The organism is Actinomadura chibensis NBRC 106107, from assembly GCF_001552135.1.
Lineage (GTDB): Bacteria > Actinomycetota > Actinomycetes > Streptosporangiales > Streptosporangiaceae > Spirillospora > Spirillospora chibensis.
Genome location: NZ_BCQP01000066.1, coordinates 1 through 56,139, shown reverse-complemented (window position 1 = coordinate 56,139; position 56,139 = coordinate 1). Strand labels below are relative to the sequence as shown.

General features: G+C 73.8%; 50 protein-coding genes, 2 tRNA genes and 1 pseudogene (1 of these 53 only partly in view). 28 read left to right on the top strand and 25 right to left on the bottom strand.

From position 1 onward, the window contains the following. The 3 genes in view from ACH01S_RS34390 to ACH01S_RS34380 are tightly spaced (at most 9 nt apart) and all read left to right on the top strand, a layout consistent with a single transcriptional unit that may run on beyond the window. Positions 1-83, top strand: the end of a protein-coding gene (locus tag ACH01S_RS34390; RefSeq protein WP_246236656.1) for a HalD/BesD family halogenase. It extends 763 nt beyond the left edge of the window; the window shows 83 of its 846 coding nt (coding positions 764-846); its start codon lies off the left edge, out of view; the stop codon is at positions 81-83. Between the two features lie 9 nt (positions 84-92). Next, positions 93-950, top strand: coding sequence for a class I SAM-dependent methyltransferase (locus tag ACH01S_RS34385; RefSeq protein ID WP_067901792.1), 858 nt, complete (start codon positions 93-95; stop codon positions 948-950). Next, positions 947-2,755, top strand: a complete 1,809-nt coding sequence (locus tag ACH01S_RS34380; RefSeq protein WP_067901789.1) for a choline/carnitine O-acyltransferase — start codon at positions 947-949, stop codon at positions 2,753-2,755. The genes ACH01S_RS34385 and ACH01S_RS34380 overlap by 4 nt, the downstream gene beginning before the upstream one ends. On the opposite strand, the gene ACH01S_RS34375 is transcribed toward ACH01S_RS34380, so the two are convergent. Then, a complete protein-coding gene (locus tag ACH01S_RS34375) occupies positions 2,756-3,331 on the bottom strand; it encodes an antibiotic biosynthesis monooxygenase (RefSeq protein ID WP_246236655.1) in 576 nt (191 codons plus the stop codon). It lies immediately after the preceding gene. Between the two features lie 369 nt (positions 3,332-3,700). Between ACH01S_RS34375 and ACH01S_RS34370 the strand changes: the two genes are divergently transcribed. Together ACH01S_RS34370 and ACH01S_RS34365 are read left to right on the top strand one after the other, a co-directional pair. Next, a complete protein-coding gene (locus ACH01S_RS34370; RefSeq protein WP_067901786.1) occupies positions 3,701-4,273 on the top strand; it encodes a papain-like cysteine protease family protein in 573 nt (190 codons plus the stop codon). A 1-nt stretch (position 4,274) separates the two neighbouring features. Next, positions 4,275-5,108, top strand: coding sequence for a hypothetical protein (locus ACH01S_RS34365; RefSeq protein ID WP_067901783.1), 834 nt, complete (start codon positions 4,275-4,277; stop codon positions 5,106-5,108). On the opposite strand, the gene ACH01S_RS34360 is transcribed toward ACH01S_RS34365, so the two are convergent. Beyond that, positions 5,105-6,127: a LysR family transcriptional regulator gene (locus ACH01S_RS34360; protein ID WP_148344334.1), complete on the bottom strand. Its 1,023-nt coding sequence runs from the start codon at positions 6,125-6,127 to the stop codon at positions 5,105-5,107. The two genes, ACH01S_RS34365 and ACH01S_RS34360, sit on opposite strands and share 4 nt — an antisense overlap. A 146-nt stretch (positions 6,128-6,273) precedes the next feature. Continuing rightward, on the bottom strand, positions 6,274-7,218 hold the full coding sequence (locus ACH01S_RS34355) for an AraC family transcriptional regulator (protein ID WP_246236654.1): 945 nt from the start codon (positions 7,216-7,218) through the stop codon (positions 6,274-6,276). A 347-nt stretch (positions 7,219-7,565) separates the two neighbouring features. Between ACH01S_RS34355 and ACH01S_RS34350 the strand changes: the two genes are divergently transcribed. The 5 genes from ACH01S_RS34350 to ACH01S_RS34330 are packed head-to-tail and all read left to right on the top strand — an operon-like array spanning position 7,566 to position 11,499. Continuing rightward, entirely contained in the window at positions 7,566-8,903 is a 1,338-nt protein-coding gene (locus ACH01S_RS34350; protein WP_067901777.1) for an ATP-binding protein, read from the top strand. Next, complete coding sequence (locus ACH01S_RS34345) at positions 8,900-9,331, top strand: roadblock/LC7 domain-containing protein (protein ID WP_246178690.1); 432 nt, start codon at positions 8,900-8,902, stop codon at positions 9,329-9,331. The genes ACH01S_RS34350 and ACH01S_RS34345 overlap by 4 nt, the downstream gene beginning before the upstream one ends. Beyond that, positions 9,328-9,693 carry a DUF742 domain-containing protein gene (locus ACH01S_RS34340; RefSeq protein WP_067901774.1) on the top strand — a complete coding sequence of 122 codons (366 nt, stop codon included), beginning with the start codon at positions 9,328-9,330 and terminating at the stop codon, positions 9,691-9,693. The genes ACH01S_RS34345 and ACH01S_RS34340 overlap by 4 nt, the downstream gene beginning before the upstream one ends. After that, the gene (locus ACH01S_RS34335) at positions 9,671-10,270 is read left to right on the top strand and encodes a GTP-binding protein (protein WP_067901771.1); all 600 of its coding nucleotides are present in this window, start codon (positions 9,671-9,673) and stop codon (positions 10,268-10,270) included. Before ACH01S_RS34340 ends, ACH01S_RS34335 begins: the two co-directional genes overlap by 23 nt. Continuing rightward, on the top strand, positions 10,267-11,499 hold the full coding sequence (locus tag ACH01S_RS34330) for a cytochrome P450 family protein (protein WP_067901768.1): 1,233 nt from the start codon (positions 10,267-10,269) through the stop codon (positions 11,497-11,499). The genes ACH01S_RS34335 and ACH01S_RS34330 overlap by 4 nt, the downstream gene beginning before the upstream one ends. Here the strand turns inward: ACH01S_RS34330 and ACH01S_RS34325 are convergent. Beyond that, positions 11,471-12,892 (bottom strand): SPFH domain-containing protein, encoded by a 1,422-nt coding sequence (locus tag ACH01S_RS34325; RefSeq protein WP_067901765.1) that lies wholly within the window; start codon positions 12,890-12,892, stop codon positions 11,471-11,473. The two genes, ACH01S_RS34330 and ACH01S_RS34325, sit on opposite strands and share 29 nt — an antisense overlap. A gap of 173 nt (positions 12,893-13,065) precedes the next feature. Between ACH01S_RS34325 and ACH01S_RS46685 the strand changes: the two are divergent. Next, positions 13,066-14,796 (top strand): annotated as a pseudogene (locus tag ACH01S_RS46685) (bifunctional copper resistance protein CopD/cytochrome c oxidase assembly protein); the annotation flags it as partial. A 14-nt stretch (positions 14,797-14,810) separates the two neighbouring features. Here ACH01S_RS46685 and ACH01S_RS46315 read toward each other — a convergent pair. The 5 genes from ACH01S_RS46315 to ACH01S_RS34300 form a co-directional block, all read right to left on the bottom strand. Further along, positions 14,811-16,160, bottom strand: a complete 1,350-nt coding sequence (locus tag ACH01S_RS46315; RefSeq protein WP_067901761.1) for an HD-GYP domain-containing protein — start codon at positions 16,158-16,160, stop codon at positions 14,811-14,813. Positions 16,161-16,169: 9 nt separating this feature from the next. Then, complete coding sequence (locus tag ACH01S_RS34315; protein ID WP_083981472.1) at positions 16,170-17,582, bottom strand: HD-GYP domain-containing protein; 1,413 nt, start codon at positions 17,580-17,582, stop codon at positions 16,170-16,172. 507 nt (positions 17,583-18,089) lie between these two features. After that, complete coding sequence (locus ACH01S_RS34310; RefSeq protein WP_148344333.1) at positions 18,090-19,067, bottom strand: NAD-dependent epimerase/dehydratase family protein; 978 nt, start codon at positions 19,065-19,067, stop codon at positions 18,090-18,092. A gap of 20 nt (positions 19,068-19,087) precedes the next feature. Further along, positions 19,088-19,384: a mycothiol system anti-sigma-R factor gene (gene rsrA, locus ACH01S_RS34305; RefSeq protein ID WP_067901756.1), complete on the bottom strand. Its 297-nt coding sequence runs from the start codon at positions 19,382-19,384 to the stop codon at positions 19,088-19,090. A gap of 8 nt (positions 19,385-19,392) precedes the next feature. Next, positions 19,393-19,989, bottom strand: a complete 597-nt coding sequence (locus ACH01S_RS34300) for a sigma-70 family RNA polymerase sigma factor (RefSeq protein ID WP_067901752.1) — start codon at positions 19,987-19,989, stop codon at positions 19,393-19,395. A gap of 377 nt (positions 19,990-20,366) precedes the next feature. Here ACH01S_RS34300 and ACH01S_RS34295 point away from each other — a divergent pair, with 377 nt between their 5' ends. Continuing rightward, positions 20,367-21,149, top strand: a complete 783-nt coding sequence (locus ACH01S_RS34295) for a class I SAM-dependent methyltransferase (RefSeq protein ID WP_067901746.1) — start codon at positions 20,367-20,369, stop codon at positions 21,147-21,149. 145 nt (positions 21,150-21,294) lie between these two features. Here the strand turns inward: ACH01S_RS34295 and ACH01S_RS34290 are convergent, their stop codons facing one another. Continuing rightward, entirely contained in the window at positions 21,295-22,092 is a 798-nt protein-coding gene (locus ACH01S_RS34290; protein ID WP_067901860.1) for an SOS response-associated peptidase, read from the bottom strand. A 52-nt stretch (positions 22,093-22,144) separates the two neighbouring features. On the opposite strand from ACH01S_RS34290, the gene ACH01S_RS34285 reads away from it, so the two are divergent. The 7 genes from ACH01S_RS34285 to ACH01S_RS34255 all read left to right on the top strand — a co-directional run bounded on the left by ACH01S_RS34285 (position 22,145) and on the right by ACH01S_RS34255 (position 29,931). Further along, positions 22,145-22,975, top strand: a complete 831-nt coding sequence (locus ACH01S_RS34285) for a DoxX family membrane protein (protein ID WP_083981470.1) — start codon at positions 22,145-22,147, stop codon at positions 22,973-22,975. 142 nt (positions 22,976-23,117) lie between these two features. Then, the gene (locus ACH01S_RS34280) at positions 23,118-23,711 is read left to right on the top strand and encodes a sigma-70 family RNA polymerase sigma factor (protein ID WP_083981469.1); all 594 of its coding nucleotides are present in this window, start codon (positions 23,118-23,120) and stop codon (positions 23,709-23,711) included. After that, entirely contained in the window at positions 23,708-24,436 is a 729-nt protein-coding gene (locus ACH01S_RS34275) for an anti-sigma factor family protein (protein ID WP_067901735.1), read from the top strand. Before ACH01S_RS34280 ends, ACH01S_RS34275 begins: the two co-directional genes overlap by 4 nt. A 28-nt stretch (positions 24,437-24,464) precedes the next feature. Then, positions 24,465-25,736, top strand: coding sequence for a 3-phosphoshikimate 1-carboxyvinyltransferase (gene aroA / locus ACH01S_RS34270; RefSeq protein ID WP_067901729.1), 1,272 nt, complete (start codon positions 24,465-24,467; stop codon positions 25,734-25,736). A gap of 59 nt (positions 25,737-25,795) precedes the next feature. Further along, the gene (rsgA, locus tag ACH01S_RS34265; RefSeq protein ID WP_246236653.1) at positions 25,796-26,806 is read left to right on the top strand and encodes a ribosome small subunit-dependent GTPase A; all 1,011 of its coding nucleotides are present in this window, start codon (positions 25,796-25,798) and stop codon (positions 26,804-26,806) included. A 51-nt stretch (positions 26,807-26,857) separates the two neighbouring features. Continuing rightward, positions 26,858-28,402, top strand: a complete 1,545-nt coding sequence (locus ACH01S_RS46310; RefSeq protein ID WP_067901725.1) for a serine/threonine-protein kinase — start codon at positions 26,858-26,860, stop codon at positions 28,400-28,402. Between the two features lie 26 nt (positions 28,403-28,428). Further along, entirely contained in the window at positions 28,429-29,931 is a 1,503-nt protein-coding gene (locus tag ACH01S_RS34255) for an FAD-binding oxidoreductase (protein ID WP_067901722.1), read from the top strand. Here ACH01S_RS34255 and ACH01S_RS34250 read toward each other — a convergent pair. Continuing rightward, positions 29,928-30,779, bottom strand: a complete 852-nt coding sequence (locus ACH01S_RS34250) for a hypothetical protein (RefSeq protein WP_067901719.1) — start codon at positions 30,777-30,779, stop codon at positions 29,928-29,930. The genes ACH01S_RS34255 and ACH01S_RS34250 overlap by 4 nt on opposite strands. A gap of 133 nt (positions 30,780-30,912) precedes the next feature. Between ACH01S_RS34250 and hisN the strand changes: the two genes are divergently transcribed. The 3 genes from hisN (at position 30,913) to lhgD (ending at position 33,222) form a co-directional block, all read left to right on the top strand. Further along, positions 30,913-31,716, top strand: a complete 804-nt coding sequence (hisN, locus tag ACH01S_RS34245; RefSeq protein ID WP_067901852.1) for a histidinol-phosphatase — start codon at positions 30,913-30,915, stop codon at positions 31,714-31,716. A 128-nt stretch (positions 31,717-31,844) separates the two neighbouring features. Further along, positions 31,845-32,036, top strand: a complete 192-nt coding sequence (locus ACH01S_RS34240) for a tail-anchor membrane protein (protein WP_067901716.1) — start codon at positions 31,845-31,847, stop codon at positions 32,034-32,036. A 7-nt stretch (positions 32,037-32,043) separates the two neighbouring features. Continuing rightward, positions 32,044-33,222: an L-2-hydroxyglutarate dehydrogenase gene (gene lhgD / locus ACH01S_RS34235; protein ID WP_067901713.1), complete on the top strand. Its 1,179-nt coding sequence runs from the start codon at positions 32,044-32,046 to the stop codon at positions 33,220-33,222. 7 nt (positions 33,223-33,229) lie between these two features. On the opposite strand, the gene ACH01S_RS34230 is transcribed toward lhgD, so the two are convergent. From ACH01S_RS34230 to ACH01S_RS34205, 6 genes are all read right to left on the bottom strand, one after another. Then, complete coding sequence (locus ACH01S_RS34230; protein WP_067901710.1) at positions 33,230-34,696, bottom strand: carboxylesterase/lipase family protein; 1,467 nt, start codon at positions 34,694-34,696, stop codon at positions 33,230-33,232. Between the two features lie 40 nt (positions 34,697-34,736). Beyond that, on the bottom strand, positions 34,737-35,543 hold the full coding sequence (locus ACH01S_RS34225; protein WP_067901707.1) for an SDR family oxidoreductase: 807 nt from the start codon (positions 35,541-35,543) through the stop codon (positions 34,737-34,739). Between the two features lie 31 nt (positions 35,544-35,574). Beyond that, positions 35,575-36,933 carry a cytochrome P450 gene (locus tag ACH01S_RS34220; RefSeq protein WP_067901848.1) on the bottom strand — a complete coding sequence of 453 codons (1,359 nt, stop codon included), beginning with the start codon at positions 36,931-36,933 and terminating at the stop codon, positions 35,575-35,577. A gap of 122 nt (positions 36,934-37,055) precedes the next feature. Further along, entirely contained in the window at positions 37,056-40,055 is a 3,000-nt protein-coding gene (locus tag ACH01S_RS34215; RefSeq protein WP_067901704.1) for an AMP-binding protein, read from the bottom strand. Between the two features lie 103 nt (positions 40,056-40,158). Further along, the gene (locus tag ACH01S_RS34210) at positions 40,159-41,811 is read right to left on the bottom strand and encodes an AMP-binding protein (protein WP_067901701.1); all 1,653 of its coding nucleotides are present in this window, start codon (positions 41,809-41,811) and stop codon (positions 40,159-40,161) included. 115 nt (positions 41,812-41,926) lie between these two features. Then, positions 41,927-42,295: a DUF3054 domain-containing protein gene (locus tag ACH01S_RS34205; protein ID WP_067901698.1), complete on the bottom strand. Its 369-nt coding sequence runs from the start codon at positions 42,293-42,295 to the stop codon at positions 41,927-41,929. Between the two features lie 240 nt (positions 42,296-42,535). On the opposite strand from ACH01S_RS34205, the gene ACH01S_RS34200 reads away from it, so the two are divergent. Beyond that, the gene (locus ACH01S_RS34200) at positions 42,536-42,895 is read left to right on the top strand and encodes a hypothetical protein (protein ID WP_148344332.1); all 360 of its coding nucleotides are present in this window, start codon (positions 42,536-42,538) and stop codon (positions 42,893-42,895) included. A gap of 88 nt (positions 42,896-42,983) precedes the next feature. Here ACH01S_RS34200 and ACH01S_RS34195 read toward each other — a convergent pair whose 3' ends face one another. The 4 genes from ACH01S_RS34195 to ACH01S_RS34180 all read right to left on the bottom strand — a co-directional run bounded on the left by ACH01S_RS34195 (position 42,984) and on the right by ACH01S_RS34180 (position 47,563). Beyond that, positions 42,984-44,264 (bottom strand): hypothetical protein, encoded by a 1,281-nt coding sequence (locus tag ACH01S_RS34195; protein WP_067901696.1) that lies wholly within the window; start codon positions 44,262-44,264, stop codon positions 42,984-42,986. A 472-nt stretch (positions 44,265-44,736) separates the two neighbouring features. Further along, positions 44,737-44,810: transfer RNA gene (locus ACH01S_RS34190), tRNA-Met, on the bottom strand. 160 nt (positions 44,811-44,970) lie between these two features. Further along, entirely contained in the window at positions 44,971-46,602 is a 1,632-nt protein-coding gene (gene pruA, locus ACH01S_RS34185) for an L-glutamate gamma-semialdehyde dehydrogenase (protein ID WP_067901693.1), read from the bottom strand. A 52-nt stretch (positions 46,603-46,654) separates the two neighbouring features. Further along, complete coding sequence (locus ACH01S_RS34180) at positions 46,655-47,563, bottom strand: proline dehydrogenase family protein (protein WP_067901690.1); 909 nt, start codon at positions 47,561-47,563, stop codon at positions 46,655-46,657. A 117-nt stretch (positions 47,564-47,680) separates the two neighbouring features. On the opposite strand from ACH01S_RS34180, the gene ACH01S_RS34175 reads away from it, so the two are divergent. Further along, the gene (locus ACH01S_RS34175; protein WP_067901687.1) at positions 47,681-48,772 is read left to right on the top strand and encodes a PucR family transcriptional regulator; all 1,092 of its coding nucleotides are present in this window, start codon (positions 47,681-47,683) and stop codon (positions 48,770-48,772) included. On the opposite strand, the gene ACH01S_RS34170 is transcribed toward ACH01S_RS34175, so the two are convergent. Further along, positions 48,769-50,349: an acyl-CoA synthetase gene (locus tag ACH01S_RS34170; RefSeq protein ID WP_246236652.1), complete on the bottom strand. Its 1,581-nt coding sequence runs from the start codon at positions 50,347-50,349 to the stop codon at positions 48,769-48,771. The genes ACH01S_RS34175 and ACH01S_RS34170 overlap by 4 nt on opposite strands. Positions 50,350-50,620: 271 nt before the next feature. On the opposite strand from ACH01S_RS34170, the gene ACH01S_RS34165 reads away from it, so the two are divergent. The 4 genes from ACH01S_RS34165 (at position 50,621) to ACH01S_RS34150 (ending at position 54,387) form a co-directional block, all read left to right on the top strand. Next, entirely contained in the window at positions 50,621-51,013 is a 393-nt protein-coding gene (locus tag ACH01S_RS34165) for a M15 family metallopeptidase (RefSeq protein WP_246236651.1), read from the top strand. Next, positions 51,010-52,143, top strand: a complete 1,134-nt coding sequence (alr, locus tag ACH01S_RS34160) for an alanine racemase (protein WP_067901678.1) — start codon at positions 51,010-51,012, stop codon at positions 52,141-52,143. Before ACH01S_RS34165 ends, alr begins: the two co-directional genes overlap by 4 nt. A 13-nt stretch (positions 52,144-52,156) precedes the next feature. After that, positions 52,157-53,155, top strand: a complete 999-nt coding sequence (locus ACH01S_RS34155) for a D-alanine--D-alanine ligase family protein (RefSeq protein ID WP_067901674.1) — start codon at positions 52,157-52,159, stop codon at positions 53,153-53,155. Between the two features lie 110 nt (positions 53,156-53,265). Beyond that, positions 53,266-54,387, top strand: coding sequence for a sensor histidine kinase (locus ACH01S_RS34150; protein ID WP_067901671.1), 1,122 nt, complete (start codon positions 53,266-53,268; stop codon positions 54,385-54,387). 12 nt (positions 54,388-54,399) lie between these two features. Here the strand turns inward: ACH01S_RS34150 and ACH01S_RS34145 are convergent. The 3 genes from ACH01S_RS34145 to ACH01S_RS34135 all read right to left on the bottom strand — a co-directional run bounded on the left by ACH01S_RS34145 (position 54,400) and on the right by ACH01S_RS34135 (position 56,044). Further along, a tRNA-Met gene (locus ACH01S_RS34145) sits at positions 54,400-54,476 on the bottom strand. 50 nt (positions 54,477-54,526) lie between these two features. After that, positions 54,527-55,576, bottom strand: coding sequence for a YlbL family protein (locus ACH01S_RS34140; protein WP_067901668.1), 1,050 nt, complete (start codon positions 55,574-55,576; stop codon positions 54,527-54,529). 27 nt (positions 55,577-55,603) lie between these two features. Further along, positions 55,604-56,044: a molybdenum cofactor biosynthesis protein MoaE gene (locus ACH01S_RS34135; protein WP_083981466.1), complete on the bottom strand. Its 441-nt coding sequence runs from the start codon at positions 56,042-56,044 to the stop codon at positions 55,604-55,606. Between the last annotated feature and the right edge of the window lie 95 nt (positions 56,045-56,139).

The following is a 56,139-nucleotide window of genomic DNA, read 5'->3' as shown; positions in this document are numbered from 1 at the left end:
CGCGGCAGCTCTTCGGCCGCGTCCTGCCCGCGCACCTGGCGGCGGAGGGGCGTGCCGTGCGGGTCGACGGGCTGCTGGACTAGGGGCGTCCGATGCGCACCGGCGAGACCGGCAAGACCTCGTTCGACCACATCTACACGCGGCCCGATCCGCGGGCCTACTTCGGCACCCTCCGCGAACTCGACTACTCCATACCGGAGCTGGCGAAACCGTACTTCCGGCGGCTGATCAGCGAATACCGGGAGGCGTGCGGGGTGCCCGTCCCGACCGTTCTGGACATCGGCTGCTCCTACGGCGTCAACGCCGCCCTCGTGAAATACGGGGCGACGATGGAAGAGCTGTACGATCGCTACGCCGACCCGGACGCGCATCGGCGGACACGCGAGTCGCTGCTGACTCGGGACAGGGAGCTCGTCCGTTCCGGCAGCCGCACTGACCCCATGCGTTTCCTTGGCCTGGACGCCTCGGAGGAAGCACTTTCCTATGCCCTCGAAGCCGGATTCCTGGACGGCGCCGTCCACGCCGATCTGGAGAACGGCGAACCGACCGCCGAGCAGCGCGCGCGGCTCGACGGGACCGATCTCGTCATCTCCACCGGCTGCCTCGGATACGTCACCGAGCGGACCATTTCCAGGATCCTCGGCGGGCCCGGCGGGAACCGGCCGTGGATGGCGCACTTCGTGCTGCGCATGTTCCCCTTCGAGCCGATCGCGGAGACCCTCGCCGCGGCGGGGTACCGGACCGTCCGCCACGAGGGGCTGTTCCGGCAGCGGCGGTTCGCGACGCCGCGGGAGCGCGCGCGGGTCCTGGACCGGCTCCGCGCCGCGGGCGTCGACCCCACCGGCGTGGAGACCGACGGCTGGCTCTACGCCCAGCTCTATTCGTCCCGGCCCATACGTTCCCGGCCCGCGCGGGCCGGGCACCGCCCGGAAACACGAGGATCGAAGTGAACGCCAGCAACCCCAGCGATGAGCTCTCGTCCCGCACCTTCGGCAACGAGGCGGCGCTGCCGCGCGTGCCGCTCCCGACGCTCGACGCGACCTGCGAGCGGTTCCTGGAGTGGTGCGCGCCGCTGCTGACCCCGGACGAGCGGGCCCGGACGGAGGCCGCGGTCGCCGACTTCGCCCGCCCGGACGGCCCCGGCCGCAAGCTGCACGCGGCCCTCGAACGCTACGACGCGTCGGAGGGCGTGCAGAGCTGGCTCGACACGTTCTGGCCGTACCGCTACCTCGGCCGCCGCGACCGCATCGCCCTGAACGCCAACTTCTTCTTCCTGTTCAAGGAGTCGGACGAGGGCCAGGTGCGGCGCGCGGCCGGGCTGATCGCCGCGGCGCTCGACTACAAGATCCGGCTGGACGACGAGGCCGTCCCCCCGGTCGTGCTGCGCGGGCGCCCGCTGTCGATGGTGCAGAACAAGTTCCTGTTCTCCACGACCCGCATCCCCGGCGCGGAGCAGGACACGGTCCGCGGCCCGTACTCCGACGCGTGGCCCGGCCCGTCGCAGGCCCGGCACATCGTGGTCTTCTTCCGCGGCAACCTGATCCGGATGGACGTGCTCGGCCCGGAGGGGCGCCCGCACGCCCTGGACGAGCTGACCGCCGGCCTTGAGACGATCATGAAGGCGGAGCCCGCGGTGGAGCCGTCCGCCGGGCACCTCACCACCAAGGCCCGCGCCGACTGGGCGGCGAGCCGCACCGCCCTGCTCGCCGCCGACCCGCGCAACGCGCGGGCGCTGGACGAGATCGAGACCGCGCTGTTCTGCGTCTGCCTGGAGGACTTCGTCCCCCGCAACACCCTCGACGCGTGCGACCACCTCCTGCACGGCGACAGCGGCAACCGCTGGTTCGACAAGGCCGTGTCGTTCGTCGTGTTCGCGGACGGGACGGCCGGGATCAACGTCGAGCACTGCGGCCTGGACGGCACCACCGTCCTCAGCTTCGTGGACGCGCTGTTCAGCATGTCCCCGGCGGTGCTGTCGCGGCGGTCGGGCGCGCGGTCGCAGGGGCTCCCGGTGATCGAGCCGATCGAGTTCGCGCTGGACGACGCGCTCCGCCGCGACATCCGCGACGCCGCCGCCGCGTTCGCCGCCTACGGCGCCGCGACCGCGACGACGACCGTGTCGTTCGCGACGTTCGGGTCCACCGAGATCAAGCGGCTCGGGACGTCGCCGGACGCGTTCGTCCAGCTCGCCTACCAGCTCGCCCACCGGCGCGCGAAGGGCCTGACCGGCGCGACCTACGAGTCGATCGCGACCCGCCACTACCGGCACGGCCGCACCGAGGCGATGCGGGTCGTCACGCCCGAGGCGGTGCGGTTCGCCGACGTCATGGACGATCCGGCCGCCGGCCGCGGGATCCGCCGGGACGCGTTCCGCGCCGCCGCCGACGCGCACGTCCGGCGGGCCCGCGAGTGCCAGGCGGGGCAGGCGCCCGAGCAGCACCTGTGGGAGCTGCAGCTGATCCAGCGGCGGCGCGGCGCGGAGGTCGGCGTCACCGAGCCACCGCGGCTGTTCGCCTCGCCCGGCTGGCTCGTCATGCGGGACGACTACCTGAGCACCAGCTCGGCGCCGTCGGAGAACATCCGGTACTTCGGGTTCGGGTCGACCAGCGAGCAGTGCATCGGCGTGGCCTACGTCCTGCTCCCCGACCGGTTCAACGTCTACCTGAGCACCCCGCACGCGGTCGCGGACGCGATGTTCGCGTTCGCCGACCGGCTCCGCGACGCCGTCCGCGAACTCCACGACCTGCTGGTCTGATCAGCGGCCCGGCTTCGCGGGGCGGTGCGCCCGCCCGACCGGGTACAGCCACCGCCGGAACGCCCTGCTGAGCAGCGGCATGACGAGCAGCGTCAGCAGCGGGACGAGGATCACCGGGAACGTCAGCGCCTTCACCGCGACCGGCCACGTCATGGTCAGCGGGGTGACGAACGCGTTCAGCGCCAGGCTGATCGGATACACGGCGATGAACGTGACGACGATCATCTTGGCCTTGGACGGCGGCGGCACCGACTCCCCCGGCAGGCTGAACCAGGTCTCCAGGCCGGTCGTCTGGGGCTGCCGCTCGGCCGCGATCCCGTGCAGGCGGCGGAGCCAGTCGGCGCGGTCGCGGGACCCGAGCCACGCGTCCAGGTGCTCCCGGTCGTCGAAGTTCACCACGGTGTAGTAGCGGTTCCGCGACCCCTCGGCGCGCAGCCAGGTCGCGCCGCGGTGCCCGGGGTGGCGCATGGCGATCCGGTGCATGCCCTCGGCCCAGTCCTCGAACTCGCGCTCGCGGCCGGGCTTGACGTCCCAGGTGACCACGGCCGTGACGGGCTCGCCGTCGCGTTCAGCCATGTCGGGGAGTGTGACCGGATCCACCGTTTCCATGCGGACCGCGACGCCGCGCGGACCGGTGCGCGGACCGGCCCCGGCGTCGCCCGCACCCCACCCGACCTGGGCGTATAGGGCCATATACACCGCAGTTATGACCTGCTGACATTACCGGCGAATTGCCGCCAATGAGACTGTCATGGTGTTCCTACGGCCTCTCGCCCGGGGTTCCCCGCCCGGAAGACTCCCCCGGCACCGGTAGGGATACCGCGAGGTGTGCGATCCGTCCTCCCGCCGGCCAGTGCTCCCGTCCGGCGAAACGGAGGCCCTTCGCGCGCACCGTGCCCGGACGGGAGGCCGCACGGCGATAGCCGGGAGAAAAGGCGGAAGCGAATGAGACAGCGTACCCGACCCGCCCGGGCACGCCTACGGCTCGCGGCCGGTATCGCGGGCGTAGCGGCGACCACCTTCGCGGTGTCGTCGGGGGTCGCCTCGGCAGGCGTCCTCCAGATCCAGCAGGAGGTCCAGCAGCAGAACCAGTGGTGCTGGGCCGCAAGCGGGCTCACCATCGCCAAGTTCCACGGCAAGGGGAACGTCAGCCAGAACGAGTTCTGCAACCTCGCGAGGAACCGCCCCGCGGGCGGCCAGTGCCCGAACCAGCCCGGCCAGCTGCAGTGGGACCAGACGGCGTTCCAGAAGCTCGGGCTCTCCCCGGGCCAGGTGACCGGACCGCTGTCGTACCAGGCCGTGGTCACCGAGATCGACGGGCGGCGCCCGATCGAGACCGGCATCTACTGGACCGCCGGCGGCGGCCACGCCCAGGTGATCTACGGGTACACCGGGCAGACGCTCTCCTACGGCGACCCGTGGCCGGCGAGCCCGAGGTACGGCGAGATGAGCCACAGCAGCTACGTCAGCAACGGGCAGTTCCGCTGGGGCGAGGCCCTGTCGAAGGTGGGTGCCTGACATGCGGAACACCAAGATCAACCACAAGGTCGACAACAAGGTCAACCACGCGGCCAAGTTCACCGCGGCCGCGCTCATCGGCGGCACCGTCCTGATGGGCGGCAACGCCGCGTTCGCCGCCGGGCCGTCCGCGGACGAGGCCGCCGCGGCGAAGGTCGCCTCCTCCGCCGCCGCCCAGCAGCGGATCGGGCAGTTCTTCGTCCACCTCGACCAGCACAACCGCGGCCAGGTCACCAACCAGGCCGTCCCGCAGGCGGCGATCGCGGCGAAGGCGCCGAGGCTTGAGGGCGCCGTCCACCCCGTGTACTCGCTCAACCCCGAGTTCGTGAAGGGGACGCCGAACGCTCCCGTCGCGCAGTTCGCCTACATGGCGGTCGGCGCGAAGTCGGCGACCGGGCAGCACGCGACGGTGTGGCTCACCAAGTCCGGCGCCGACTGGACGATCATGAACGTGATCTCCGGCACCGAGGAGGCCGTGTACCCGGCCAAGGCGGACGGCGGCCAGGTGTTCACCGAGCCGCAGATCCACGCCTGGTACCGGCTCAAGGACGGCCGCGTCACGCCTCTGAACGACACCGCGAAGACGTCCGTCAAGCAGGGCGTGACGGTCGGGTCGTACCAGAAGCTCGTGCACGGCCGCTACGCGGACAAGCTCCCTGGCTCCGCGTACCAGCGCTCCGGGAAGCTCGGCGGCTTCTCGCCCACCACCGGCGTCAGCGATCGGGCGCCGGACAGGGGCCCGGCGCCCGTCCTCCTCGCGCTCGGCGCGGGCGGACTGGTGACCGCGGCCGGCGTCGTCATGGCGCGACGACGCCGTACCCCGGGCAGCTACTAGCCGCCTCCGAGCGGGTTCCGGGAACCGCCCCCCTTCCCGGAACCCGCCTCCCGGGCGGAGTCCGCCTCTCGGGACGCGGCCACGGGTAACGCCGGATGCGCCTCGGGATGCTCGTCCCACCATTCGCTGTACACCCGCTGAGCCCGGACGAGGTCCATGTACACGTCGTTGAACACGCCGCGCAGCCGCGCCGCGGCCTGCTCGGCCTCGGGGCGCCAGACCAGCACGATCCGCTGCGAGATCGGGTCGCCCTCGATCCGGCGCAGCGCGATCCCCTCGCGGGGGCTCGCGGTCGGCTGGTACAGCCCGACCGCCCGCCCGGACCGGATGATGGAGGCGGAGATCCCCCAGTCGCTCGCCCAGTACCGCACCCGGGGCTGGAACCCGGCGCCGGCGCACACCCCGCGGATGTACGCGGGCCACGGGCCGTCGTCGAGCGGGTCGTCGACCCAGTCCAGCTCGGCGAGCTCCGCCAGCTCGACGGTCTCGCGGGCGGCGAGCGGGCTGTCGGACGACATCCCGGCGAGGATCGGCTCCCGCTCCACGAGGACGAGCCGTTCGAGTGCGCCCAGCGGCCGCGGGACGTGCTCGAACGGCTCCTGGAACAGCCCGATGTCGAGCGCGCCGGAGGCGAGCAGCGCGGGGATGCGCCCGCCGCCCTGGTCGACCCGCAGGTGCAGCCGGGACGCCGGGGACAGCCCGCCGAGGTGCTCGCTCAGCCCGGTCAGCACCGGGCACACCTGGACGCCGACCCGCAGCAGCGGCATCGCCGACGGGTCGCTGATCCGGTGCGCGAGGGCGGCGTTGAGGTCGTCGATGCTCGCGAGCGCGGCCCGCGCGCGGGTGGCGACCTCCGCCCCGACCGGCGTCGGCGTCACGCCCTCGGGGGACCGGACGAACAACTGAACGCCGAGGTGGCTCTCCACCCGGCGGAGCATGGTGCTCACCGCGGGCTGGGTCAGGCCGAGCCGGGCCGCGGCCTTGCTGATGCTGCCGGTCGCGGCGATAGCCTCGATCATCCGGAGATGGTGGGGGCCGAGGTCCACGAGCGCGCTCCTGACCGTCTTTCGCCCCGTTTGCTGATTTCAGTCGAATATTAACCCCAGATTGGTCCGCGCAGCCTGGAAATCCGTGCCAGACAACGCGTGCCAGGGCGGGCCCGGCGTCACCGCGCGGTGCGCGGCGGCCCCTGTCGCCGCAGCTCGCGGGGGCTGACGCCGAACCGCCTGCGGAACGCGTGGCTGAGCGCGCTGGCCGAGGAGAACCCCGTCGCGTGCGCCAGGTCGGTGATCGTGACGTGCCGGTCGAGCGGGCTGCGCAGCCGGTCCCGGACGAGCCGGAGCCGCTCCTCGCGGATCAGCTCGCGGGGCGTCGTCCCGGCCCGCTGCAGCGCGAGCTGCACCTGCCGCAACGACCAGCCGAGGGCCTGCGCGACCCGCGCCCCGGTCAGCGCCGGGTCGGTGACGTGATCGCGGACGTACCGCCGCACCACCGCCTCCACCTCGGCGAGGTGGCCGGGCGCGGGCGGCCGGTCGCCGCCCGCCCGCCGGCCCGCGACGACGATGCACAGCAGCTCGGTGATCCGGTCGCAGGCGGCCTCGAACTGCCGCTCGGTCAGCGCCTCGCGCTCCTCCCCGACGGCCCGGACCATGTCGGCGACGACGCGGCCGAGCCCGGCGGACAGGTCCAGCTCGGCCGAGAGCCCGGCGGCGAACGGGGACTCCGGGAGCAGCCTGCCGTCCACCTCGCGCGCGGGGATCGTCAGGACCAGGACGCGGGCGGGCGGGTGGCGCCCGGCGCGGAGCGTCGCGGCGGACGGCACGAGGCCGCCCGTGCCCGGACGGAGCGGCGCCTCCCCGCCGTCGTCGAGCACGACCACCAGCTCGCCGTGCAGGGGCAGCAGGAACCGGTAGACGTCCTCGTCCCGGTCGTGCCCGCCACGCTCGTGCCCGCCGTGCTCGCGGACCTCGCCCGGGTAGACGTCGCTCGCGTAGGCGCCGCCCGCGTAGATGTCGCTCGCGTGGATGGCGCCCGCCCGGTCCGACCGGTACAGGGCGAGCCGGTAGGCGGCGCGGTCCGCACGGGCGGGCCCGCCGAGGATGTCGTCCACCGCAGGCCCTCCGCCGATGCGTCCCGTCCATGGCGCGCCCGGCGTGCGGGCCGCCGCGCCCGTGGCCGACCCCGGCCGCGCGGACGGTGATCAGCGCAGGTGAGCGTATCCGATCCGGGCCGTCCGAACAGGCGTTTCCAGCGGAAAGTGAGGCGATTCCGACGGTGTGTGACCATCCGATGCGCGATGCCGCAAAATCCTTGCGCCCGGGGGCAAGCGCCCGGGCGCGCGCCCGTCCTACGGTGCCGAAACCGCGGCGTTTCGCATGCGCCCGGAAACCCACCCCCCGGCCGAGAGGCGGTCCGCGACGGCCCGCCTCGCCCCATTCGTGTGCACCCGAGGATCTGATGGAGCCCTTCCTCTTCGCGACGGCGTTCGTCCTCGTGGCCGGCGCCGGGATCGCGACCGCGGTCCTGCTCGTCCAGCAGCGCCGCGCCGCCGACCTCCTGCGCGCGCGGAACGCCGTCCTGGCCCGCGGCGTCGAGCTGCGCGACCGGGAGCTGCGGCACCTCGCGGACGTCCGGCTGCCGGAGCTGCTGCGGTCGCTCGGCGATCCGGGGGCGCGCTTCGTCGGCCCGCTGCACGACGTGGACCGGGAGGCGCCCGCCTTCGCGCACTCCCTGCGCACCGTGATGGACCTGTTCGCCGGGTCGGCGGAGCAGGTCAAGGAGCAGGCCGACCAGTCCGCGAAGTCGACGCTGCGGGCGATGATGCGCGCCGTGCAGAGCCTCGCGAACGAGCAGCAGCTCGCCATCTCCACCATGCAGGACCGGCACGACGACCCGGACGTGCTGGCGGGCCTGCTCCGCATCGACCACATGAACGCGCAGCTCGGACGGCGCGCCCAGGCCACCGCCGTGCTGTGCGGGTCGTGGCCGGGGCAGCAGCGCTCGGCGTCCTCGCTGACCGACGTGGTGCGCGGCGCCACCTCCCGCATCCGCGACTACCTGCGCGTCAACCTGGAGGGCGCGCTCAACTCCGCGGTGACCAGCCGGGCCGTCGAGCCGGTCGTGCTGGCGCTCGCCGAGCTGCTCGACAACGCCGCGCGGCACTCCCGTCCCGACACCACCGTCGAGGTCAACTTCCGCTCCACGCACAACGGCGTCGCCATCATGATCGACGACGCGGGCGTCGCGATGGACGCCGACGAATTGCAGCGCGCGTCCGACCTGCTGTCCGGCGAGGCGTCGGTGGACATCCACCGGCTCGGCGACCCGCCGCAGATCGGGTTCGCCGTGGCCGGGGTGCTCGCCGCCCGGTACGGCTTCCGGGTGTCGGTCGACTCCCGCTCCCCCTACGGCGGCGTGCGCGCCGTGGTGTTCGTGCCGTCGGCGCTGCTCACGAACGTCCCGGACGACCGGGAGCCCGAGCCCGCCGCCGCGCCGCGCCCGGCGCCGAAGACGGTCGCCGCCGCCGCGGCCGCCCCCGCGTCCACGGCGGGCGGCCTGCCGAAACGCAGCCGCGTCGCGGTGGCCGAACCTCCCCCCGCCGACGCGCCCCCCGCCGACACCGCCGCCGCCGGGACGGACGAGGCGGCGCCGCCCGCCCGGCCCGCGCGGGAGACGGCGAAGGGGCTCGGCGCCTGGCAGCGGGGGACGCGGTCCGGCCGCGCCGCCACACCGCCCGGCGACGGCGCCCCCGGCGACGAGGGGCCCGGCACGGCGGGCGGAGAGCAGCGGCGATGAACGAGGGGAACGGCGCGATGGACGACGGTACGAACCGGCTCGGCTGGATGCTGGACGACGCGCTCCGCATGCCGGAGACCCGCTACGCGATCCTGCTCTCCGCGGACGGCCTGCTCATGGCGCACTCCGAGCGGATCGGCAGGGACGAGGCGGAGCGCCAGGCCGCGGGCATGGCGGGCCTGCAGTCGCTCGCCCGCAGCACCGCCGAGTTCTGCGGCGACCCCGGCACGACGTGGCGGCAGACCGTCAACGAGTTCGACGACGGCTACGTGTTCCTCGTCGCGGCCGGGCCGGGCGCGTACCTCGCGGTGTCCGCGACGCAGCACGTGGACATGGAGACCGTGTCGTTCCGGCTGCAGGAGCTCGTCCAGCGGCTCGGCAAGGAGATGACGAGCCCGCCGCGGCCGGGGGCGGGCCGACCCGGATGACGCGGCGCCGGAACGAGCGGGCGCTCGTCCGTCCGCACGTCGTCACCGGGGGGCGGGCGCATCCGTCCCGCAACGTGTTCGACCTCGTCACGCTCGTCATCGCGAGCGGCGGGCCCGGCCCGCCGCTCACCGGCCTCAGCCCGGAGAAGGTCCGCATCGTGGAGCTGTGCCGCGGCGGCGCGCTGTCGGTCGTGGAGATCTCCGGTCATCTGGGCCTGCCCGTCGGGCTCACCAAGGTGCTGCTGTCCGACCTGGTGGACAGCGGCCATGTCAGCACCCGCGCCGGCGCCCCCGCCGCCGCCCAGCCGTCCCAGGTCTCGCTCCTTCAGGAGGTGCTCGATGGACTCCGGGCTCGTCTCTGAGACGCCCTACCTGCGCGACACCGTGAGGACGTCCGTCAAGATCCTCATCGTCGGGCACTTCGCGGTCGGCAAGACCACGTTCGTCGGGACGCTGTCGGAGATCCGCCCGCTGCGCACCGAGGAGCGGATGACGCAGGCCGGCGCGACGGTCGACGACCTCGCCGGGATCAAGGACAAGACGACCACCACGGTCGCGCTCGACTTCGGGCGCCTCACCCTCAGCGACGACATCGTCCTGTACCTGTTCGGCGCGCCGGGCCAGAAGCGCTTCAACCGCCTCTGGGACGACCTCGCGCGCGGCGCGCTCGGCGCGCTCGTCCTCGTCGACACCGCGCGGCTGGAGCAGTCGTTCGCCGTCATGGACATCGTCGAGAAGCAGGGGCTGCCGTACGCGGTGGCCGTGAACCACTTCGACGGCTCGCCCGGCTTCCCCGACGAGGAGGTCCGCGAGGCCCTCGACCTCGCGCCCGGCACGCCGCTCGTCAACTGCGACGCCCGCGACCGCAGGTCGTCCACCGAGGCCCTGATCTCGCTCGTCGACCACCTCGTGACCACCACCCGGGAGAAGAAGCAGTGACCGCGGAGAGCCCCGAGCACACCACGGAACTCAGCGCCGACGACGACGGGCGCATCCCGATGTACGGGCCGGAGTTCACGCGGGACCCCGTCCGCGTCTACGACCTGGCGCGGGAGCACGGCGAGCTCGCGCCCGTCGAGCTGGCGCCCGGCGTGCCCGCGACCCTCGTCGTCGGGTACGACGCGGCGCTGGAGATCATGCGCGACCCGGGCCGGTTCCCGCGCGGCAGCGCGGTGTGGGAGGAGGAGGTCGGGCCGGACTGCCCGGTGCTGCCGATCCTGATGGCCCGGCCGAACGCGCTCGCCACCAACGGGCCCGTGCACGCGCGGTTCCGGTCGGCGATCGTCGACAGCCTGAGCCGCGTCCACCCGGCCGAGCTGCGCCGCTACGTCGAGACCAGCGCGGACGCCCTCATCGACGAGTTCGCCGGGGACGGCAAGGCCGACCTGATCGACCAGTACACGCGGCCGCTGCCGCTGCTCGTCCTCTCCGACATGCTCGGCTGCCCGCGCGACCTCGCGGACCGGTACGAGCGGGGCATGGCCGGGATCATCGAGGGCGCCGACCCGGAGGCGTCCCTCGCGATGCTCTCGGAGGCGGTCCAGGAACTGGTGGCGCTGCGGAAGGCGGACCCGGGCCGGGACGTGACGTCCTGGATGATCCGGCACCCGGCCGCGCTCGACGACGACGAGACCGCGAACCAGATCGGGATGCTGTTCGCCTCCGGCACCGAGCCGCTGAACTCGCTCGTCGCGAACGGGCTGCGGCTGCTGCTGTCGGACGACCGGTTCTTCGGCGGGCTGTCCGGCGGCACGCTGCCCGTCCAGGACGCGCTGGACGAGGTCCTCTGGACCGACCCGCCGATCTCCAACTGCGGCCCGACCTTCCCCCGCCGGGACACCGAGTTCCGCGGCCACCGGCTGCCCGCCCACCAGCCCGTCATCATCGGCTACACCGCGGCGAACACCGACCCGTCGCGGGCGTCCGGCGACCGGACGGGCAACCGGGCGCACCTCGCCTTCGGCGGCGGCCCGCACACCTGCCCGGCCAAGGGCCACTCGCGGCTGATCGCGGCGGTGGCCATCGAGCGGCTCCTCGACCGGGTGCCGGAGATGGAGCTGGCCGTCCCGGTCGAGGAGCTTGAGTGGCGGCCGGGGCCGTTCCACCGGGCCCTGACCGCGCTGCCCGTCCGGTTCCCGCCTATCCCCGACCCTGGTCGGCGCCGGTAGCGTCCCCGGCGGCGGCGCGGAGCGCCCCGACGACGGCGGCGAGCTGCGTGACCAGCCCGGCGACGCTGGTCTGGTCGACGCCGTTGACGGTGATCGCGCGCAGCTCGTCCGGCTTCGGCAGCCGCGCCATGATCTGCGGCAGCTCGCCGATCAGCCGGGCCTGCAGCGCGGCGGGCGTCCGCTCGTTCTCCAGCGCGGCGCGGGCGCCCTCCCGCTCCAGGTCGAGCAGCTCCTGCTCGTGCCGGGACCGGGCGCGCAGCTCGGCGACGGCGGCCTCGCCCTCGGCGCGGAGCCGCGCCAGCTCGTGGTCGCGCTCGATGCGCAGCCGTCCCGTCTCGGCCTCCTCGGCGTGCCGCTCCCGCTCCATCAGCAGGGCGTGCCGCGTCGTCTCGGTCTGCAGCTCGGCGACCTCGCGCTGGTCGTCGTGCTCGCGCTTCGTCCGGCGCAGCTTCTCGGCCGCCTCCGTGTCGAACAGCCGCGACTCGTTGCGGGCGCGCAGCTCGGCGAGCTCCCGCTCGTGTTCGAGCCGCTGCGTCTCCTTGATCCGCGCGGCGGCCATCTCGCGCTGCGCGACCGCCTCCTCCGCCTCCAGCTCCGCGAGCCGCGCGATCTGGCCCTGCTCGGCCCGGTACGGCTTCTGCAGGTTCTCCCAGAGCCGGGACGAGCTGACCACCGCCTCCTTGATCTGCACGGTGACGATCCGGAGCCCGAGCCCCTCGTCGCCCTCCTGCCCCTCGGCGACGCCGCGCAGCCGGGCGGTCAGCTCCTCGATGATCGGCTGCTTGTCGCTGAGGACGTCCCGGACGCCCATCGTCGCGACCTTGTCCTTGATCGCGGCCTCCGCCTGCTCGCGCAGCTGGAGGTTGACCAGGCGCATCGGGTCGTCGGCGTCGCCGAAGTCGAGCTTGCGGTAGGCGGTCCCGAAGTCCTGGATGATCCACTGGACGTAGCCCTGGACGAGCACGCCCTGCAGCTCCCGGCAGATGCAGTACGCGTTGATCAGGATCGTCTGCGTCGCGCCCGGCACCACGAGGAACGAGTCCGTGGACGGGTTGAACCGGAACGACACGCCGAGCCCGATGTGCAGCGGCTCGTCCCGGCCGCGCCGCGTGTGGACGACGAAGGCGTTCGGCGGGACGAGCACGTTCTTCCACCGCCAGAACCCGCTGATCCGGACGTCCACCGGGCCGGGCGCGGAACGTTCCCCGGACGGCGCGCCGCCGAGCGCCCGGTCGCGCTTGGCGAGCGGGCCGGGCGGCGGCGGGACGGCGCCCGGCGCGAGCGCCGCCGGCGCCGAGGACGAGCGCCTCGCCCTGAGGTCGCCCTCCAGCTCCGCCTGCTGCGCGACGACCTTCTCCAGATACGTGTTGCTGCCTTGATCCGGGGCGTTCATCCCGCTCCTCAGCGCTTGATCGGTTGGCGGTACCTTATTGCGGCCTGAACCTTATTGCGGCTTGAACGTTTCAGACGGCCTTATGCGTATGTCCGGCCGTGACGACACACGAGCGCCCCGCGCCCCCGGCGACGGCGACCGGCGCGGCCCCCGCCCCGGTGACCGATCGGACGATGCTCGCCATCGGCGCGGCGGCGCTGGCGCTGGTCGTCCTCGCGGTGGTCGTGCGGGTCGGCGGGGCGTTCAGCGCGTCCGCGACGCCGGGGCTGTCGCAGTCCGGGGCGCTGACCAAGGCCGGGCTGTCGGTGGCGAAGCTCGGCGGGAACGCGGCGGCGGTGCTGACGGTCGGGTGGCTGCTGGTCGCGGCGGTGTTCGTCCGGGAGCCGTCGCCGGTCGTCCGGCGGTGCCTGCGGGCCGCGTCGGCGACCGCGCTGCTCTGGGCGCTGTGCACGCTGGCGCTGATCGTGTGCACCGTCCTCGACCTGTTCGGGACGGGCCCGGCCGGGCTCACCGGCGGCATGATGCGGACGTTCCTCGTCGAGCTGCCGCAGGGGCGGGCGCTGCTGCTCGTCCTCGCCGCCGCCGTCGCGCTGGCCGTCGCGGCGAGCCTGCCCGGCGCGCCGCGCGCCGCCGGGTACCTGCTGGCCGGCGCGCTCGCCGGGCTGCTGCCGCCGCTGTTCACCGGGCACGCGGCGAACGCCTCGCAACACGCGCTCGCCGTCTACAGCCTGGCCGCCCACGTCGGCGGCGTCGCGCTGTGGGTCGGCGGGCTCGTCGCGCTCGTCACCGTCGCGCCGCACGTCCGGCTCGCCGACATGGCGGGCCGGTACAGCACGCTCGCGCTCGCGTCGTTCCTCGTCGTCGGGGCGAGCGGCGCGGTGAACGCGTGGGTGCGGCTCGGCGGCGTCCACCTCGGGTCGCGGTACGGGGCGCTCGTCGTCGCGAAGGCCGCCGCGCTCGCCGTGCTCGGCGCGTTCGGCTGGTGGCACCGCCGCGCCACCCTCCCCGCGCTGCGGGACGGCCGGGGGCGGCGCGGGTTCGTCCGCCTCGCCGCCGCCGAGATCCTCGTGATGGCGGCGACGATGGCGCTCGCGACCGGGCTGGCGAGGACGCCGCCGCCGGAGAACGCGCCCGGCACGCTCGACGTCGTCGCGCTGCGGCTCGGCTTCCCGCTGCCCGGCCCGCCCGGCGTCCGCCCGTACCTGCTCGACTGGTGGCCCGACCCGCTGTTCACCGTGCTGGTCGCGGCCGGGGCCGTGCTCTACGGGACGGCCCTCGCCCGCGTCCGCGACCGGCCGTGGCGGCGCGCCGCGTCCTGGACGGCGGGCCTGCTGGTCGTCCTGCTCGCGACCTGCGGCGGGCTGTCCCGGTACAGCATGGTGCTGTTCAGCGCGCACGCCGTCCAGCACGTGCTCGTCGGGGTGGTCGCCCCGCCGCTGCTCCTGTACGGCGCGCCGCTGCGGCTGGCGTCGCGGGCCCTGCGCGGCGACGGCGCGCGGCTCCTCGCCGAGGCGGCGGGCAGCCGGGCGGTGCGGGCGCTGACCCAGCCGATCACCGCGTCCGCGCTGCTCCTGCTGAGCCTCTACGGGTGGTACGTGTCGCCGTTCTTCGGCGCGTCGCTCGCCGACCACGCCCTGCACTCGCTCGCGCTGGCGCTGTTCCTCGCCGCCGGGCTCGCCTACTTCCACGGGACGGCCGGGACGCTGACGCCGTTCGCCGTCCTGCCGCTGCACGCCGTCGCCGGGATCGCGCTCATGCGGGACGGCGCCGTCCGCGGCGGCTGGTACGAGGACCTCGGCCGCCGCTGGGGCCCGCCGCCCCTGCACGACCAGCGCCTCGGCGCGCTCCTGCTCTGGACGCTCACCGCCGCCGTCACCCTCGCCGTCGCGGAGGCCCAGCGCCGTTACTGGCGGCGCCGCTACTGGCGGGGCCGCCGGTCGACGACGCGGCTGAGCGCCTCCACCACGGTCGGGTCGTACTCGGCGGCCGAGTCGAGCCTCAGCCGCTCCAGCACGGCCGCCCCCCGGTCGCGGTCGGAGGAGTCGCCGACCAGGTCGTCGTAGGCGTTCGCGACCTTGATGATGCGCCCGGCGAGCGGCGGCGGGATCGGCCGCGCCGCGTCCGCGGAGTCGCCGGCCGCGGGCTCGGGCCCCGTCCGGTACGGGTGGGACGAGAGCTGGACGATGTGCGCCACCCGGTCCAGCACCCCGGTCTGCTTGATCACCTCGGCGCCCAGCTCCGCGATCCGGCGCTGCTCGGCCGGGGACGCCAGCACCGTCGCCCCGCCCGGGATCGGGTCGCCGAGCGACAGCTGCCCGATGTCGTGCATGAGCGCCGCGTACTCCAGTTCGAGCAGCTCCTCCTCGGACATGCCGAGCTCGCGCCCCATCGCGACGGCGAGCTGCGACACCCGCCGCGAGTGCCCCGTCTCGACGTAGCCGCCGACCTCGGTGACCCGCGACAGCGCCCGCACCGTCTGCAGGTAGGTCGCGCGGATGCCCGCGTAGCGGCGGAACGCGAACTGCGTCACGAGGATCGGCACCGTGAAGACCAGCAGCGCGGCCTCGCCCATCGCGGTCGTCGCGACCGCGATCAGCATCGCGGTCGCGCTGGTCGCCGCGCACAGCGCGAGCTTGGCGTCGATCTCGTCCCGCAGCGCGATGCCGAACCTGGCCCGGACGGCCTCCGCCCGGATCATCGCCGCGATCAGCACGTCGGTGAAGCAGGACCCGACCACGACGAGCCCCATCACCGCGAGCACCGCCTGCCAGGGCAGGTCGAGCGACAGCACGGGGCGGAAGCACAGCGCGACGACCGCGACGTTGAACAGGCGGCGGGCCATCGCGTCCGGGCGCGGCATCCGGCCGACCGCGACGTGCGGCAGCGAGCCGACCAGCATGCCGACCGCGGTGACCGCGACGACCTGCAGCGCCGAGTGGTCGGCCGGGACGACGCCGAGCGGCGCGTCCGGCGGGGCGCCCTCCGGGCCGATGCCGACGAGCAGCGCGTAGCCCATCGCGCCCGCCGTCGCGATCGGCGCGACCTCCCGGTTGCCGGGCATCACCATGCGGAACAGCTCGCCGAGCGCGACCAGCACGCCGAAGATGATCGCGACGTTGGGCTGCCGCAGCCCGGCCGCCGCGACCTGCGCGATCGCCACGATCACGAACAGCCCGGCGGTCGCGATCAGCAGGAGCTGGCCGGAGTCGATCGTCTGCCACGCGGCGCGCTCCCGGGCGCGCCGCTCACCCGCGGTGTCAGTCGCCATGGCGCCCGGTCACCGCCGTGCCCCGTCGCCGGGGCGCACCCCGTCACCGGCGGGCCCGCCCGCCCGGTCACCAGCCCGGTCGCCCGCCGGGTCGCCCGCGACGCGCAGGGGCGCGCTCGGGTCGTCGTGGTCCTGCTGGGTGGTCTCGACGACGTCGTCGTCCGGCAGGACGACCGGGTCGGGCGGCACCCACGGGTCGCGCTCCAGCGCCCGCAGGAACGCCTCGACCATCACCGGGTCGAAGTGGTCGCCCATGCAGCGGCGCAGCTCCGCCACCGCCTCGTCGACGCTGCGGGCGGGCCGGTAGGACCGGGTGGAGGTCATCGAGTCGAACGCGTCCGCGACGGCGATCACCCGGGCGAACTCGGGGATCTCGTCGCCCGCGAGGCCCATGGGGTAGCCGCGGCCGTCCATCTTCTCGTGGTGGTGCATGATCCCGGCGAGCGCCTCGTCCAGGAACCCGATCTCGCGGACGATCTCCAGCCCGCGCATCGGGTGCAGCTGGATGGCGGCGAACTCCTCCTCCGTCATCGGCCCGTTCTTCTGCAGCACCTTGGTCGGGACGCCGAGCTTGCCGACGTCGTGGAGCATCCCGGCGTAGCGGATCGCCTCGACCCGGTCGGCGCGCATCCCGATCTCCTGCGCGATCATCACCGAGCCGCGCGAGACGCGCTCGGAGTGGCCGCGGGTGTAGTAGTCCTTGGTCTCGACGGCCTGGCACAGCGCGGCGAGCGTGGCGGCGTGCGCCTGCTGCTGCGCGTACGCCTGGTCCATCGCCCAGCGCGCGATGAACAGCGGCAGCAGGACGAGCACCGCCGCGAACGGCCCGACGCCCGGCCACAGCCCGGCGATCAGCAGCCCGACCATGCCGTAGCCGAGGCAGCCGAACGCGAGCTGCCCGGACTCGTGCAGCAGCTCGCGCGGCGCGGCCTGCCTGCTGAGCAGCAGGACCCCGGCCATCAGCGTCAGGTTGACCACGACGAACGTGACGAGCGCGCCGAGGAACGGGCCGATCACGCCCTCCACCCAGCGGGGCTGCTCGGCGTCGAAGCCGTCACCGCCGAGCAGGTCGAAGACCGTCCCGGCGACGAAGCCGCTGAGCGCGAGCTGCGCGCCGTTGAACAGCCGCTTGACCGGGGCGAAGAACCGCTGCCCGGTGACGACGGCGCAGAACCCGAGCAGGGCCGCGCCCGCCGGGCCGAGCAGCACCACCGACGCGAGGCTCGCGGCGAAGCTCATCGACACCCTCGCCCGCGCGAGGTTCAGCCGCGCGGGCGCGGAGTCGCAGACGAGGAACAGCACCGCCAGCACGGCCAGCACGAACCAGTCGATTTCGGCGAAGGACGACGTCGCGATGAGGGCGGCCGCGAGCGCGACCACACCACAGACGTACGCCCAGGCAGCGAGAGGTAGTCCACGCATTGTCGCCCCTCGGGAGTGACGAATGGCGGGCCGCCGCCGGGCTCCGCGTGCCTGCCGGCACCTAGACCCAGGACACGCCCTCGGGCATCATCAGCGACGCCGCCGAGGCGTGCCGGCGGTCTCCCGCCGGCGTCACGCGCTTGCGCATGGCTCTCCTGCCTCCCCCCGCGATTCCGATCCGTCCGGCCTCGGGCCGGCCGTCGGGTACCGGGCCCGCCCGGGCGAGCACATACCCCGAATTCGCGCTGGCGCACGTGCTCCCGTCGCTGATTTCGGCACAAGCCTAACGCGCGGTGCCGAGGTCACACAGGCATGCGGGAAAACGTGAGCAAAGCGTGAACCAATCGTCACCTTAGGTGATCAATTGTCCCGCCTGAATGCACTTAACGTGGCCATGCTAACGGCTGCACGACAGAATGCACGACTGAATGCACAGCTGAATGCACGTGCATTGCGAATGGGGCGCGCGGGGCCGCCAGAAATGGGCGGCAAAACGCCGACGTCGCGTCATTCGGGGGCGGTCGGGGCGGCGCGCTCGCGGGCCCAGGCGACGGTCGCGGCGAGGCCGTCCGGGAGCGCGACCCGCGGCTCCCAGCCGAGCGCGTCGCGGGTCGCCGCCGGGTCGACGGCCATCGCGGGCAGGTCGCCGAGCCGGGGCGGCGCGAACTCCGGGTCGTCCGGCGCGCCCGCCGCCGCGGCGACGAGGGAGTGCAGATCGCGGTCGGTGGTCTGGGCGCCGGTGCCCACGTTCAGCCGCAGCCCGCCGCCGCGCTCCCCCGCCGCGCGGGCGAACGCGTCGACCACGTCCAGCACGTACACGTAGTCGCGGGTCTGCGTGCCGTCGCCGTACACCCGGGTGGGACGCCCGGCCAGCAGCGCGTCCGTGAAGATCGAGATGACGCCCGCCTCGCCCTCCGGCGTCTGCCGCGGCCCGTACACGTTCGCCAGCGTCAGCGTCGTGAAGTCGACGTGGTGCAGGGTCCGGTACATCTCCGCGTACACCTCGCCGGAGACCTTCGACGCCGCGTACGGGGACGCGGGCCGCAGCTCCGCGTCCGGCGGGACGGGCAGCGCGTCCGGCACCCCGTACACCGCGCAGCTCGAGGTGAACACGACCTTGCGGGCGCCCGCCGCGCGGGCCGCCTCCAGGACGTTCGCCGTGCCGACCACGTTCGTCCGGGCGTCGCGCAGCGGGTCGGCCACGCTCGCCCGGACACTGACCTGGGCGGCCAGATGGCAGATCACCTCGGGCCGCCGGACCGCGGCCTTCTCGACGAGCGAGGGGTCGGCGACGTCCATCTCCCAGAGCTCCACGCCCGGCAGGGTCCCCGCGGGGGGACGGCTCCCCGCACCCCCCGAGAAGACCTGGACGTTCGCGCCGGACGACAGGTCATCGACCCCGATGACCTCGTGGCCGTCCGCGAGCAGCCGGTCGACGAGATGGGAACCGATGAACCCGGCCGCGCCGGTGACGAGTGCGAGCACCCGCAGAACGATACCGGCGCTCAGACGCTTCCGGACTTTTCGGCGCCGCCGGACGCCTTGATCTCGCCGCAGATCTCCTCGATGCGGCCGAGCACCTTGGCGCGCAGGTCGGTCGGCGCCTGCTCGCAGGCGCACGACTTGTTCACGAGCTTCTTGACCGCCTCTTCGAGGCCGTACTCGCGCAGGCAGGGGCCGCACTCGTCCAGGTGCTGGCGCACCTCGCCGCAGCCGCCCTGGTCGAGCTCGCCGTCGAGATAGGTGTAGACCCGCGCCAGCACCTCGTCACAGGGGGTCTCGTGGTGATTGCCACAGCTCATGGCTTCACTCACCCTTTCGCACGGGTAAGCCCGCGTTCCTCGGCGTAGTCCTCCAACATGCCTCGCAGCTGCCGCCGGCCGCGGTGCAGCCGGGACATCACGGTGCCGATGGGCGTGCCCATGATCTCCGCGATCTCCTTGTAGGCGAAGCCCTCGACGTCAGCGAGATAGACGGCGATGCGGAACTCCTCCGGCAGCTCCTGCAGGGCCCGCTTGACGTCGGAGTCGGGCAGGTGCTCCAGCGCCTCGGCCTCGGCGGACTTCAGCCCGCTGGAGGTGTGCGACTCGGCGCGGGCGATCTGCCAGTCCTCGATGTCGTCGGTGGCGGCCTGCTGCGGCTGGCGCTGCTTCTTGCGGTAGGAGTTGATGAACGTGTTGGTCAGGATCCGGTAGAGCCACGCCTTGAGGTTCGTGCCCTCCTTGAACTGGTGGAAGGACGCGAACGCCTTGGCGAAGGTCTCCTGGACGAGGTCCTCGGCGTCGGCCGGGTTGCGCGTCATCCTCAGCGCGGCCGAATAAAGCTGGTCCAAGAACGGGAGCACGTCGCGCTGGAACCGCTCCTGGCGCTGCTCCACGGTCTCCGTGGTGCCCTGTACCTGACCCACCCCCTCGGCTGTGGCGCCCGCGGTCTTCGGCGAAGTCCTCGGCGAGCCGCCGGCGTCGTATCCCACAGAGGGTATCGGTCCGCGGGGCCTTCCCACGCGCGCGGGTGCCGGCGGGGCGCCGCGCGGCGCTCGCCCGGCGAACCGCTCCTGGTCGGCCACGGCCGTGGTCATCGGTGCGCACCTCCGTCGAACAGGGGTTGTGAGACGGTGCAACACCGTGACGCCGCCGCGGATTCCCCGTCCGCGCCCGCGTGCCGCCCCGGCCGACGGACGGAACCGGATGATTCCACCCCGTCCTACACGCAGGGTGATGCCCGCACCTTAACGGGGAAAGAACTGACATATATGGCGAGAACAGGAGCAAAGCGTTGCTACCGGTGCCGGCGCGACCTTCCGAGCCCACCATCGCCAGCCTGCGCGACGTCTCCGGGGACTCCCTGGCGCGCTACTGGACGTTCTACTGGGCCGTCGCGGCCGCCCAGCTGACGCGTTGGCTGCCGCGAAGACCGTCCCTGGTGCTGGACGTCTCCGGCGGGCGGTGCGCGGCGCGGGCCGCCGAGGCGGGGCACAGCGTCCTCGAAGTGCGCGACCCCGGCCGCGACCTCGGGACGGCCGGGGATCCGGGCCGTCCGGCGCGGAAGGCGCCGAAGGGGACCGTGGTCCCGGTGGTCGGGGACAGCGGCGCGCTCGGCTTCCTCGCCGACGGCGCCGTGGACGCGGTGGTCGCCGAGAACCGGGTGCTGTCCCGCCACCTCGCGACCGAGGCCACGGTCGCGGAGATCGCGCGGGTGCTGCGCCCCGGCGGGCGCGTCCTGCTCTGCGTCGACTCGCTCACCCTCGGGATGGCATTGCTCGCGGAGCGCAACTACTGGGCGCACCTGTCGGACGTGCCGAGCGCGGAGGTCGTCCTCGTCCCCTGGCCGGACGGGACGATCACCCGCTCCTTCTCCGCCCACCAGCTCCGCGAGCTGCTCGCGGACGCCGGGCTGGAGGTCGAGTGGGTCAGGCCCCGGACGGTCCTCTCGCCGTCGACGGTCGAGCACGTGCTCGCCGAGTCGCCGCGCGCGCTGGCGCGGCTCGTGCGGACCGAGCTGAACGCGCCCGACCCGGACGAGTCGCTCGGCATTCACCTGCTGGCGAGCGCCGTCCGCCCGCGCTGACAGGCGGTTCCCGGCGCGCGGCGATGGACATGGAGAATGGCGCTGGAACGATCCAACACATTGCGCGCCGCCCTCGGTCGAGAGCGGCTCACGGCGGTGCCGGCGATGCGGCTCGGGGTCGCGCGGGCGGCGATTCCGGGGACGGTCAGAACAGGCCGTCGGAATGGCCGTCCGAGCCGTCGCCGGACTCCACGGGCGCGATGAGTTCGGGCCCGTTGTTTTTCACGCTGTTGACCGCCTTGGACACCGGATAGGCGTCCATTGTCCCGGCCATGGCGGGGACGAGGAGGCCGCGCACCGTCTCGGTGTCGGTCAGCTCCGGGTCGAGCCAGGCGTCCCAGCGGTCGGGCTCGACGACCATCGGCATCCGGTCGTGGATGCGGCCGAGGTCGTCGGGCGCGTCGGTGGTGATCACCGTGCACGTCCAGACCCATTCGTCCTCGGGCGACTTCCACAGCTCGTAGAGCCCGGCCATGGCCATGACGGCGCCGTCCTTCGGGCGGATGAAGAACGGCTGCTTCTGCGGCTTGCGCTTCTTGGCCTTCTTCTCGCCGTCCGCCGGGCCGGGCGCGTCGTCCCGGCCCTCCAGGACGTACCACTCGAAGTAGCCGTCGGCGGGCAGCAGGCAGCGCCGGCGCGCGAACGCGCGCCGGTACGACGGCTTCTCGTGCACCGTCTCGACCCGCGCGTTGATCATGCGGGAGCCGATCGACAGGTCCTTCGCCCAGGACGGGACGAGCCCCCAGCGCACCGTCCGGAGCTGCCGGACCGCGGCCTCCTCCTCGGGCGCGTCCTTCGGGCGCCGGTCGAGCACGACCGGGACCTGCTTGGTCGGGGCGACGTTGTAGTCGGGCCGGATGTCCCCGTCGGCGGCGTCGAGCTGCACCTGGAACTCGTCCAGCAGCTCCTGACGCGCGCGGGTGGTGGCGTATCGTCCGCACATGGCTCCCATCCTGCCGCGCTTGAGCGACGGTCCGCTGGGCATGTAGCGGGTCATGCGACCCTTCACCACTCTGGCCCGCCCCCTGGTGGCGGCCCCTTTCATCGTGACCGGCCTGGACGCCGTCCGGGATCCCCGAGCGCGCGCCGAGCGGGTCGGCCCCATGGTCAAGCCGGTCGCGGACCGCTTCGACCGGCTGCCGAAGGACCCCGAGACGCTCGTCCGCATCCAGGGCGCCGTGAGCCTCGGCACCGGCGCGCTCCTGCTGACCGGGCGGTTCCAGCGGCTGACCACGCTGCTGCTGGCCGCGCAGCTCGTCCCCGCGCTCGCGACCGAGCACCGCTACTGGACCGAGGACGACCCCGACCGCCGTGCCGACGAGCGGTCCCACCTGCTGAAGAACGCCGGGCTGTTCGGGGCGCTGCTCCTCGCGGTGTCGGAGTCCGGCCGCGTGCCGCGCCGGGCGGAGCTGCGGCGCCAGCTGCGGGAGCAGAAGGTCAGGAGCAGCGCGGAGGCGAAGGCGCTGCGCAAAGAGGCAGCGCTCACGCTGCGGGACGCGCGCCGCGAGGCGTCCCGGCAGGTGCGCACGGCCCGCGCCGAGGCGCGGCGCAAGGGCGCGAAGACCAGCGGCAGGGCGAGCGGCATGCTCAAGGCCGGGAAGGCGGGCGGCCTCGCGGCGGGCGGCGCGGCGGGCGGCGCGCTGAAGGGCGCGGGGAGCGCGCTCCGGATCGGCCGGGCGGCGAAGCCGGGCCGCGCGGCGCGCGCCGGGCGGACCGTCAAGGCCGGGACGGCGGCGCAGGCCGCGAAGGCGGTGAAGGCGAGCCGCACCGTGAAGGCGGGGACGGCCGTCCAGGCGGGCCGGATCAAGCAGGCCGTGAAGCACTGACCCCGCCGGGCGGCGCGGCGCGCGGGGCGGGAATCCGAAGAGAACCTTAAAGGAGTCCTAAATCGGTTGAACCGCCAGGCCGCGCGGCTCCGTACTTCCAGGTGACCGTTCGCCACCCACCCCCGACGGAGACGCCCCGGCCATGGCAGTTCCCGGATCGACCGGTCGCCAGACCGGCGGGTTGCGGAGCCTGCTCCGCCGCCCCGGCACCGCGCGTCCCGCTTCGGCCGTCCGGGACGAGGAGATCGCCGCCGAGCTGTACCGCGAGTACCATCGGCCGCTCCTCGCGTTCGTGCTCCGGCTGACCGGCGGCGACCGCCCGTGGGCCGAGGACGTGGTGCAGGAGACCATGATCCGGGCATGGCGCAACGCGGACCGGCTCGACGACCGCACGTCCTCGCTGATGCCGTGGCTGGCCACGGTCTCCCGGCGTATCGTGATCGACAACCGGCGGCAGCGCGAGGTCCGGCCGCCGGAGGTCGGCGACGGCCCTCTGGAGAACCTGCCGATGGCGGACGAGTTGGACGCGCTGCTGCGCAAGGTCGTGGTGACCGAGGCGCTGGAGTCGCTCTCCCCGGCGCACCGGGAGGCGCTGACGGAGACGGTGCTCCGCGACCGCACCGTGAACCAGGCGGCCGAGCACCTCGGCATCCCGGTGGGGACGGTCAAGTCCCGTGTCTACTACGCGTTGCGCGCGTTGCGCGTCGCGCTGGAGGAGAGGGGGGTGACCTCATGAGTTCGCGGGTCGAGCACACCGACGTCGGCGCGTACGCGCTGGGCCTCCTCGACGACGGCGACCGGCTGGCCTTCGAGGAGCACCTGCGCGGCTGCGCGGTGTGCCGGGCCGAGCTGGACGAGATGTCGGGCACCGCCGGGATCCTCACCGCCTTCGGCGCGACCGCCGAGCCGGAGCCCGCGCCCTCCCCCGCCCAGTCCCCCGCCGAGGGGCCGGGCGCGTCCGCTCCCGCGCCGGTGATCGACATGATGCGGCGCAGGCGGCGGGCCGACCGGCGGGCCCGGCGCGTCGCGACCGCGCTCGGCACGGCCGCCGCCGCGGTGGCGCTGGCGGCGGGCATCGGCGTCGGGACGGCGCTGGACAACGGCGGGACCTCGCCGAACCCGGCCCCGACCCAGGCGATCACCGGCCAGAGGTTCACCGGCAAGAACCCGACGACGGGCGCGACCGGCACGGTCGGCCTCGTCGACAAGGGCTGGGGCACGCAGGTCAGCCTCCAGCTCGGCGGCATCCGCGGGCCGCTGCGGTGCCAGCTCGAAGCCGTCGCGAAGGACGGGACGCGGAGCGTGGTGGCCGGGTGGCGCGTTCCGAACGAGGGGTACGGGGTGCCCGAGCAGCCGAAGCCGCTCGTCATGCAGGGCGGGACGGGCCTCAGCCGCCAGCAGATCAGCCACTTCGAGGTGCGGATCGACACCGGTGGCACGCTCCTCACCATCCCGGTCTGAATCCCGCGGGGCCCGATAACCTTGGGGCATGCCCTCTCCGCATTGGTCGGCCCCGGTCGCCCGCACCCCGGTGGACGCCGCCGTGCCGATCCCCGGATCGAAGTCGATGACGAACCGGGCGCTGATCCTCGCCGCGCTCGCCGCGGAGCCGTCCCGGATCGTGCGGCCGCTGCGCAGCCGCGACACCGTCCTGATGGCCGACGCCCTCCGCGCGCTCGGCACCGGCGTCACCGACGACGGGGCCGACTGGCGGGTGGTGCCAGGTGAGCTGCGCGGCCCGGCCCGGATCGACGCGGGCCTCGCCGGGACGGTCATGCGCTTCGTCCCGCCGGTCGCCGCGCTGGCGTCCGGCGAGGTGGCGGTCGACGGCGACCCGCGCGCGCGGGAGCGTCCGATGGGGCCGATCATCACGGCGCTGCGGACGCTCGGCGCGGCGGTCGACGACGGCGGGCGTGGCGCGCTCCCGTTCACCGTGCGCGGGACGGGCGCGGTGAACGGCGGCGAGGTCGTGATCGACGCCTCGGGGTCGTCGCAGCTCGTGTCGGGGCTGCTGCTCGCCGCGCCGCGCTTCGAGAAGGGCGTGGAGGTGAGGCACGAGGGGCCGCCGGTGCCGTCCGCGCCGCACCTGGAGATGACGGTCCGGATGCTGCGGGACGCGGGCGCCGCCGTCGAGACCGAGGAGAACGTCTGGCGCGTCGCGCCGGGCCCGCTGCGCGGCGGCGACCGGGTGATCGAGCCCGACCTGTCGAACGCGGCGCCGTTCCTCGGCGCGGCGCTGATCGCGGGCGGGCGCGTCACGGTGCCGGGCTGGCCGCCCGACACGACGCAGCCGGGCGACGCGCTGCGCGGCCTGCTCGCCGAGATGGGCGCGGACGTCTCCCTCGGCCCGGACGGGCTGACCGTCCGGGGCACCGGCGAGTTCCGCGGCCTGGACGCCGACCTGCACGAGGTCGGGGAGCTGACCCCGGTGCTCGCCGCGCTCGCGGCGCTCGCCGGGTCGCCGTCCCGGCTGACGGGCGTCGCGCACCTGCGCGGCCACGAGACCGACCGGCTCGCGGCCCTCGTCGCCGAGCTCAACGGGCTCGGCGGCGACGCCGTCGAGCTGCCGGACGGCCTGGAGATCCGCCCCCGCCCGCTGCACGGCGGGGTGTTCCACACCTACGACGACCACCGGCTGGTGATGGCGGCGGCCGTCCTCGGACTGGCCGTTCCCGGCATCGATGTGGAGAACCCGGGCACCGTGGGCAAGACTCTTCCGAACTTCACCGAGCTGTGGGCGTCCTTGGCGGCGCCCGCCTGAGAGCAGGGGACGGACCTCTGGCACGACGAACGAAGGACTACGACGAGGACGACGTCCGGGTGCGACCCGGGCGGCGGGGGTCGCGGCCGCGCACCCGCCGCCGTCCGGCGCACGACGACGCCTCCCCCGGCTTCGTGACCGCCGTCGACCGGGGCCGCTACCGCTGCCTCGCCGACCCGGGCACGGCCGACGAGCGCGGCGTCACCGCCATGCGCGCCCGCGAGCTCGGCCGCAAGGGCGTCGTCGTCGGGGACCGGGTCGCGCTCGTCGGGGACGTGTCCGGCGCCCCCGACACGCTCGCCCGCATCGTCCGGGTCGAGCCGCGGACGTCGTCGCTGCGCCGCACCGCCGACGACACCGACCCGTTCGAGCGGATCGTCGTCGCGAACGCCGACCAGCTCGCGATCGTGACCGCGCTGGCCGACCCCGAGCCGCGCCCCCGGATGATCGACCGGCAGCTCGTCGCCGCCTACGACGCGGGCATGGAGCCGCTGCTCTGCCTCACCAAGGCCGACCTCGCGGGCCCGGAGGCCCTGATCGCGGAGTACGCGCCGCTCGGCGTCCCGTACGTGGTGACGCGGCGCGGCGGCGACCTCGACGCGCTGCGCGCCCACCTCGCCGGGCGGACGAGCGTCCTCGTCGGGCACTCGGGCGTCGGCAAGTCGACGCTGGTGAACGCGCTCGTCCCGGACGCCGAGCGCGCCGTCAGCCACGTCAACGCGGTCACCGGGCGGGGGCGGCACACCTCGTCGTCGGCGATCGCGCTGGAGCTGCCCGGCGGCGACGGCTGGATCATCGACACGCCGGGCGTGCGGAGCTTCGGGCTCGCGCACGTCGAGCCGGAGAACGTGATCAACGCGTTCGACGACCTGGCGCGGGGCGCGGCCGAACGCTGCCCGCCGCTCTGCGACCATCTCCCGAAGGAGCCGGGGGGTCTGGGGGGTCGCCCCCCCGGCGAGGCAGGGCAGAGCTGCGGACTGGACGGCTGGGTCGCCGAAGGCCACGCGAGCCAGGCCCGCCTCGACTCGCTCCGCCGCCTGCTGGCGAGCCGCGAGGGCGAAGCCGAGTAACCGTCCGACACTCCGGGACCGTGCCCGGCTCGGGTCGGTATGGTCGCGTGTATGCCGCAGACGATCGCAGCGCGCTACGAGCTCGTGGAGGTGCTCGGGCGCGGCGGGATGGGCGCCGTCTGGCGGGCCCGCGACCGCACGCTCGACCGGGAGGTGGCGATCAAGGAGGTGTCGCTGCCGCCCGGCCTGGACGAGGCGCAGGTCGAACGCACCTACGCGCGGACGTTCCGGGAGGCGCGGTCGGCGGCGCGGCTCGACCATCCGGGCATCGTGACGGTGCACGACGTCGTCGAGGAGGACGGCCGCCCCTGGATCGTGATGCAGCTCGTCCGGGCCGAGGGGCTCGACAAGGTCATCGCGCGGGAGGGCCCGCTGCCGCCGGGGCGGGTCGCCTCGATCGGCCTCGACCTGCTCGACGCGCTGCGCGCCGCGCACGGGGCCGGGGTCGTCCACCGCGACGTCAAGCCCGGCAACGTGCTCCTTCCGGCGGGGCGGGCCATCCTCACCGACTTCGGCATCGCGACCGTGGCGGGCGACGAGACCCTCACCCAGGCGGGGGCCGTCGTCGGGTCGCCCGCCTACCTGGCCCCCGAGCAGGCGCGCCACCAGAAGGCCACCCCGGCGTCGGACCTGTGGTCGCTGGGCGCGACGCTCTACGCCGCCGTGGAGGGACGCCCCCCGTACCGGCGGCCGGACGTGTGGGGCGTGATGGCCGCCGTCCTGTCCGACGACCCGGACCCGGTGCGGCTCGCCGGGCCGCTCACGCCCGTCCTGCACGGGCTGCTGCGCAAGGACCCCGCCGAGCGGCTGAGCCCCGACGAGGCCGGACGGCTGCTCCACCAGGTTGCGCGGGGCGCGGTGGCCGCTCCCCGGTTCCCGCCGCCCGTCCAGCCGCCCGTCCCGCCGCACAACGTGACGCTGCCGCCGTCGCCGACCCTGCCCCCGAGCCCGACCGGCCCGCCGCCCCTCCCGCCCGCCGGTCCGGCGCGGCGGGCGCCGTGGCCGCTGCTCGTCCCGGCCGGGATCTTCGCGGTCGCGCTGGTCGCGGCCGTCGTCGCGGTCCTCGTGTTCACGCGGAACGGCGACGACCGCGACCGGGCGGGTCACACGCGCTCCTCGCCGCCCGTGTCGGCGTCGTCCACGGGCGCCGCCGTCCCCGCCGGGTACACGCTGTTCCGCGGGTCGGCGTTCACCGCGGCCGTCCCGCGCGGGTGGAAGACCGAGTCCGAAGGGGACAGCTCGACCTTCACCGACCCGGCCCAGGGCCTGAAGCGCGGGATCGCCATCCAGCGCGTCGCGGCCTTCGGCGATCCGGGCGACGGCCTGTCCGACGCGGTCGGGAAGATGAAGTCCAGCTCGGACTACCCCGACTTCAAGCAGGAGAGCTTCGACCGGAACGTGCCCTACAGGGGCGACAAGGCGGCCGAGGTGCAGTTCTCGTTCACCCAGAACGGGATCCCGGCCCGCTGCCGGGTGCGGGTGTTCCGGTTCGACGGCGCCCTGTACCAGGCCCTCATGGCCGGCGACCGGGACCACTGGGACCAGGGCGTCCCCTACTTCGAGACGTTCCTCAACACGTTGCAGAGCACGTCCTGACCTCCTGGCTCCCAAGGAAGGCGCGCATGGACCGGCGTTCCGTGCTGAAGGCGACCATGCTCGGCGCCATGGCGGCGGCGGCCTCCGCCGGGTGCTCCGGCGGGAAGGCGTCCGGGAACGCGGGCCGCCCGGCCCCGGCCCGGCCGCGTCCGACCGGTCCCGCCGACTGGGCGGCGCTGGAACGCGGCCTGGACGGCAGGCTCGTCCGCCCGTCCGACGCGGCGTACGCCCGGGCGCGGCGGCTCTACATCCCGCGCTACGACCGCGTGCGGCCCGCCGGGATCGCGTACTGCGAGACGCCGGAGGACGTGTCCGAGTGCGTCGCGTTCGCGACGCTGCGGCGCATGCCGCTCGCGGTCCGCTGCGGCGGGCACAGCTACGCGGGCTGGTCGACGGGGACGGGCCTGGTCGTCGACGTGTCCCCGATGGACGCGGTCCGGCGCGACGGCGGCCACGCGGTCGTCGGCGCGGGCGCACGGCTGATCGACCTGTACGCGGCGCTCGCCGCCGACGGGACGGGCGTCCCGGCGGGCACCTGCCCCACGGTCGGCGTGGCGGGGCTGACGCTCGGCGGCGGGCTCGGCGTGACGTCCCGCGCGTACGGGCTGTCCTGCGACGTGCTGGAGTCGGTCCAGGTCGTCACCGCGGACGGGCGCGTCCTGACCTGCGACGCGAAGCGGAACCCCGACCTGTTCTGGGCGTGCCGGGGCGGGGGCGGCGGCAACTTCGGCGTCGCGGTGTCGTTCACGTTCCGCACGCACGAGGCGGGCGGCGTCACGCCGTTCAGCCTGCGCTGGCCCTGGGCGCGGGCCGCCGAGGTGATCCGCGGCTGGCAGCGCTGGGCCCCGTCCGCGCCCGACGACGTGTGGACGACCCTCCACCTCGACACCGAGCCCGGCCAGGCCACGCCGAGCGTCGAGGTCGCGGGCGTCGCGCTCGCCGACGCGGACGGCCACATCGCCCGGCTCACGGCGGCGGCCGGGGCCGAGCCGGTGTCGTCCAACTCCCGGAGCCGTCCCTACCTGGACGCGATGAAGTTCCTCGGCGGATGCTCCGGCCAGTCCGTCGAGCAGTGCCACCAGCAGGGGACGCTCCCCGGGCAGAGCCCCGCCGGGGCCTTCCCCCGCACCGACTACGCCGGGAAGTCGCACATCGCCTACAAGCCCCTGCCCGACGACGCCGTGAGCGCGCTCCTCGACCGGTTCGTCCAGGGCAACGACGTCCGGGACCGGTCGCTGTTGATGGACGCCATGGGCGGCGCGATATCCCGCGTCGGGCCGGGCGACACCGCGTTCCCGCACCGCAAGGGGCTGTTCGTCGTCCAGTACCTCGCGCCGGACGCCGCCTGGCTCCGCGCCACACACGCCGCCATGGAGCCCTACCTGGGCGGCGCCGCCTACGTGAACTACATCGACCCCGACCTCAAGGACTGGGCCCGCGCCTACTACGGCCCGAACCTCGACCGGCTCCGGAGGGTCAAGGCCGCCTACGACCCGGAGAGACTGTTCCGCTTCCCCCAGGCCGTCTAGCCCTTGGTGGGCTCCTCGAACAGGCTGCGCGCCCTGGCCTCGGCCTCGTTGAGCGCCCTGACGTGCCCCGGCGCGAGCTCCTCCACGCAGCGGGTCATCTCCTCGGTGACGCTGCTGAACGCGCTCTCCTCCGCGCCGCGCAGCGCCGCCCGGACGGTCGCCGACCGCGCCCCGAGCGCCGCCCACTCCAGTTCGAGCCGGGCGACGGCCTCGTCGAACGCCCGGGACGTGGCCTCGCCCGCGTCCGCCAGCTCGGCCGGGATCGGCCCGCGGCCCGCCTTCCGCGCGCTGCCGGACAGCGTGGAGATCCGGCTCGCGAGCGCCAGCCCCTCGCGGGCCAGCGGCAGCACGTCGTGGACGAGGTCGGTGACCGCGCGGGCGAGCTCCTCGACCCGGTTCAGCAGCAGCCGCGTCGCCTCCTCCAGCGCGGTGGAGGTGCGCTCGGCGACCCGCTCGGCGACGTCGCGCTGCCGCTCCGACAGCGCCGGGACGACGGCGAGGTCGAGCCGCCGCCGCAGCTCCCGCTCGCGGGCGCCCCGGTCGCCGGGGGCGGCGAGGGCGGCCCAGTCGGCCACGACCCGCGCGATGCGCTCCTCCCCGGACGCGGCGATCTCCGCCGTGATCTCGTCCAGGGCCTCGCCGACCCGGGCCTTGAGCCGCTCCACGCGCCCGTAGAGCGCCTCGCGCTTGAACGGGTCGTTGAGCTCGTTGAGCTGCGCCTGCAGCCGCCGGGACACGTCGATGGCGTGCTCGGCCAGGGGGACGAGGCGGTCGGCGAGCTCGTCGAGCGTCCCGGCCCGGCGCGGGTCGGTCAGCTCGGCCACCCATGCGGGAAGGTCGTGCGGCATGCGCCCATGCTGCCACCAACGTCCGGGGAACCGGTCCGCAACGCCCCGGCGCGCCCCCGAAGGTCCGACCGAAACGCCGGATCGGCCGGGTAAGTGTGTCTGGACCGGACGTGAGCAGGGTAGCGTGCTCGCCGTGGCGGGCTATTCCGATGACCTTCGTCTCGCGCATGTGCTGGCGGACGGGGCCGACGACATCACGACAAGGCGTTTCCGCGCCCTCGATCTCGACATCGAGACGAAGCCGGACCTGACCCCGGTCAGCGACGCCGACCGCAGCGTCGAGGAGCAGATCCGCGGCACGCTGAAGCGCGCCCGCCCACGGGACGCGGTCCTCGGCGAGGAGTTCGGCAAGACCGGCTACGGCAACCGCTGCTGGATCATCGACCCGATCGACGCGACGAAGAACTTCGTGCGCGGCGTCCCGGTGTGGGCGACGCTGATCGCGCTGATGGAGAACGACCAGATCGTCGTCGGGGTCGTGTCCGCGCCCGCGCTGAACCGGCGCTGGTGGGCGGCGCGCGGCGGCGGCGCCTGGACGGGCCGCAGCCTGACCCGCGCCACCCGGATGAACGTCTCCGCGGTGTCCGACCTGTCGGACGCCTCACTGTCGTTCTCCAGCCTGAGCGGCTGGGAGGAGGAGGGCCGCCTCCCCCGCTTCCTCGACCTGACCCGCGAGGTGTGGCGGACGCGGGCGTTCGGCGACTTCTGGTCCCACATGATGGTCGCGGAGGGCTCGGTCGACATCTCCGCCGAGCCGGAGGTCTCGCTGTGGGACCTCGCCGCGCTGCAGGTCATCGTGGAGGAGGCGGGCGGCATGTTCACCGACCTGTCCGGGGCGCCGGGGCCGGACGGCGGCAGCGTCGTCTGCACGAACGGCAAGCTGCACGCGGAGGTCCTGCGCACGCTCGGCGGCGGCCAGCTCTCCCTGCGCATCTGACCTCCGCCGTCCGGATCTTCACCGGTCGCCCCCGGTGGCCATCGGCCCGACTCGCGACATATCGTGGAACAGCGGTCGCACGGTGGCCGTTGTAGATGGCAAGGGCGGCCCGTCAGTGGAGGTACCAGATGTCGACCCAGACCAAGTTCGTGATCGGCGGCGTCGTCGTCGGCCTGCTGACCCTGTTCATCTTCCCCTGGTGGCTGACCGCGCTGATCATCCTCGGCGTGCTCGGCGCGCCGCTCGTCGGGTACCTGATGCTCGACCCGTCCCAGCGCAGGCGGGTCCGCGCGCAGGGGCGCAAGCGCCTCGGCAGCTGACCCGCCCGTGCGGGTCGGGGTGGTGGGCGCGGGCATCCTCGGGCTGGCGGTCGCGCGCCGGCTGACCGAGACGCGCCCGGACGTGACGGTCACCGTCCTCGACAAGGAGGACCGCGTCGCCGCCCACCAGACGGGCCGCAACAGCGGCGTCGCCCACGCCGGCCTCTACTACGCGCCCGGCTCGCTGAAGGCCACGCTGTGCAGGCGCGGCGTCGGCCTCCTCAAGGAATATTGCGAAGACCGGAACCTGCCCTACGAGGAGTGCGGCAAGGTCGTCGTGGCCCGCGACGCGGCGGAACTCGCCGCCCTGGACGAGATCGAGCGCCGCGCCCGCGCCAACGGCGTCCCCGGCCTGCGCCGGCTGACCGGCGGGGAACTGCGCGAGATCGAGCCGCACGCGGCCGGGGTCGCGGCGCTGCACTCCCCCGCCACCGCGATCGTCGACTTCCCCGCGGTGGCCCGCGCGTTCGCCCGCGACGTGGCGGACGGCGGCGGCGAGGTCAGGCTCGGCTTCGAGGTCGTCCGGCTGGGCCGGGCCGGGGACCGCGTCGCCGTCGCCTCGCCCGGTGCCGAGCTGGTGTTCGACCGGCTGGTGGTGTGCGCGGGGCTGCAGTCCGACCGGGTGGCGCGGCTGGCGGGCGACTCGGCGGGGCCCGCGATCGTCCCGTTCCGGGGCGAGTACTACCGGCTGGCGCCGTCCCGCACGGATCTCGTCCGCGGCTTGATCTATCCGGTGCCCGACCCGCGGTACCCGTTCCTTGGCGTCCACTTCACGCGGCGCGTAGACGGCGGCGTGGACGTCGGGCCCAACGCCGTCCTGGCCCTGGCCAGGGAGGGGTACCGGTGGCGCGACGTCCGCCCGGCGGACCTGTGGGAGACCCTCCGCTGGCCCGGCTTCCGGCGCCTCGCCCGCGAGCACTGGCGGACGGGCGCGCGGGAGCTGTACGGCTCGGCGGTGAAGCGGGCGTTCGTCGCGGCGGCGCGCCGGTTCGTCCCCGAGCTGACCGCCGCCGACGTCGTCCCCGCGCCCGCCGGGGTCCGCGCGCAGGCGGTGGACGCGGACGGCTCGCTCGTCGACGACTTCCGCCTCGGCCGCGTCGGGCCGGTCACGACCGTCCGGAACGCCCCGTCCCCGGCGGCGACGTCCGCGCTCGCCATCGCCGAACACGTCGTCGCGCGGCTCTAGCCCCCGGCTAGTCCCAGAGCTTGCGGTCGTCGCCGCGCGGGTCGGCGACCACCTCGTCGGACGGGTCGTCGAAGACGTTCACCAGCCGGGACGACGGGTCGAACCGCGCCCACCCGGGGTCGCCGTCGGCGGCGAACGCGACCCAGGCGCGGTGCATCCGGTCGGCGAGCGCCTGGGGCGGGTTCGGCCCGGACAGCCCGTCCGGGTCGCCGGACAGGTTGTCGAACACGAAGCCCAGTTCCAGCGCGTGGCAGGCGCCGAGGTCGTGGCTCGGCGACGGCCACGCGAACTCGTACATCCACGTCCGCCCGCCGGACGCGGCGTGCCCGGCGGCGGCGCGGTGCGCGGGGACGCGGAACAGCGCGTCGGTGATGATCGTCGCGAGCAGCTCGCCGGGGGTCTGGCCGGGGTGCCGGTCCCGGTAGGCGGCGGGGATCCCGGGCGGGACGCCCATCCCCGCCGTCACGAGGCCGACCAGGTCCTCGGTCAGCACGGCGGCGATCCCGGACGGCATCAGGAAGAGCCGGAACTCCTCGGCCGTGTAGCCGGTGAGCAGGTCGGCGCCGCGTCCGGCGCCCGCCGCGATGGCGTCCTCGGGACGGCGGGCCAGCAGCTCGCCGTCCAGGACGGGCGTCAGCGACATCGCGCCCGCCGCCGTGGTCGCGCCCCAGCGTCCCGGGTCGGGCATCGCGGCGACCTCGGCCGCGACCGCCGCCTGCACCGGGATGATCGCGGCCGGGTCGAGCGCGGCGAACCCCTCGGCGGTCGGCGCGACGCCGAGCCGCGCGGCCATCTCGCGCGTGACGAGGAGCGCGTCGTCCGGGTCCTGGGCGATGCCGCCCGCGCCGCTCTGCGCGATCGCCCGGCCGAACAGCCCGAGGTCGAGGGAGAGCAGGGTGGTGACGCTCATCCCGCCCGCCGACTCGCCGAACACGGTGACCCGCCCCGGGTCGCCGCCGAACGCCGCGATGTTGTCGCGGACCCATTCCAGCGCGGCGATCTGGTCGAGCAGCCCCCGGTTGGACGGGGCGCCCGGCAGGTGCGCGAAGCCCTCCACGCCGAGCCGGTAGTTGATCGTCACGCAGACGACGCCGTCGCGGGCGAAGTTCCGTCCGGCGTAGACGGGGACGGCGCCGGACCCGTTCCGGAACGCCCCGCCGTGGATCCACACCATCACGGGCAGGCCCGCCGCGCCGGGGTCGGGCGTCCAGACGTTGAGGTTGAGGCAGTCGTCGCCCGGGATGGACGGGTCGTCGAGCAGGCGGTCGTAGGGGCGGGCGTAGGCGGGCTTGGGCGCGGTGGGCCCGTACGCGACCGCGTCGCGGACGCCGTCCCACGGCTCGGGCGGGCGCGGCGGGCGGAACCGGTTCGCCCCGAACGGGGGCGCCGCGTAGGGGATGCCGAGGAACGCGGTGACACCGTCCCTGGTGGTCCCGCGGACGCTCCCGTGGGCCGTGCGAACGACGGCGTCCATGCGCGCCTCCGGTTCTAGAACAGAGTTCGACCTCCAGAGCCTACGGGGTGCGGATGCGCGCGTCGTAGCCCTTACGCGCCTCGTGGTCGTACTCCAGGAAGATCTTGTCGAGCCCGTAGCGGCGCGCGACGGCCTGCCTGACCCGGTCGGGCAGCAGCGCGCCGAGCTTCACCTGCCGTCCGAGCTTCTTCGGGACGACGACCTGCGGCCGCGGCCGTCCGATCAGCTCCACGACCGCCGCCGCGATGTCCTCGGGCTCGCAGTTCCGCTGGCCCTTCGGGCTGCGCGTCCCGGCGACCAGCTCGGTGTTGGTGAACGTCGGCAGGACGGCGCCGACGTGCACGCCCCGGTCCTGGACCTCCAGCCGGGTCGCCTCGGTGAACGCGACGACCGCCGCCTTGCTGGCGTTGTAGAGCGCGAGGCCCGGCGTGAACGTGACGCCCGCCAGCGACGCGATGTTGATGATGTGGCCCTTCCCGCGCGGCAGCATCCGGCCGAGGGCGAGCTTCGTGCCGAGCATCACGCCGTGGACGTTGATGTCGACGCACCGCCGCGCGTCGGCGTCGCTCTCGTCCGTGACCGGGCCGATCGGCATGATCCCGGCGTTGTTGACCAGGACGTCGAGCGGCCCGGCGGACCGCTCGGCCGCGTCCAGGAAGGCGGTGAACGACTCGCGGGACGTGACGTCCACGACGAGCCCGGCGACGCCGAGCGACTCGGCCGCGTCCTTGACGGCCGCCTCGTCGATGTCGCCGATGACGACGGTCGCGCCCTTCGCCTTGAGGGCGCGGGCGGTGGCGAGGCCGATGCCCCGCGCCGCCCCGGTGATCGCGATGACCTTGCTCATCCGCTCCGCTCCAAGCTCGTCCGCTCCGGGGTCATGGGGCCGCCGCGAGCCGGGCCAGCCGCACGGGCAGCCCGTCCTTCGGCGACGGCAGGGACGTGGTGTCGAGCGGCATCTCGTACCGCCCGGGGACGCTCCACCGGTATCGCAGCAGGATCTGGTGCAGGACCGCCTTCACCTGCATCCCCGCGAAGTACATCCCGATGCACTTGTGGGCTCCCCCGCCGAACGGCGACCACGCGTACTTGTGGACCTTGTCCTCGCGGCGCTCGGCGGAGAACCGCCCGGGGTCGAACGCGTCGGGGTCGGGCCACCAGTCGGCCATCCGGTGGTTGCTCAGCATCGGGACGACGACGGTCGTCCCGGCGGGGATGTGGAAGCCGAGGACGGAGGTGTCCTTGACGACCTTGCGCGGCAGCGCCGGGACGGGCGCGATCATCCGCATGGACTCCTTCATCACCATGTCCATGGCGGTGAGGGCGTCGAGGTCCTCGTAGGAGGGTTCCGCCTTGCCGAGGGCGAGCGACTCGTCCCGGAGCCGCTCCTGCCATTCGGGGAACTTGGCGAGGTGGTACGCCATGCTCGTCAGCGTGATGGTGGTCGTGTCGTGCGCCGCCATCAGCGCGAAGATCATGTGGTTGACGACGTCCTCGTCGGTGAACCGCTCGCCGTCGTCGGTCTCCGCCGCGCACAGCGCGGCGAACAGGTCGTCGCCGCCGTCGCGGCGCTTGGCGGGCAGGTGCCGGTGGAAGAACTCCTCCAGCACCCCGCGGGCGCGCAGGCCGCGGTGCCAGCGCAGGCCGGGGACGGGGAAGCGGACGTAGGCCGTCCCCGCCCGGACGGCGTCGATGAACGCGCCGTTCACCCTCGCCCGTTCGGCGCCGCCCAGCTCGACGCCCATGAACACGTCGGCGGCCAGGTCGAGCGTGAGCCGCTTGACGTGCTGGTACACCCTGAAGCCCTCGCCCGGCGACCACGCCTCGACGCCCTTGGCGATGCCGGGCGCCATCGCGTCCAGGTAGGCGCGCAGCCGGGGACGGGTGAACGCCTGCTGCATGATGCGGCGGTGGTGCAGGTGCTCCTCGAAGTCGAGGAGCATGATGCCGCGGTTGAAGAACGGGCCGATGAAGTAGCTCCACGCGGGCCCGTTCGCGAACGCCTTGTCCCTGTTGACGAGGACGACCTCGGCCGCCTCCGGCCCGTGGACGGTGACCGTCCGCTGGCCGAGCAGCCATCCCCAGGCGACGGGCCCGTGCTCGGCGTACCGCTTGCGCGCCATCCCGATCGGGTCCCGCATGACGGCGATCGTGCTGCCGATGTACGGGACGCCCTTGACCCCGGGGACCGCCTTCAGGCCGCTGCCCGGCGGCGGCGGCGCGAGCACGCTCGTCATGATCCCTCCGAACGGCGGGCCGGGCGGCGGCACGCGGCAGATGATCGGTCTTCTTCCGGTAAGTCCATACTTATCACCCGCGCCCCAGAACCCGCCAGCACGCCCACCGGTCGGTACGCCCGTCAGCGGGCCTGCCGCGCCCCCGGGGCCTTCAGGAGGCGGCGGCGCGCCGCGTCGGTCAGCGGCCGGTACGCGCCCGCCTTGTCGCGGTAGTAGACCCGGCCGTCCCCGGCGGCGGGCACGCCCTCGGCGCGCAGCGGCGCGGTCAGCGGGCGGCGCCCGGCGGTGACGGGCACCTCGTCCACGACCCGGACGAGCGCGGGCCGCAGCCCCGGCTCGACCCGCAGCAGCGCCTCCGACAGGTCCACCGGCCTGAGGTCGGCGGAGTCGCGCAGGACCACGGCGGCGGCGGTCAGCTCGGCGCCGCCCACCGGGATCCCGTAGACGGCGACCGCGTCGACGCAGGGCAGGTCGCCGAGCGCGTCCCTGATCGGGCCGGGCGGGACGATGCCGTCCGCCGTGCGGATCAGCTCGGCGTCCCGGCCGACCAGCCAGAAGTCGCCGTCGGCGTCGCGGCGGAACAGGTCGCCGGTGATCGTCCAGGCGTCCTCGGGGGCGAACACGCCGCGCACACAGCGCGGGGCGGTCGCGGCGGCGGCGAGCCGGACGCGGGCGAGCAGCATCCCGATCTCGCCGGGCTCGCACTCGATCGCGAGCCCGTCCGGGCCTTCGACCAGGCGGCCCGACTCCAGGTCGTAGCGGGCGACGCGCACCTCGGCGCTGCCGGGCAGCGGGCGTCCGAGCGAGCCGGGCTTCTTGCCGCTCAGGTTCACGAGCACCGACTCGCCCTCGGTGGAGGCGTAGAACTCCAGGACGCGGGCGGGCGCGAACCGCTCCTCGACGCGCCGCCACAGCCCGCGCGGCATGCCCGAGCCGATGAACAGCCGGACGGCGTGGTGCCGCTCGGCCGGGTCGGGCGGCGCGTTCACGAGGTCGCGGAGCAGCGTCCAGGTGTAGGACGCGACGGTGACGCCGTAGCGGCGGGCCTCGTCCCAGAACGTCTCCGGGTCGAACTCCTTGTGAGGGGACGACCCGCCACTCCCCCCGGAGTCGGGGTGGGCGCTCGCCAGCGCGAGCCGGGCGCCGCCCGCGACCGCGCCGCCGAGGCTCATCAGCAGCGCGGACGGGTGCTGGAGCGGCGTGACGCTGTACACGGTGTCCGACGACGACAGCGCGGCGGACGACGCCGTCCCGAACGCCGACAGCGCCCACCGCCGGTTCGTGACGCGGTGCGCGCGCAGGTGCTCGCCGTCCCCGCTGAACACGACGAAGGCCAGATCACCGGCCCGGCCCGGGTTCGGCCGGTACCAGCCGGGCGGCTCGACCTCGTCCGGGTCGATCGCCTCCATGTCGGGCAGCGGGCCCCGCTCGCCCCGGCCCGCGCCGCCGAGCAGGTGCGCCTCCACGCCGTCCAGCCGGGCGGCCAGCTCGGCGTGCTCGGGGTCGGCGATCACCCGCGCCACCCGGCCGAGCCGCGCCTCGGCGGCCGGGTCGCCGTCCGGGCGCAGCAGGACGGCGACCGCGCCGAGCCTGCTCAGCGCGGCGACCAGCGCGAGCGCGGTCGGCCGCGTGTCCATCAGCACGCCGACCGCCTCGCCGCGCCGCACCCCGACGCTGATCAGCCCACGGACGACGGCGTCGACGCGGCTCTTCGCGGCCTCGTGCGTGTACGGGCGGCCCCGGTAGAGGAAGAACACCTCGCCGGGCCTGCGCCGGGCCTGCTCGTCGAGGAGGAGCCCCATGGACATGCGGGTGTCGGACTGGATGCGCTCCAGCCGGGCCAGCCGGGGCAGGTTCCGCGCCGCCTCGCCGGAGAGCTGCCGGGTGCCGTGCAGGACGCCCGACGCCGTCCGGTAGGCGGAGCGGACGGCACTCGTCCCGACGCCCATCGCGAGCTGGAGCCCGTACCCGGCGGGGCCGCCGGGCAGGTCGGCGGGGGCGGCCTCCTCGTCCCCGGCGACGGGCGCGACGGTCTCCGGCAGCCCGCCCTCGCCCGCGCGCCACCGCGCCCACTCGGCGACGGCGGGCCAGGTCTGGGCGATGGCGAGGCTGCCGACGACGAGCCCGAAGTGCCCGGCGCGCAGGGACGCCTCGTACACCTGGGCGCGCGGCGCGGCCCGCCGGATCCCGCGGACCATCGGCGGCGGCGCGATCTCGTCCACCTCGCCGACGAAGGTGAGCACCGGGCAGGTGATGTCGGCGAGCGTGACGAGCCGGTCGCCGATGACGAACCCGCCGGTCAGCATGCGGTTGTGCTGGACGAACTGGCGCAGGAACTCGGCCAGCGCGGGCCCCGGCCACGACACCCAGCCCTCCCGCTCCAGGAACCGCCGCTGCCGCTCGCGGGCCGCGAGCCGCTCCCGGTCGTGCAACTGCAGGATGAAATCGACGCGTGACCTCACCGACTTCACCGGGCTGAGCAGCTGGAACCCGAGCCGCGTCACCCACCCCGGCACGGCGAACCCGCCGAGCACCCAGTCGGGGATCCGCTCGACGCCCTCCGACGCGAGCCACCCCGGCAGCCCGAACGGCAGCCCCACGCTCGTGTCGGACGGGCTCCCGAACGTCACCACCGACTCGACGCCCTCGCTGCGCCGGTACGCGGCGGCCTGGTAGACGAACATCCCGCCCTGCGAGTACCCGGCGAGGTGGACGTCCCGCCCGGTGGCCTTCCGGACGCGGTCGACGGCGTCGCTGACGGCGAGGACGTGGTCGGAGACCGTCCGCTCCAGGCCGCCGGGCTCCCGCTCCGGCGCGCCGAAGTCGACCACCCACGGGTCGACGCCCCGGTCGCGCAGCACCCGCACCGCGCTGACCCGCGACGCGATGTCGTACACCTCCGCCGTGATCATCAGCGGCGGGACGAGCAGCACGGCGGGCCCGTCCCCGGCGCCCGGGAAGTAGTGCCGCAGCCGGTACACGCGCTGCTCGGTCACCACCTCGCAGGGGGAGGCGTCCTCGCCCGTGTCGAAGCCGCCGAACCGGGCGACCTCCAGGGCGTTCTGGGCGGTGGAGCCCAGGCGGGCGCCCAGGCGGAGGAGCGTTCTCGCAGCAGCCGGCATCGTCGACCTTTCACGGCGTCAACGTCATCGTGGCGCGCCGCCGCCCGCTTCCGCAATCGCGCGATCACGGGGACGGGCGGGCGGCCGCGCGCCGCCGCGCCGGTCAGGGGGCGACGACCCGCGCCCCCTCCATGTGCCCGCCGCGCAGCCGCTCCCACATGTAGCGGCGGCGGGGCTTGCCGCTGGAGGTCCGCTGGATCAGCCCGGTCCCGACGACGATCGTCAGCTCCACGTCGTCGCCGACGCGGCGGCGGAGCATCTCGCGGACGCCGCCGGTCCACGACTCGTCCTGCGTCTCGGCGAACAGCGCGAGGCCCTTGCGCCCGGCGCCCGGCACGCCGACGACCACGATGCGGCCCTTCCCGAGCCCGCTCACCTCGGCGATCTTCGCTTCGAGGTCCTCGACGTAGACGGACCGCCCCCGGACCTTGATGCTGTCGCCCATCCGCCCGAGGACGAACAGCTGCCCCTCGTAGAAGAACCCGGCGTCGCCCGTGTAGACCTTGCCGTCGAGGAACCGCGTCGACTTGGCCTCGGCGCCCGCGTAGTAGCCGGGGCACGCCGACGGCCCGCCGACGACGATCTCGCCGAGCAGCCCCTCCGCCAGTTCGCGTCCGGCGTCGTCGACGATCGCGACGGGCACCTCGCTCTCCGGGGTGCCGCAGCCGACGACCCAGCCGGCCTTCGCGCCGAGCGACTCGGCCCCGAGCGTGTGCCGCTCCAGGATCCGCACCGGCTCCCCGGTGGTCAGCGCCTCCGGGTCGGGCCGGACGGCGAGCGGGTCCCGCGCCACCTGGTCCATGGTGACGAGCAGGGTCGTCTCGGCCATGCCGTAGGCGGGCTTGAACGCCGTCCGGGAGAACCCGAACGGCTCGACGAGCCGGGCGAACACCTCCAGCGCGTGCGGGTCGATCGGCTCCGCGCCGACGATCACCGTCCGCCAGCCGGACAGGTCGAGGCCCTCCAGCTGCTCCGGCTTGACGCGCCGCGCGCAGTAGGCGTACGCGAACGGCGGCGCGGCCGTGTGCGCGGCCTCGGCGAAACAGCGGATCCACCGGGCGGGGTCGCGGATGAAGTGGTCGGGGCGCATCAGCCGGAGCGTCGCCTGCCGGGTGATCGGCGTCAGGAAGCAGCCGATCAGCCCCATGTCGTGGTAGAGCGGCAGCCAGGACGCGACGGAGTCGTCGTCGGCGAATCCCGCCGCCCGCGCGATGAGCTCGATGTTGAACTCGAGGTTCTCCCAGGTGACCATGACGCCGCGCGGCGCGCCGCTGGACCCGGACGTGAACTGCAGCAGCGCCAGCTCCCCGGCGGGCTGGACGTCGGCCTCCTCGTCGGCCTGGCGGGGCAGCCACGGCTCGCCGTCCATGCCCGCCTGCTCCATGGCCCGGCGGGCGTAGTCGTCGAGGTCCTTGGACGCGGCGACCAGCGCGGGCGCGGCCTGCCGCAGGATCGCGGCGACATGCGCGACGTAGTCGTCGCCGTCCTGGAACAGCGGCGGCGTGATCAGGCAGACGGTCGCCCCCGCCGCCCACACCGCGAAGTAGGTCTCGACGCAGGTGTAGTCGGTGGGGAGGATCAGGCACACGACGTCCCCCGGCCGGACGCCCGCCTCGATCAGCGCCCCGGCGGTGCGGCGCGCGGCGGACGCCAGCTCACCGTAGTCGCGGTACTCCCAGCCTCCGTCGTCGGCCGCCAGGTGCACGCCACGTCCGGTGTTCGGCTTGTCCAGCCAGTCGCGCAGCGCAGATGCCATCGTGTCCCTTTCGCCTGGGTGACTCGCCGGTAACTTCATCAGGACGCCACGTTTCCGTCAACAGCGCCCATCAGCAAAGAGACCGGTCGGTCATTTGGAGACGTCCCACAAGGGCTCACTCCTGGCGGGACACGCTCCGCACCCCCGCGACCCGGGCGCCGGCGCGCCAGCCGAGCAGCGCCGCGCCGAGGAAGACCGTGGCCACGACCACGAACGCGAAGGCCGTCCCCTGCCCCGAGACGGCCCGCAGCACCATCCCGAGCGCGACGCAGGCCGCCCACACCGCGACCCCGGCGGGCGCGATCCCCTCCGGCCGCCGCCACCCGCGCCCGGCGGCCCATCCGGCGGCGAGCCCGACGAGGAACGGCCAGGCCGTGGCGGCGAATCCGGAGACGCTGCCCGCCTCGTCGTGCGAGGCCCGTCCGATGGCCACGAACGCGAGCACGCAGCCCACGTCCAGGCTCCCCGCCACCACTTTGCGCATGGAGCCAACCCTATGCAGCGCGGAGAGCGCCTTCGCCATTGACCGTATCCGGCCGGTCACACACCGTTTTGCTGAGCATTTCAGCAGGCCCCGAGCCCCGCCCCCAAATGAACACCCTCCGTAATCACATTGAGGCACTCTCCGTAATCTGTTCGTCACAAGAAGTGAATGGAAACCGACTGTGATTGGCCTAATACTTTTCGTGTCCGGCCTCATTGGCCCCCTACGAAGGAGAAAGCCATGCCGTCGATGAAGACCACCGCCCTGGCCCTGGCCACGGCCACCGCCGCCACCTGCCTGGCCACGGCCGGGGTGGCCAGCGCCCAGAGCGCCCAGGCCCCCGCCAAGCCGGCCGTCCACGTCCCGCCGGGCTACGAGATCGTCGCCCTGCCGAACAGCAACGTCCCGAACTTCCAGCGCCGGACCGTCTTCTGCCCCGGCAGCAAGCACGTCCTCGGCGGCGGCGGTGAGGCGCAGGGCAACGGCGCCATCCTCGTGGGCTCGTTCCCCACCCCCGACGGCCGCGGCTGGATCGCGCTCGGCCGCCAGATCGGCTACAACGACGTCGGCATCAGCGTCTACGCGGTCTGCGCCGACTGACCGACCCGCATCTCCCGCCGGTCCCGCGCCGCCCCTTCCGGCGGCCGGGACCGGCTCCCGCGCCCCGCGCGAAGGGCCCGCCGCCTGCTCACGCTGTGGCGTCGGTCCCGGGTGCGGGTGTGCGCAGATGGCCCCCGCGCGGGTCGGCCGCGCGCGGGTGGGCGGCGGCCGCGTCCGGGGGGAAGACCTCGGCGAGGAACGGATCTTCAACGTCCGCCTCGGGCGGAGCGTCGGGGCTCGGCGACCGGTCGGCGAACCGGTTCAGGACCCCGTTGGAGGCGTAGTGCAGGACGTTCACGACGACGATCGCGGGCGCGACGATCCCGACGGTGCCCCGGAAGTCGGGCTCCAGCGCCAGCGCCAGGATGATCGCGGTGATCCCGTTCTGCTGGCCGAGCGCCAGGTGGACGCGGTCGCGGCGGCTCAGCCCGTGCTTCAGCACGGGCACCACGAGCAGCGAGATGAGCGCCTGCGCGCCGAACGCCGCGCAGCCGAGCACCAGCGCGGGGAGCAGGTCGACGCCGTCCACGAGCAGCAGGCCGAGGGCGAAGGAGGCGACGAGGAAGGCGACCGACACGGCGCGGTCGATCAGCTCCGCGTGCGCGCCCACCCGGAAGAACAGCCCGGTCACGGCCACGGCCAGCATCAGCATCGAGTCGGCCGCGATCAGGAAGAGGCCCGCCAGCGCCACCAGGGAGAGCAGGTCGACGCCCCGGCCGCCGCCCCCTCCGGCACGCGCGCCCGCACGCCTCCGCATGGCCCGCAGCACGAAGAACACCAGCAGCGCCCCGGCCACAAGGACGACGTTCCACCCGAGGTCGGTGAGGTAGCCGACGGCCCCGTCCCCGGACGGACCGGTTCGCGGCGTCCCTTCCCGTCCCGACCATCGGAAGGCGAGGATCGAGAAGTAGAGGGCGAGGAGCACCGTCACGGGGTCGTCGAACGAGGCCCAGGCGAAAAGGAGCGCCTTCGCCCGCTCCGACATCCGGCTGCTGGCCCGCATCGCGGCCACCGAAAGCGGGTCGATCTGCGCGACGGCGATTCCGAGCACCAGAAAACGGGCCTCATGGAACGCCAGGAGCATTACTCCGGCGATCACCGTCGCCTTGAGGACCACGCCCAATGTGACGGCGACGAGAACGCCCCGGACGTCCCGCCTCAGCGCCCCGAGGTCGATCGCCTGGGTGCTCCCGTACAGCCCGATCGCGAGCAGGAACCCGGCGAGCAGCGAGTACCGGGCCGACCCGGCCAGATCATGCGGGCGGACGACCGCGCCCGCGCCGAGCCCGGCCATCGTGGCGAGCACCGCCCCGACCACGATGAGCGGGACGATCCGCGACAGCCGTTCCCACGATAAGCGCGCACCCAACGGCACACCCCGTTCCAGGAGCCGATCCCGCCGTCCGGCGGAGCCCCGGCAGGCCGCCGACGGCCGCCTCGACGAAGCCTGCGAGCACGGACATCATAAGAAATGATCTCCGTCCGGGGAAAGGCCGCCGCGATATCAGTCGACTTACCTCCTGACCGAATCCGGCTACCTCGGTGAAGCCGGATATGGCAGGCCCACCCGTCCGAAAACCCGGCGTTCCACCCCGTGTCCATGGACAGTTCCATGGACAAACCACGCCCAAAAACACAAAGAACCGAGCCCACCAGCCCGAAGGCGAGACACAGCGCACTTTCCAACAAAAACGACGAACGCCATCCAAAGCACGAACGCCCCGAACGGGGCGGGCGGGCGGGGGATGGCGGAGGAGCCGGGGCCCGGGGGGTCGCCCCCCCGATAAACGCGAAGGATCCCCAAGGAAGCCGCAAGCGGCGACCATGGGGATCCAGATCCGTAGCGGGGGCAGGATTTGAACCTGCGACCTCTGGGTTATGAGCCCAGCGAGCTACCGAACTGCTCCACCCCGCGGTGATGAGTCAACTGTATGGGGCTGGGGGTGCTTAGGCAAACGGGTTTCGAGGGTGGGGGCCTGGACGGGGTCTGCGGTGCGGGTGCGCGGCGCCGGTCGCCCGTGGCCGGGAGCGCCCGTGGCCGGGAGCGGGTCGCGGCCACGGGCGGTCCGGGCCGGTCAGCCCATGTGGGGGTAGCGGTAGTCGGTCGGCGGGACGAACGTCTCCTTGATGGAGCGCGGCGACGTCCAGCGGAGCAGGTTGAACACGGATCCGGCCTTGTCGTTGGTGCCGGAGGCCCGTGCCCCGCCGAACGGCTGCTGCCCGACGACGGCGCCGGTGGGCTTGTCGTTGATGTAGAAGTTCCCGGCGGCGTAGCGGAGCACGTCGGCGGTGTGCGCGGCGGCCTCGCGGTCGTTCGCGATGACGGCGCCGGTGAGGGCGTAGTCGGCGATCGACTCCATCTGGGCGAGCATCTCCTCGTAGCGGTCGTCCTCGTACACGTGGACGCCGAGGATCGGTCCGAAGTACTCGGTGCGGAAGATCTCGTTGTCCGGGTCGTCCGAGGCGAGGACGGTCGGCCGGACGAAGTATCCGACCGAGTCGTCGTAGGTTCCGCCCGCGACGATCTCGACGTCCGGGTCCTCCTTGGCGCGGTCGATGGCGGCCTTGCTCTTGGCGAAGGCCCGCTCGTCGATCAGGGCGCCCATGAAGTTGGACAGGTCGGCGACGTCCCCCATGGTGAGCCCGTCGGCCTCGGCGGCGAGGGCCTCCTTGAACCCGCCGTCCCAGATCGACCGGGGGATGTAGGCGCGGGACGCGGCCGAGCACTTCTGCCCCTGGTATTCGAACGCGCCGCGCACGAGGGCCGTCTTGAGCACGGCGGGGTCGGCGGACGGGTGCGCGACGACGAAGTCCTTACCGCCCGTCTCGCCGACGAGCCGGGGGTAGCCGCGGAACTTGCCGATGTTGTCGCCGACGGTCCGCCACAGGTGCCGGAACGTCGCGGTGGACCCGGTGAAGTGGATCCCGGCGAGGTCGCGGTGCTCCAGCGCCACGTTCGAGACGGCGATCCCGTCCCCGGTCACGAGGTTGATCACGCCGGGCGGCAGGCCCGCCTCCTCCAGCAGGCGCATGAGCAGGACGGCCGAGTACGTCTGCGTCGGGGACGGCTTCCACACCACGACGTTGCCCATCAGCGCGGGCGCGGTCGGGAGGTTCCCGGCGATCGCGGTGAAGTTGAACGGCGTGATCGCGTAGACGAACCCCTCCAGCGGCCGGTGGTCGAACCGGTTCCACACGCCGGGGCTGTTGATCGGCTGCTCGGCGAGGACCTGCCGGGCGAAGTGGACGTTGAACCGCCAGAAGTCGACCAGCTCGCACGGGCTGTCGATCTCCGCCTGCTGGACGGTCTTGGACTGCCCGAGCATCGTCGCGGCGAGCAGCGTCTCGCGCCACGGCCCGGCGAGCAGGTCCGCGGCCCGCAGGAAGATCGCGGCGCGGTCGTCGAACGGCAGCGCCCGCCAGCCGGGGGCGGCCTCCAGGGCGGCGTCGATGGCGTCGCGGGCGTCGTCCTCGGTGGCCGTCCCGAACGTCCCGAGGACGGACGCGTGCTTGTGCGGCTGCACCACCGCGACCTTGGCGCCCGCGCCGAGGCGGCGCTCGCCGCCGATGGTCATGGGCAGGTCGATCGGCGCCTCGGCGGTCAGCTCGGCGAGCCTCGCCTCCAGCCGGGCCCGCTCGGCGCTGCCCGGGGCGTAGCCGCGCACCGGCTCGTTCGCCGGCGTCGGAACGGTGGTCACGGCGTCCATGGAAGGAACCTCCTGTGGGGTCGGCGGAATGAGCGGGTGGGCGGGAGGCGGGTCAGCGGGAGGTGAAGGAGCGGAGGAAGAACACGAGGTTGGCGGGACGCTCGGCGAGCCGCCGCATGAAGTAGCCGTACCAGTCGGCCCCGTAGGGGACGTAGACGCGCATCTGGTGGCCTTCGGCGAGGCGCCGCTGCTCGGCCGTCCGGATCCCGTACAGCATCTGGAACTCGTAGGAGGACGGGCTTCTTCCCGCGGCCAGCGACAGCGCGATCTCGATGATCCGCGGGTCGTGGCTGCCGACCATCGGGTATCCGTCGCCGTTCATCAGCGTGCGGAGGGCGCGGACGTAGGCGCGGTCGACGTCGCGCTTGCTCTGGAAGGCCACCGAGGCGGGTTCGGCGTAGGCGCCCTTCACCAGCCGGACCCGCGATCCCTCGCCGACGAGGTCCTTGAGGTCGCCTTCCGTCCGCCGCAGCATCGACTGGATGGCGACGCCGACCCAGGGGAAGTCGACGCGGAGCTTCCCGAGGGTGTCCAGCGTGGAGTCGACCGTGGTGTGGTCCTCCATGTCGAGCGTGACGGTCATGCCGACGCGTCCGGCCGCGGCGCAGATCTCGCGGGCGTGGTCGAGGGCGAGGTCCCCGGGGAGCGCCTGGCCGAGCGCCGACAGCTTCACCGACGCGTCCGCGCCGGCCGCGTACCCGTGGTCGGCGAAGGCGGTGAACAGTTCCAGGTAGGCGTCGCGCGTGGCGGCCGCCTGGGCCCGGTCCCTCGTGTCCTCGCCGAGGTGGTCGAGGGTGACGCGCAGTCCGGCCGCGTCCAGCTCGCCGACCGCGCGCAGGGCGCCGCCGAGGTCCTCGCCGGCGACGAACCGGTCGACGACCCCCCTGGTCAGGGGCATGGACGTGACGAGGCCACGCATCCGCCGGCTGCGCGCGGCGGCGAGCAGAAGGGGACTGAGCATCGGACCCTCCAACGTCGGGGAACACCCCGCACGTTAGGAGCGCCCGGCCACCGTCCCGTATAGCCAGACGCAACTTTCCGGACGCGATTTCTTCATACAGACGTATGATGGGCGAGCATGGACCTGCAGGAGATCGCGGAACACGCGGCCGACCTCCTCCGCGCCCCCGCCACGCTGGAGGACCGCGACTTCCACCTCGTCGCCTACGCCGCCCACGGCGACACGATCGACCCCGTCCGGATGGACTCGATCCTCCACCGCCGCGCCACCCGCGCCGTCCGCACCCGGTTCGAGCGGCACGGCATCGCCCGCGCGACGGGGCCCATCCGCATCCCGGCGGACGCCTCCGTCGGGCAGCTCGGACGGCTGTGCCTGCCCGTCCGCTGGAACAACGTCACCTACGGCTACCTGTGGCTGCTCGACGACCAGGAGCGCATCACCCCCGCCCAGGCCGCCCAGGCCATGCCGCTCTGCGAGCGCGCGGGCCTGCTGATGGCCCGCCAGGCCCGCGAGCGCGACGACCTCGGCTGGCGGGTCGCCGACCTGCTCTCCACCCATCTCGACGTCCGCACCCAGGCGGCGGACGAGCTGACCGACGCGGGCGTGGCCGAGCCTCCCTTCACGGTCGCCGTCCTGCGCACCCCGAGCGCCGAGCCCCTCAACCCGTGGCTGCTCCCCCACTCCGCCTTGGCGACGGTGTGGCAGCGCGACCACGTCCTCGTGATCCCGTCAACGTCGTCCGCGCCGATCGACCGGGCCCGGCGCCTCCTGGAGGAGCGCAACGTCACCGTCCGGGCGGGCGTCTACTCCCCCTGCCTCTCGCTCGACCAGGTCCACGAGGCATGGCTCCGCGCCCGCGTCGCCGCCCGCGTGGCGGCCCCCGGCGAGACCCGCGACTGGACGTCCCTCGGCGCCCTCCGCCTCCTCCGCACGGCGGGCGACGAGGCCCTCACCCAGGCGTCCCAGACCGAAGGCACCGAACGCCTCCTCCAGCACCCGGACCTGGCCGAAACGGCCCGCACCTACCTGGACCTGGCGGGCAACGTCCAGAAGACGGCCCAGACCTTGAACATCCACCGCCAGACCCTCTACCACCGCCTGCGCCGCATAGAGGACCTGACGTCCCTGACCCTGACCAACGGCCAGGACCGCCTGACCCTCCACCTGGCCCTGACCCTCGCCCCCCACCTGAAGCAGGACGCCCCCTAGGCCCGGGGCTCCGGCTCAGACTCGGAGAGGTGGGCGTGTTGGGTGCGGAGGGCGCGTTTGAGGATCTTGCCGCTCGGGTTCTTCGGGAGGGCTTCGGCGAAGACGACGTACTTCGGGCGTTTGTAGCCGGCGAGGCGGGCGCGGGTGTGGGCGTGGACGTCGGCGGCGGTCAGGGACGCGCCGGGCTTCGGGACGACGACCGCCGTGACCGCCTCGATCCAGCGGGGATGGCCGATGCCGAACACCGCGACCTCGGCCACGCCGTCCAGCTCGTAAATCGCCTCCTCGACCTCGCGGCTGGCGACGTTCTCGCCGCCCGTCTTGATCATGTCCTTCTTGCGGTCGACGACGGAGAGGTAGCCGTCCTCGGTCATGACGCCGAGGTCGCCGGAGTGGAACCAGCCGCCGCGGAAGGCGTCGGCGGTCTTCTCCTCGTCCCGGTAGTAGCCGAGCGCGGCGTGCGGGCTGCGGTGCACGATCTCGCCGACCTCGCCCGCCGGAACCGGATTTCCGTCGTCGTCGACGAGCATCGTCTCGACGTTGACGGCGGCGCGTCCCGCGCTGCCCGCCCTTTCGAGCTGCTCGTGCGGACGCAGAATGGTCGCGAGCGGGGCCATCTCGGTCTGGCCGTAGAAATTCCACAGCCGCACGTCCGGCAGCCGCCGCATCAGTTCCCGGAGCACTTCGACGGGCATCGGCGAAGCGCCGTAGTAGCCCTTGCGCAGGCTGGACAGGTCGCGCTTCTCGAAGTCCGGGTGGCGCAGGAGGGAGATCCAGACGGTCGGCGGGCAGAACAGCTTGGTGACCTTCTCCCGCTCGATCGTCTCCAGCAGGACGGCGGGGTCGGGGCCCGGCAGGATGACGCTGGTCGCCCCGAGGTAGACGTCCACGGAGAAGAAGCAGTCGAGTTGCGCGCAGTGGTACATCGGCAGGGAATGCGCTTCGACGTCGTCCTCGGTCATGCCGCCGTCGATCGCGCAACTGACGTACTGGGAGATGAGCGACCGGCTGGAAAGCATGACGCCCTTGGGACGCGATTCGGTGCCCGAGGTGTACATCAGCCTCAGCGGGTCGTCGTCCTCGACGGGGACGTCGGGCGCGGTCTCCGGCCCGGACGTCCACCAGGCGTCGACGTCCTCCCAGCCCTCGGCGGGGGCGCCGCCTATCGCACCGCGCACTCCGTCCTCAATTCCGGCGGTGGCGAGCGCCTTTTCGGCGGTGGGCACGAGCGCGTCCTCGGCGACCATTCCGGACGCCCCGGAGTGCCCGAGGATGTAGGCGATCTCGTCGGCGTTCAGCATGAAATTGACCGGGACGAGCACCACCCCGAGTTTCGCGGTGGCGAACACCGTCACGGCGTATTGCCAGCAGTTGTGGCTGAGCAGCGCCAGCCGGTCGCCTTTCCGCATGCCGCGTCCCGCCAGGGCGTGCGCGGCGCGGTTCACGGCGGTGTCGAACTCGGCGTAGGTGAAACGCGCGCCGCCGCTGACGACGGCGACCTTTCCCGGATGCCGCCGCGCCGTCCGGTGCAGCAGATCCCCGACCGAATGCCGCCTCGCCCGCCCGACCACGTCCACCGTCGCCTCCGCTAGTCGTCCACCGGTTCCGGCGAACATAACCGCTGGCAGACGCCCCCGGCCACCCCCGAAAGGGGGGACCGCGCCCGCCCGCCGCGCCGGGGCCGCGCCTCGGCGCGGTGTATCGCGGACGTATCGAAAACCGCATACGCCCTCGCAACGATCTTCCTTCTTCAGTGGAGGCATGAACCACAGCGCATCACTGTCAGAGAGCGACGGCGCCATTCCCAGCGGGGTGACGGTCTCGGTTTTCGACGATGGGGCACCGGCGGTGGAGGGACTCGACCCGGATCTGCGCGCCGCGCTCCGCCGGGCGGCGGCGGACGCGGAGTCCGCCGGCGTCCGGCTCCGGGTCAACAGCGGCTGGCGGTCGCCCGAGCACCAGCGGCGGCTGCTGCGGGAGGCCGTCGCCAGATACGGCTCGGCGGACGAGGCGGCCCGCTGGGTGGCCACTCCGGAGACGTCCGCCCACGTGTCGGGCGAGGCGGTCGACATCGGCCCCCCGGACGCCGCGGCCTGGCTCTGCGAGCACGGCGCCGCGTACGGGCTGTGCCAGATCTACCGGAACGAGCCCTGGCATTTCGAACTGCGTCCGGACGCGGTCGGGAACGGCTGCCCGCCGATGTACGCCGACCCGACCGAGGATCCGAGGATGCGGCGGTGAACTCCGCCCCGGTCGCCGTCCGGCGGCGGTCAGGGACCTTCCCGCCGCCGACCCTGGAGACGCTGCCGGTGGCGGTGACCGCGAACGTGGCCAGGGTCCGCGCGCGGACGCGGAGCACGATCATGGCCGTCGTCAAGGCGGACGGCTACGGCCACGGCGCCGTCGCGGTCGCCAGGGCGGCCGTCGCCGCCGGGGCCGGCTGGCTCGGGACGACCAGCCTCGCCGAGGCCGCCGCGCTCCGCGCCGCCGGGCTGGCGGCGCCGATCCTCACCTGGCTGCACCCGTCCGGCATCGACGCCGAGGCGGCCGCGAAGGCCAAGGTCGACGTCGCGGTCGGGTCGGTGGACGAATTCGGCGCGCTCCTCGCGCAGGCCGCCCCGGCGACGGTGCGGATCCACCTCCACCTGGACACCGGGATGTCCCGCGGCGGCTGCCCCCGCGAGCAGTGGGACGACCTGCTCCGCCTCGCCCGGGACGGCCAGCGGGCCAGGCGGGTCCGCGTCACGGGCGTCATGGGGCACCTCCCGCTGGCCGACCGCGCCGACCCCGCGGCGAACGCGGCGGCGGTCGCCGCCATGCGCGAGGCGCTGCGGGAGGTCCGGGCGGCGGGGTTCCGGTCGCCGCTCGCCCACCTCGCCGCCACGTCGGGGACGCTGACCGACCCGGCGACGCACTTCGGCATGGTCCGGGTCGGGGCGGGGCTGGTCGGCATCGACCCGTCCGGGAGCGTGGCGATGCACGGCGCGTCCCGGCTGACCGCGCCGGTCGTGCACACGGCGCGGGTCGGGGCCGGGACGCCGGTCGGCTACGACGGCGCGTACGTCACCGACCGCGCCACCCACCTGAGCGTCCTCCCCCTCGGATACGCCGACGGGATCCCGCGCGAGCTGTCGCCGCGGGCCGGGGTCGAGATCCGCGGGCGCCGCCTCCCGGTCGTCGGACGCGTCTCGATGGACCAGATCGTGATCGACACCGGCGCCGTGCCCGTCCCGGTCGGCACGTCCGCGACCGTGTTCGGCCCGGACGGGGGCGCGACGCCGTCCGTCCACGACTGGGCCCGCTGGGCCGGGACCATCCCGCACACCATCGTCACCGGCATCGGCCCCCGCGTGAAACGAAGCACCACTTGAACAGGAGAGCAGTATGAGCAGGAGCAGACGGCGGGTCGTGGTGATCGGCGGCGGGGAGAGCGCCGAGCATGACGTCTCCCTCGCCACGGCCGCGGCGATCGCGGCGGCGCTGCGGTCCGGCGGCTTCGCGGCCGACGAGCTGACCATCGGCCGCGACGGGACGTGGCGGCGCGGGCCGAGCGCGCTCCGGCTGCGGCCCGCCGGGTCCCTGGCGGCCGCGCTGGGCGTCATCGAGGGCGCCGACGCCGTCTTCCCCGCCGTCCACGGCCCGGTCGGCGAGGACGGGACGCTCGCGGCCCTGTGCGCCCTCACGCACACGCCGATGGTCGGCTCCGGCCTGCGCGCCGGAGCGCTCGGCATGGACAAGTGGGCGACCAAGCTCGTCGCGGCGGCCGTCGGGATCGACACCGCCCGCGGCCGCCTGGTCGCGGCCGACCGCCCGGACATCGAGTTCGAGAACCCCGTGGTGGTGAAGCCGGTCTCGGCCGGGTCGAGCTTCGGCGTCGCCCTGGCCCGCGACGCCGCCCGGCTCCGCGCGGCGCTGCGCGACGCGGCGCGCTACGACGACCGGATCCTGGTCGAGGACGTCGTGGCGGGCAGGGAGATCGACGTGGCCGTCCTCCGCGAGGCCGACGGCCGGACCTGGGCGGCGCCGCCCCTGGAGATCCACGCGGACGGCGTGTTCGACACCCGGTCCAAGTACGACGGATCGGCCCGGTTCACCGTGCCCGCCGACCTCGACGACGCCGACCGGAAGGCCCTGACCGAGGCGGCCCTGCGGATGTTCGACGCGCTCGGCTGCGCCGGTGTCGCCCGCGTCGACTTCTTCCTCACCGAGCGCGGGCCCGTCCTCAACGAGGTCAACACCATGCCGGGGATGACAGCCGAATCCCAGGTGCCGAGGATGTTCGCCGCGGCCGGACTGCCCTACGAGGAGCTGGTCGCGCGCCTGGTCGACGCCGCCGCCGTCCCCGGCCCCGCGGACCCGCCCGGAAGGCGCGTCCGATTTTGATATGTCAGCGATACGCCGTCCCGCCTAACCTGCAGGTATGTGCGTGCTGACCGTGACGGACGAGCCCTGCCCGCCGGGCGTCGCCCACCGCCTCGACATCGGCGGCGCCCATGGGTAGGCGCCCCGGCTTCAGCGTCCGGCTGAAACTCACCATCAGCTACGCGGGGTTCCTCGTGCTCGTCGGCGGCCTGCTGCTGGCCGTGGTGTGGCTGTTCCTGCTGCGGTACGTCCCGGTCAACACCCTGTACGGCCCCGGCGGCTACATCCCGAACCGCGGCGACCTGCAGCGCGCCTTCCTCCCCCGCGCGGCCACGGCGATGCTCTTCCTGCTGATGTTCGGCCTCGCGGGCGGGTGGTTCCTCGCCGGACGGATGCTCGCCCCGCTCACGCAGATCACCAACGCCGCGCGGCTGGCCGCCCAGGGGTCGCTGTCCCACCGGATCCGCATGCAGGGCCCCGCGGACGAGTTCCGCGAACTCGCCGACGTGTTCGACGCCATGCTCCACCAGCACGAGTCCCACCTCGCGGAGCAGCAGCGGTTCGCCGCCAACGCGTCCCACGAGCTGCGCACCCCGCTGGCCATCACCCGCGCCATCCTCGACGTCGCCCGCACCGACCCCACCCGCGACAAGCGCGAGCTCCTCGACCGCCTGCACAAGGTCAACACCCGCGCCATCGACCTCACCGAGTCCCTCCTGCTGCTGTCGCGCAGCAAGGGCCAGGGCCTGGCCCGCGAACCCGTCGACCTGTCCCTCATCGCCGAAGAGGCGTCCGAGACACTGCTCCCGCTCGCCGAGCAGCGTGAGATCACCCTCGAAGTCACCGGCGAGCCGACCCAGGCGACCGGCTCCGCCGAACTCCTCCTGCGGATGGTGACCAACCTCGTCCAGAACGCCATCGTCCACAACATCGCCACCGGCGGCACCGTCACCGTCCACACCGCGACGCAGCACGGCGCGAGCGTCCTCCAGGTCCACAACACCGGGCCCCGGCTCCCGGCCGAACTGGTGGCGACCCTCACCGAGCCCTTCCAGCGCGGCACCCAGCGCGTCCGCACCGACGAACACGCCGGGGTCGGCCTCGGCCTCGCCATCGTGCAGAGCATCGTCCGCGCCCACCACGGCACCCTGGAGCTCACGCCCCGCTCGGGCGGCGGCCTGATCGCGACGGTCCGGCTTCCCAGCGCGCAAAGCCAAGGGCCCGTGCTCTCGATGACGAGAACCGGGCCCTGACGTCGTACTTCCTGGTAGCGGGGGCAGGATTTGAACCTGCGACCTCTGGGTTATGAGCCCAGCGAGCTACCGAACTGCTCCACCCCGCGGTGATGTCTCCAGTGTATTGCATGCGTGGGCGTGGTCTGAACGTTCGGCGTCATTTGGTGCAGGCCGGGACGCTTCCCTTGCCGGACGTGATCGCGTTGATGGCCTGGACGGCGCCGTGCAGCGTGTCGGCGCGGACGAGGCGAAGCCCGTCGGGACGGGCGGAGAGGGCGTCCGCGCAGTTGTCCTTCGGGGTGAGGAAGACGGTGGCCCCGGCCTTGCGGGCCGCGATCATCTTCTGCTGGATGCCGCCGATCGGGCCGACCTCGCCCTCGGGGGTGATGGTGCCGGTGCCCGCGAAGAACTTGCCCTGGGTGAGAGGGCCGGGGGTGAGCTTGTCGTAGATGGCGAGGGAGAACATCAGGCCCGCGGAGGGGCCGCCGATGTCGCCGATGCTGATGTCGATCTTGAAGGGGAACTTGTACTGGTCGCCGAGGACGACGCCGACGACGGCGCGCTTGCCCTCCGGGTCCGCGACGGTCTTGAGGGCGGCCTTGCCCTCCTTGCCCGCGCGGTTGTAGGTGAGGGTGACGGTGTCGCCGATCTTGCGCTTGGCCATCGTGCCGGTGACCTGGGAGACGCTGGTGACCTTGGCGCCGTCCAGCGCGGTGATCTCGTCGCCGGGCTTGAGGACGCCGTCCGCCGGGCGCCCCTTCTGGATGCCCTCGATGACGACCCGGGTGGAGACCGAGATGCCGAGCTCGTGCAGGGCGGCGGCCTCGGCGCTCTGCTGGGAGTCCTGCATCTGGCGGGTGTTCTCCTCGTCGATCTGCTTCTGCGACTCGTCGTCCGGGAAGATCGTCTCCTCGGGGACGATCGCGGTGTCCTTCGCGAGCCAGCCGCGCAGCGCGGTGAGGAGGTCGATGCGCCCGCCGGGGCCGCCGCGGTAGGTGACGGTGGTGAAGTTGAGGTGGCCCTCGTCCGGGTAGGTGGTGCGGCCGTCGATCCTGATGAGGGGCTGCCCCTTGTCGTTCGTGCCGAGGGTGTTGCTCGTGGGCCCGGGCATCAGCGCGACGTACGGGACCGGCATGACGGAGCCGATGAGGGCGAGCACGAGGACGAGCACGCTCGCGGCGGTGAGCGTGGCGGCACGACGAGACATGGTCGGAACTCTATGCCGTCAAGGGGGTCAGCAGATCCCGACCCACTCGTCCCCGCCGTCGGCGAAGGTCTGGTGCTTCCAGATGGGGACGTGCTCCTTGAGGTCGTCGATGAGCCTGCGGCAGGCGTCGAACGCGTCGGCGCGGTGGGCGCTGGACGCGGCGACGACGACGGCGAGGTCGCCGACCTCCAGGTCGCCGACCCGGTGGACGGCCGCGAGCCCGATCACCGGGTGGTCCGCCGCGACCTTCTCCATGATCGCGCGGAGCCGCTGCTCGGCGGTCGGATGCGCGCTGTAGGACAGGGCGCTGACGGCCCGCGCGTGGTCGTGGTCGCGGACCGCGCCGACGAAGACGGCGATGCCGCCGGCGCCGGGGTCGGCGACGGCGGCGTACGCCTCGTCCATGGACAGGGGGGCGTCGCGGACGCCGATCAGCCGGATGACGGCGGCGGGGCTGTCGTGGCTCACGTCCCGCAGATTACCTTTCCGGTGCGCCGCCGGGTTCGTCCGGTTCGAAGGTCGCGACGAGGGCGTCCGGGATGGAGCGGACGAGGTCGGGCCCG

What these genes read in the sequence shown, in the direction of transcription:
- ACH01S_RS34385 (WP_067901792.1), top strand. Translation starts at nt 93, where the DNA reads ATGCGCACCGGCGAGACCGGCAAGACCTCGTTCGACCACATCTACACG.
- ACH01S_RS34375 (WP_246236655.1), bottom strand. Translation starts at nt 3,331, where the DNA reads ATGGCTGAACGCGACGGCGAGCCCGTCACGGCCGTGGTCACCTGGGAC.
- ACH01S_RS34370 (WP_067901786.1), top strand. Translation starts at nt 3,701, where the DNA reads ATGAGACAGCGTACCCGACCCGCCCGGGCACGCCTACGGCTCGCGGCC.
- ACH01S_RS34365 (WP_067901783.1), top strand. Translation starts at nt 4,275, where the DNA reads ATGCGGAACACCAAGATCAACCACAAGGTCGACAACAAGGTCAACCAC.
- ACH01S_RS34360 (WP_148344334.1), bottom strand. Translation starts at nt 6,127, where the DNA reads ATGATCGAGGCTATCGCCGCGACCGGCAGCATCAGCAAGGCCGCGGCC.
- ACH01S_RS34350 (WP_067901777.1), top strand. Translation starts at nt 7,566, where the DNA reads ATGGAGCCCTTCCTCTTCGCGACGGCGTTCGTCCTCGTGGCCGGCGCC.
- ACH01S_RS34345 (WP_246178690.1), top strand. Translation starts at nt 8,900, where the DNA reads ATGAACGAGGGGAACGGCGCGATGGACGACGGTACGAACCGGCTCGGC.
- ACH01S_RS34340 (WP_067901774.1), top strand. Translation starts at nt 9,328, where the DNA reads ATGACGCGGCGCCGGAACGAGCGGGCGCTCGTCCGTCCGCACGTCGTC.
- ACH01S_RS34335 (WP_067901771.1), top strand. Translation starts at nt 9,671, where the DNA reads ATGGACTCCGGGCTCGTCTCTGAGACGCCCTACCTGCGCGACACCGTG.
- ACH01S_RS34325 (WP_067901765.1), bottom strand. Translation starts at nt 12,892, where the DNA reads ATGAACGCCCCGGATCAAGGCAGCAACACGTATCTGGAGAAGGTCGTC.
- ACH01S_RS46315 (WP_067901761.1), bottom strand. Translation starts at nt 16,160, where the DNA reads ATGGCGACTGACACCGCGGGTGAGCGGCGCGCCCGGGAGCGCGCCGCG.
- ACH01S_RS34315 (WP_083981472.1), bottom strand. Translation starts at nt 17,582, where the DNA reads ATGCGTGGACTACCTCTCGCTGCCTGGGCGTACGTCTGTGGTGTGGTC.
- rsrA (WP_067901756.1), bottom strand. Translation starts at nt 19,384, where the DNA reads ATGAGCTGTGGCAATCACCACGAGACCCCCTGTGACGAGGTGCTGGCG.
- ACH01S_RS34290 (WP_067901860.1), bottom strand. Translation starts at nt 22,092, where the DNA reads ATGTGCGGACGATACGCCACCACCCGCGCGCGTCAGGAGCTGCTGGAC.
- ACH01S_RS34285 (WP_083981470.1), top strand. Translation starts at nt 22,145, where the DNA reads ATGCGACCCTTCACCACTCTGGCCCGCCCCCTGGTGGCGGCCCCTTTC.
- ACH01S_RS34280 (WP_083981469.1), top strand. Translation starts at nt 23,118, where the DNA reads ATGGCAGTTCCCGGATCGACCGGTCGCCAGACCGGCGGGTTGCGGAGC.
- ACH01S_RS34275 (WP_067901735.1), top strand. Translation starts at nt 23,708, where the DNA reads ATGAGTTCGCGGGTCGAGCACACCGACGTCGGCGCGTACGCGCTGGGC.
- aroA (WP_067901729.1), top strand. Translation starts at nt 24,465, where the DNA reads ATGCCCTCTCCGCATTGGTCGGCCCCGGTCGCCCGCACCCCGGTGGAC.
- ACH01S_RS46310 (WP_067901725.1), top strand. Translation starts at nt 26,858, where the DNA reads ATGCCGCAGACGATCGCAGCGCGCTACGAGCTCGTGGAGGTGCTCGGG.
- ACH01S_RS34255 (WP_067901722.1), top strand. Translation starts at nt 28,429, where the DNA reads ATGGACCGGCGTTCCGTGCTGAAGGCGACCATGCTCGGCGCCATGGCG.
- ACH01S_RS34250 (WP_067901719.1), bottom strand. Translation starts at nt 30,779, where the DNA reads ATGCCGCACGACCTTCCCGCATGGGTGGCCGAGCTGACCGACCCGCGC.
- ACH01S_RS34240 (WP_067901716.1), top strand. Translation starts at nt 31,845, where the DNA reads ATGTCGACCCAGACCAAGTTCGTGATCGGCGGCGTCGTCGTCGGCCTG.
- ACH01S_RS34230 (WP_067901710.1), bottom strand. Translation starts at nt 34,696, where the DNA reads ATGGACGCCGTCGTTCGCACGGCCCACGGGAGCGTCCGCGGGACCACC.
- ACH01S_RS34225 (WP_067901707.1), bottom strand. Translation starts at nt 35,543, where the DNA reads ATGAGCAAGGTCATCGCGATCACCGGGGCGGCGCGGGGCATCGGCCTC.
- ACH01S_RS34220 (WP_067901848.1), bottom strand. Translation starts at nt 36,933, where the DNA reads ATGACGAGCGTGCTCGCGCCGCCGCCGCCGGGCAGCGGCCTGAAGGCG.
- ACH01S_RS34215 (WP_067901704.1), bottom strand. Translation starts at nt 40,055, where the DNA reads ATGCCGGCTGCTGCGAGAACGCTCCTCCGCCTGGGCGCCCGCCTGGGC.
- ACH01S_RS34210 (WP_067901701.1), bottom strand. Translation starts at nt 41,811, where the DNA reads ATGGCATCTGCGCTGCGCGACTGGCTGGACAAGCCGAACACCGGACGT.
- ACH01S_RS34205 (WP_067901698.1), bottom strand. Translation starts at nt 42,295, where the DNA reads ATGCGCAAAGTGGTGGCGGGGAGCCTGGACGTGGGCTGCGTGCTCGCG.
- ACH01S_RS34200 (WP_148344332.1), top strand. Translation starts at nt 42,536, where the DNA reads ATGCCGTCGATGAAGACCACCGCCCTGGCCCTGGCCACGGCCACCGCC.
- pruA (WP_067901693.1), bottom strand. Translation starts at nt 46,602, where the DNA reads ATGGACGCCGTGACCACCGTTCCGACGCCGGCGAACGAGCCGGTGCGC.
- ACH01S_RS34180 (WP_067901690.1), bottom strand. Translation starts at nt 47,563, where the DNA reads ATGCTCAGTCCCCTTCTGCTCGCCGCCGCGCGCAGCCGGCGGATGCGT.
- ACH01S_RS34175 (WP_067901687.1), top strand. Translation starts at nt 47,681, where the DNA reads ATGGACCTGCAGGAGATCGCGGAACACGCGGCCGACCTCCTCCGCGCC.
- ACH01S_RS34155 (WP_067901674.1), top strand. Translation starts at nt 52,157, where the DNA reads ATGAGCAGGAGCAGACGGCGGGTCGTGGTGATCGGCGGCGGGGAGAGC.
- ACH01S_RS34150 (WP_067901671.1), top strand. Translation starts at nt 53,266, where the DNA reads ATGGGTAGGCGCCCCGGCTTCAGCGTCCGGCTGAAACTCACCATCAGC.
- ACH01S_RS34140 (WP_067901668.1), bottom strand. Translation starts at nt 55,576, where the DNA reads ATGTCTCGTCGTGCCGCCACGCTCACCGCCGCGAGCGTGCTCGTCCTC.